The sequence below is a fragment of the Ruegeria arenilitoris genome (genome assembly GCF_013032445.1).
Lineage (GTDB): Bacteria > Pseudomonadota > Alphaproteobacteria > Rhodobacterales > Rhodobacteraceae > Ruegeria > Ruegeria arenilitoris_F.
Map to the genome: position 1 here is coordinate 222,488 of NZ_WQCA01000009.1, position 53,158 is coordinate 275,645.

The window sequence follows — 53,158 nt, forward strand, 5'->3', positions numbered from 1 at the left end:
TCGTGACGTCTTATGATCTGGTCGTGGCCAAGCTGACTAAAAAGATGCGGGCCGAGCTGGGGGTTTAACCCTTCATCGCCTGCAGCAACTCCAGCAGCCGCTTGCGGTCGTCATCATCGGCGTAATCCCCGGTGGCCAGACGTTGCGCGATGTTCAGACGCAGGCGTTCGTGTTGGGTGCGGACCTCTTCACCTGCAGTTTCGGCGAGGGTTTTCATGATCACCGCCACAGCCTGTTGCCGCTTGGTGGTGGGGTTTGCGATGTAATCAACAAGGCTCTGCTGCCCGGAATCGAGGATGTTTTCAGCCAGATCGCGCAGTTGCTGACCATTAGGCAGCAACGGGGCGGGGGCGTCTTCGGGCGGCAGGATTTCCGGCACGCTTCGCGGGGTTTCTGCCAGAGCGTTTGCGCCGTCCACAAAGGCCTCGGTGATCATGCGGGTGATCCTGATGGCACGCGGGTCCTTGAACAGGGCCGAGGCGATGGCCACGCCGTAATCCGTATAGACCCACGGATTGACCCGCCGCCCGCCACGGCCCTTGGGTTTTGAGATCACATTCTGTGATTGCAAATCAGCGACTTCGGCATCGCTCAGCTGAAAGCGGTAGCCTTCGAACAGGTCCTTGTTGCGCGAGACGGCCTGATTGAACGCGCTGACGGATTTCCCATAGAACTGCGCCAAATCCTCGGCCAGCACTACGCGGACACCGCGCACCCGGTGAATGGCGCTTTGGACCTCATGCGTGCTGGGCAGGGTGTTGGGGTTCGTCATGGCAACCGTTTGGAATCACAATCTGTGATTTCAAACGTGGAGGACGGAGCGCTGGGCTGCAAGGGTGGAGTGATGGGCGGCGTCGATGAGGTATTTTAGGTCGCAAAGGATTTTTCATCATTCGCCATCCAAGTATGGTTGACCTATTGGGGAGAAGCGGGTGGTGTTAAGGCTTCCGTTCCAGTATCTTTTTCCGACAAACATTCTATGGACGAGTACATTAGTGGTGCACCCGCAATAAGACTTGAACAAGAAGCGACTGTGAAAAGACGGTCGAAATTACAAATCTGCCACTAACCGTCCAAATTTCGAAGTCATGCAACTTAAATTATGGTTAGTGCAATGGAATCTAAAGATAAAATTTCCCTCGCATCGGTTGTAGTTTCCGTCGTTGGTGTTGTAGCCTCCTCAACAGCGGCCATCATGGCAACTAACGCTAAAAACACTGTGGACAGTGTCAGAAGTGAACTTAGTAAAGTTGAATTGCGCGCTCAACTATTAAGCGCCGCAACTGAACACTTAGAACAACTTGATCCTCAGAACCCAACCTTCTTTGAAAAGTGCCGGATCGTCAGCGCTTACGCTCAGTTCGAAGCCCAGCTTTTGGGGACTGACCAGGTACCAGTGATTGCTCCTTTGCAGTTTGCGTTCTTGGGTATGGATGAAAATGATCCAGTCGTTACAATCTGCAATACAAGGTCGGCGGATGTTGTCTCAGCAACTGTCACGATTGAAGAACCTGTTGTTGAAACGGAAGCTGCAGCATCTGAGGACAACCAGCCAACAGCTTTACTGACAAATCCCGTTGTTGTGTTGGCATCCTACCGCCCGTCTAATTGCCCCATAGCTTTTGAGACAAAAGACCGTATCGCCGATCTATTGAATGACGTGGGAGTTAGCGGTTCCTTCGAAATAGCACTTTCAACAAGCAACCATTACGCTGTCGCGTTTAGCCCCATAAACACGGAAGAAATCAGGCAGTTTCTTAGTGAGGCGCAACGCATAGGCTCCAATTCTGCCGATCCTACAATTTCAGCTATGCGCGGAGCGTATTTAGCGAACACAGAAGGGTGGCAGCATTTATTGTCTGTAAATGAGTGCTAATCACCTTTTTCTTCTCTTCACATTCCCACCTCGCTGCCCCGGCCGTCCGGCCGTTGACCGTCCGCGCGATTTCACCGCGTCTTCCGAGGCTTTCTCGACCGCCCATTGGCGCGCCATGGGGTCGTCGGCGACGGCCAGATCGACCGCTTCCAGACGTTTGATCTCATCCCGGATATTGGCGGCCTCTTCGAATTCGAGGTTTTCGGCGGCCTTGCGCATCTGGTCGCGCAGGCCGTCCAGATGGGCCTCGAGGTTGGCGCCGTGCATTGGTTTGTCGATGGTGGCGGTGACGCGGTTCATGTCGACGTCGCCTTCGTAGAGACCGGCCAGAACGTCCTCGACATTCTTCTTCACCGTCTCGGGGGTGATGCCGTGTTCCTCGTTATAGGCAAGCTGTTTGGCGCGGCGGCGGTTGGTTTCGTTCAGCGCGCGTTCCATGCTGCCGGTGACCTTGTCGGCGTACATGATCACCCGGCCATCGGCGTTTCGCGCGGCGCGACCGATGGTTTGGACCAGAGAGGTCTCGGACCGCAGGAAGCCTTCTTTGTCGGCGTCCAGAATGGCGACCAGCCCGCATTCGGGGATGTCGAGCCCTTCGCGCAGCAGGTTGATGCCGACCAGCACGTCGAACGCTCCCAGCCGCAGGTCACGCAGGATTTCGATGCGTTCCAGCGTATCGATATCCGAATGCATGTAGCGGACCTTGATGCCCTGTTCGTGCAGGTATTCGGTCAGGTCTTCGGCCATGCGTTTGGTGAGCGTGGTGACCAGCGTGCGATATCCATCGGCTGCGACCTTGCGCACCTCGTCCAGCAGGTCGTCCACCTGCATCGACACCGGGCGGATTTCGACCTCGGGGTCCAGCAGACCCGTGGGACGGATCACCTGTTCGGTGAAGACGCCGCCGGTCTGTTCGATCTCCCACTTAGCCGGGGTGGCGGAGACAAAGACAGATTGCGGGCGCATGGCGTCCCATTCCTCGAATTTGAGGGGGCGGTTGTCCATGCAGGACGGCAGGCGGAACCCGTGTTCGGCCAGCGTGAACTTGCGCCGATAGTCGCCGCGGTACATGCCGCCGATCTGAGGCACGGAGACATGGGATTCGTCGGCGAAGACAATAGCGTTGTCGGGGATGAATTCGAACAGGGTCGGGGGCGGCTCACCCGGTGCGCGACCGGTCAGATAACGCGAATAGTTCTCGATCCCGTTGCAGACGCCGGTGGCCTCGAGCATCTCAAGGTCGAAATTGGTGCGCTGTTCCAGACGTTGCGCTTCCAGAAGTTTGCCTTCGCCCACCAGTTGGTCCAGCCGGATGCGCAATTCCTTTTTGATCCCGATGATCGCCTGCTGCATCGTGGGTTTCGGCGTTACATAGTGCGAGTTCGCGTAGACCCGAATCTGCTCCATCGTGTCGGTCTTTTCACCGGTCAGAGGGTCAAATTCGGTGATCTGTTCCAATTCCTCACCGAAGAACGACAGTTTCCACGCGCGGTCCTCAAGGTGTGCGGGCCAGATTTCAAGGCTATCGCCGCGCACCCGGAAGGACCCGCGCTGAAACGCCTGATCGTTGCGGCGGTACTGCTGGGCGACCAGATCGGCCATCACCTGCCGCTGGTCGTATTCATTGCCCACCTTCAGGTCCTGCGTCATTGCTCCGTAGGTCTCAACCGAGCCGATACCATAGATACAGGACACCGAGGCGACGATGATCACATCATCGCGTTCCAGCAAGGCTCGCGTGGCCGAGTGGCGCATCCGGTCGATCTGTTCGTTGATCTGGGATTCTTTCTCGATGTAGGTGTCTGAGCGCGGCACATAGGCCTCGGGCTGGTAATAGTCGTAGTAGGACACGAAGTATTCGACCGAGTTTTCGGGGAAGAAGCCTTTGAATTCTCCGTACAACTGCGCCGCCAGCGTCTTGTTGGGCGCAAGGATGATGGCAGGGCGCTGGGTTTCCTCGATCACCTTGGCCATGGTGAAGGTCTTCCCTGTCCCGGTCGCGCCTAGCAGAACCTGATCACGTTCACCGTCCAGAACACCGCCTGCCAGTTCCTTGATCGCCGTCGGCTGGTCGCCTGCCGGGTTGAAGTCGGTATGCATCACGAATTCTTTGCCGCCTTCCAGCTTCAGGCGGGCGCGCACGTCGTCGGCAGTCAGCTGGGTCTTGTCGGAATGAGCATAGGCCATAAGGGGGGATTCCTTTCGCGCCTGATTTTGATCTGTTTTTGTTCTTGTTCAAGGGGGCATTTCAAACGCTCTAAGTTGCGACAATTGCGGACTTGTCCACGCCGCGCGTCTGACGCATAAACATCCCCAGCCAAGTGAGTACGGAGAGGCGACATGCGCGCACGGATTTACCAGCCTTCGCGAAACGCGATGACCTCGGGGATGGCCAAGACCCGCAAGTGGGTTCTGGAATACGCCCCAGCCTCGTCGCGCGAGGTTGATCCGCTGATGGGCTGGACCTCGTCCAATGACACGCAGACGCAGGTGCGGCTGAAATTCGACACCAAGGAAGAGGCGTTGGATTACGCCAAGGACAACGGGATCGACGCACAGGTCAGCGAACCGCACAAGCGCAAACCCAACCTGCGCGCCCGTGGCTATGGCGAGAATTTCGCCACCGACCGGCGCGCGCCCTGGACCCACTGAATTGATCGACATCCGCGAGGCTGACCCAACCTCGGACGCGCTGCGCCCGGTGATTGAGGCGCATTTTGCCCATGGCGAAACCGCTGGCCCCGCGGAAAGCAATCACACGATGGATGCTGAGGCGCTGGCGGGGCCGGGGATTCGGTTCTGGGCGATGTTTGAAGCAGGCCAGCCCGTCGGCTGCGGTGCGCTCAAGGCGCTGCCGGATGGCACGGCCGAGGTGAAATCGGTTCATATCCTAGCTCAGGTGCGCGGGCGTGGTCTGGCGCGCAGGATGATGGTTCATCTTGCCGATCTGGCCCGCTCCGAAGGGATTTCCGCATTGGTTCTGGAAACCGGCGCGGCTCATCTGCCAGAGTATGATACAGCCCGAAAACTCTATGAGGCTCTGGGATATTCTTATTGTGGGCCAATTTACGGTTACACGGCCGATCCAAACAGCGCGTTCATGCGCTTGGGTCTTGAACCCCGCCCGTAAAAACCGCAAGAAGGGCGCAGCGGTCCCGTAGCTTAACTGGATAGAGCGCAAATAGCCCCCTAGATCCTACCAATTCGCGATAAATTATTGAAATCGTTCCAAATAATTTGGATTTACCTCCTACAACTTTACCAAGTTGACAATCGAAACGATTTCACCAATACAGCCTAGAGGCGCGAGTGGGCCGTTAGCTCAGCTGGATTAGAGCAGGGAACTTCTAATTCTCAGGTCGGGGGTTCGAGTCCTCCACGGCTCGCCATTTCTCCAGGCGGTTTCGAAACTAACTTGGTGTGACAGCCGTCCCTTTTGCGTTTTAATGCCCTGTATAGAGTGTTCGCGAAAAGTGAAATCTATCCGAATGGTTGCTAAGGTGGCAGCGATCCATCCGCCGGAACTTAGAGCGTGAAATCGTAGAAGTTACTTGTGGTTTCATTTGCGCTGATCTGCCTCACATAATTGTTCAATTTTGATTGTTTGTGCTCGACCGGCATTTGGTCTGCCGGGACGACGGTTTCCAGTGCAGGTGAACGATACCAACCCCCAAAGCCGGTAGGCGCGGATTTCTGGCACTGCTATGTGTCGGGTGACACGCCCGAGACTGTGGCTCGGATTGACAAAGATCGTATCTATGGCTTGCATGTGTGCGATTCACTGCCGTTCTCGGGGGGTATTCCAGACGAAACGGTCCTGCGAGATCTGCCCACCGGCAGTGGAGCTCTTGATCTGCGCGAATGGTGCGACGCTGTGAAGTCGACGGGATATGTGGGCTGGTGGAGCCCGGAGCTGTTCTGCCGAAAGCAACATCAGAGCAACAGCTTCCAAATGGCTGCAGAACTAAAATCACTTCTGGAAAACCTGATCCGATAGGATCAACACAAACGAAAAATGCTGTCACTTATGAGGTGATTAGGCAAACTACTAATGGGAATAACATGTCGAACACGGTCAATTGGGGTATTCTCGGTGCCGCGAACTTTGCGCTGAAACATATGGGCCCAGCAATTCACGCGGCAAACAATGCCAAACTGGTGGCCTTGGCCTCAGGCTCCAAGCACAAGGTCGCGCCATTTCAAGCCTTGTGTCCTGATCTGAAGATCCATGACAGCTATGACGCATTGTTGGCTGATCCGGACATCGACGCGGTCTATATCCCGCTGCCAAATCACCTGCATGTTGAGTGGTCTTTGAAGGCTCTGGAGGCTGGAAAACATGTCCTCTGTGAAAAGCCGATGACATTGCAGGCGGGCGAGTTTGATACTCTGATAGACGCCCGCGACCGAACTGGTTTGCTTGCTGCCGAGGCCTTCATGATCGTGCACCATCCGCAATGGCACTTTGTACGCGAGTTGATCCAATCCGGAGAGATTGGGCGGCTGGTACATGTCAGCGGCATCTTTGCCTTCGACAGTCGGGAAGATGTCGAGAACATCCGGCATCGCCCTGAAACCGGTGGAGGAGCGCTAAGCGATATTGGCGTTTATGTGCTGGGATCGACCCGCTTTGTAACGGGTGAAGAACCGCAGGATATCTTGTCCCGCATCCGATGGGAAAATGACGTGGACGCCTTCACTGACATCCGGGCGAGCTTCCCTGGCTTCACCTATTCGGCCTACGTGACCACACGTCTCAACCTGTTCCAGGAAATGACTTTCCATGGTGAAGGAGGATTGATCCGTGTAACGGCGCCCTTCAACCCAAGGATCTATGGCGAGGCCAGTGTCGAGTTGCACAAAGATGGTAGAGATGTCTCGCGTAGGCGGTTTCCGATCATTGATCAGTACAAATTGCAGGTCGAGGCATTCGGGGATTCGGTGACGACCGGGGCGCAATATCCGTGCCCGCTCGAGTTCTCGAAGGAAACGCAGGTTGCGATTGATCAAGCCTTCGAGAACAGTTGGGATATCTGAGCTGCGCAGGCGAGAGCCCTCATGCCGATGGGTTTAGCCCTTGGTGATACCTGCCCCAATCCCCGTAAACCTTCTTCCGAAAAGCGATCCTGAGTATGCTGGGGGGCTCGCATGGGCGCATTGTATGTCCGGTTTGAGCTTTCCCTGCGATGGCCAATGGCTGCTATTCGCAGCCCGCATCCGTTCGGGAGAAGCGCAGCATTCGTTGAAATGGGCTCGCAAAAAACCTTACCTGCAAGGTACTCGGTCGACACTTCGCGGACTTAACAGCTATACGAATCTTCGCTCCGGAGTGCCAAAACCTGACCGAAGCAGACCTTCACGACTGAACTTTACAAGTCCCGCTAAGCAACAGCAATTTCCTCCTAACCTGATCTGAGGTTGTCGATCCGGGACGTGCAAACCGTAGATTCGAAGTGGTACACAACACCGGGCTTTGCCAGCTTAACCGCTATGCTGACACCAATAACGTATCGGATAGAGCGTCTGCTGAAAGGGCTCCCGGCGCGCCAATAGCGACAAGCCTTGTTTCAGGCTTTCGGTCCCCCCATGCCCCGTCCTTCGCGATATCCATTCTTTTGCCGACGACCTGTACAAGAATACGATGATCTGGATCCTCTTCACTGAAGACAAAGCCCTTAAGACGATACACGTCTCCGGGCAGATTCCGAATTGCAGTCTTGAGAGAAGAAAGGCTAATGGGGTGATCGACTTTCATCATAGTCGTCGAAAAGCTGTCAGAGTGATCGGCGCGTTGGCAACCGCAACTGGGCCCATGTTCGTGATGATCCGGTATTTTCGTTTCAAGTTGCTCGCTGGCAAAGCGTCCCACGGACAGCAAAATATCCAGCGGGACATCGGCATTTACAGCTTCGACCAGACGATATCGCCGGAAACGTGACCCAAGCCAATCATGAACCTTTTGAACCGTGGCCCTGTCGACAAGATCGACCTTGTTCAGAATAACCATGTCCGAAAACGCAATTTGGCGAAGCTTCAATTCCATTTGTTCAGGTGCTGCGAACAATTGCTCCGCATCGACCAGGCACATCAGGCTGTCCAAGCGGATCATGTCCCGAAACTTCTGATCGGTGAATGTCATTGCAATTGATGACGGGTCCGACACTCCGCTTGCTTCAAGGACGATGTATTCCGGTTTCTCAGGCCGGGCGAGAACGGCTTCTACCGTTTCGATCAGGTCATCTCGGATCGAGCAGCACACGCAGCCATTCGCAAGGCTCATCACATCATCTTCAACGCCAACGACAAGATCAGCATCGACATTGATGGATCCGAAATCATTGATAAGAACGGCCACCCTTAACCCGTGGTTTCCGGTAAGGATGCGGTTCAGAAGGGTTGTCTTACCGGCTCCGAGAAAGCCGGTAAGAATCGTAACAGGGATTGCGGATGTCGAGCCAAATTCGATCATCTCTTTACTCCGCCTTCTTCTTGCGGTTCGGGATGACGTCATCGACCTTGATAACGAAATCACTGGGCCACTCAGGATCGGGGGCCCGGAAAACGTCGGCTGGATAGTATTCCTTTGGGTCGATCTCCATATCGCGGTATTTCTGGTCTTGCTGTTCGGCACGTGACGACCTCGGCGCGGGCGGCTTGATTTCGTCAGGTAACGTGATCTTGCCTTCTGCTTCCATTTTGCCCAATTCGCGGAATGGCGCGACCGAACCAGATTTGCCTGGAAGCGTCGCCTTCCGATACCAGATTGCATCTTTGGTTACGTTGACGACGGCGACATCCAACCCCCAGGCAAACAAACCGTCATAATGGGCTCGAATTCCCGCCAACATCTCGGCGTCAATATCCTCGTCTTGCGTATAGTGGGTCACCATTGCAAGCCGTGGGCGCGCCTCAGCCATCATCTTACCAACAGCGTAGTGAGAAGTATGGTGCGTATCGATTGTGTAGTTGAACAGCTCTTGCGGCAGGCCGTATTTGTAAGTCATCAGTTGCCCGATATCCTGACCGGACATTTCGGTCACAAACACATCGACGCCTTTTCCGTATTCAAGGCTCAGTTCATCGGGGCGGCCATCGCCGGTCCAAACAAAGCTCAGCCCGTTCCAATCCAGCCGATATCCGACAGCGCCGTCCTTGGCATGGCTGCGCGGCCAGGAACGTATAGTCACGCCATCTTCATCATAGACGATGCCACCTTCCTGACGGAAATCGAATTCGTTAACTTCGATCTCGTAGCCGTCCCCAATCGGGAACACATCAAAGGCCTCCAGATGCCATTTAAGCATCTGCTGCATGCCCTTAACCATTCCGGCAGTACCAAGCTCTGGTGTCCGTCCTGAGGGGCCGTGGATGCGCAGCGGTGTGTACCCACCGGACCAAGCCCGGAACGGGTAGATGTAAGGGATGTCGGCATAGTGATCGACATGCAGGTGCGTGATGAAGATGTCGTTGATCAACTGACCCGGAACCTGCATCCCGATAATGTTGCGGACGCAGCCCGAGCCGAAGTCGAAGAAAAACCGTTTTCCGTTACCCAACTCGACCATGATACAGGTGCCAGCCTGATCTTCGCGGGGCGGAAATGGCGTCGAACCACAGAACGATATCCGCATTTCGTCGGGCCCGAGGTCCTCGGAAAGCGGAAAATAATTCGCATTCGAGCCTGTCATGTATTTCGTAGGACGGAAGTATTCCGGCAAAGTGATGCCCCCGGCAGGTCTGCCGCCGTACGGGTTCTTTAGGCTTTCGCCTAATGGCCCATCGCCAGGGTGCGCCTGTGCAGCTCTTGAACCGTAGCTAACGGCACCGGTTGCTACCGCACCTGCTGCCAGCCCCTGCATAACGTGACGCCGGGAAGGATTTTCGATATCGGCGGATTTTTGGGTCTGTTCGTTTTCTAAGTCTTTGCCGTTGTCTTTTTTTGTCATGGCTATGCCCTCAATTGGAAATGTTGCGAGGATTGCGCTTCACCATCCGGCGAAGCTCGTTCACGAGTTCAGATCTGATGTGGGTCCATTCCGCGCGCTCTGAGGCTGTGATCGATACATCATCCAACAGCTCGGAAACTTTCTTCAGGTCTTCGATAACTTCTTTGAGCAACGCATCTGTTTGGATGCGCGCTGACAACGCCTCGGAAAGTTCTGGAATCTCTTCAATCAGATCCACCGTCACTGGATAAATCCCGGCTCCCACTATCTATTCTCACATCGAGATGAGTGTGGTTGACCGCGCCAGCCAAGTGAGTCACCGTGAGTTGGGGGTGAGTTTGCCTTGAACAAAGCCAATGATTTGCCGACAGATCAAGATGTTGGACAGCCGTCGCCGGATCTTGTCCGGGAAGCGCTCGAGCGCGTTGTATCGAGCGGCGAGTTTCAAGCTTCGCCCCGTCTCCAGCAGTTTCTTACATACATCGTCGAGGAAGCTATCGCGGGTCGCAGTCCCCAGATTCGAGGCAAAGCTATCGCTGTGGAGGTCTATGGGCGACGCATTGATGGCACTGGTGGTCAAAATCTCGTTCGCGTTGAAGCCAGGCGGCTGCGTCGGCTACTACATGAGTTTTATGAAGAAAAATGGGACGGCGAAGGTGTCCGTATTTTTGTTGATCCCGGCGGATACAAGCCGCGGTTTTCATACGATCCATTGCCTGAAAATCCCGTCACGGGTCCGCCTCAGCAGGGGCAGTTCGTTGGACCACCAAGGCAATGGATTTTTACCGGATTGGGCGTCCTCGCCATAATCGCAATCGCTGGATTGTGGTTGAACCAAGACAGTGCCGACCCGGAGCCAATAACACGCACCGCCGTGCAGGCGGAACGTGCGGCACTTGGTGAACAATCTTTGGCACGATTACAGGCTGCCAACCTTGCGGACCAAGCCCGCGGCATGTTTTTTCCCGTTTTTGATGCCAAGCGTCAGAAAATAGCACTTGGCATGTTCCAGCATGCCATCGAGCTGGATCCAGCTTTGCCTGATGGGTACTCCGGCTCAGCACAGGTTTTGGCGACCCTGGCTATGCTGTCCCGAGATGAAGCACAAGGAAAGAAACTCATAGGCCAGGCATCGGAAATGTCTGAACAGGCTTTGGATTTGTCCCCCACCGACGCATGGGCCAATGCCGCAAAAGGCTGGGTCTTGGCTGTCAGGGATGAGCCAGACGAGGCTTTGAAATACGCCAGAATGTCCATCACGCTTGCACCTTCGGATGGCCATGTATTGGATCTTGTTGGTATCACGGCCATTGTTGCCAATGCTCCTGACCTTGCCGCCGAAGTCAGCAACTCCCAAAGACCGAGAACAGGTTCCGGTCGATTTGGCTCAAGAAATATCTGGGGCGTCTCCCAACTGATGCTCGGGAACTACCAAGATGTCATAGACGCCTTTCAAGGAGCACCAGCTGCCGGTGCTCCCGTCAGCTCTCCGTCACTACTGTTTCAAGCCGTTGCACAGGATCAGTTGGGCAATTCGGAAGCGGCAGAGCAACTCGTTGACGAAATGCGAATGACTTGGCCCGATTTCCCGTCTGAGTATCTTGCCAACAGGATTTTTCACAACGACGGTAAAACGCAGAAAGCGATACTTGATACACTGACGAGATACTAAGGAAGCGAGTTTCCTTGATTTCTTACGCAAGTTTTCAAGATCGACGTCATACTCAAAGCAACAATGCTAAACCGAGTTCGAATGGTTGGTTTTTGCTGCTTCGTGAGCCCAATGCGAGTACCTTTGATCGTTGGAAACTCGCCGCGGATATCGGGATCGCAGATGATGAGATCTTTCCGTGTCATGAAAAAGGTTCTCTCGAATTTGCCGCCGGTTCTTCTCGAATTACAATGTCTCATTCGAAGTTAGCAGATTCTCGATCCATTGCTTCACATCTTTATCGCTGATCTCGCCGGTGATGTGTCGTTCTTGAACAGCCAAAAACTCATCGCTGATCTTTACACCGGAGAGTCGAACAGACGCATTCGCCTGGCGCCACGCTTCGCGGCGCTTTTCTTGCCCTTGAGTATCAAGCGGCGTTTCTAGGATAAAATCCGCGAAGCTTTTGCCAAGCTCTATCAGGGCTTCGTTCGTCGTAGCCAAGGTTCTTTCAGAGTTTTCGATATTATTTTGTTCATGCGTGGTAGCATTGGTCAGAATAATGAAACTACATAGACGTCGAAGCAGAGCAAGACACTGTCCAAAATGCCGAGTCATGAACCGCTAAAAGCTGGGGTGCCACTGATGCCGGGCGGCCATCTGTCCCAAGTTCCCTGACGACAGACACTGGGGAGTGTGGGCGGAAAGCAGTCTTTCGCTGCAGGAGCAATTAACAAGGTCGCGATCTCACAAAGCAGACAATTACCCTGCCATCTGCGATGCCAGTAACACGAGTGCTTCGTTTCAAAAAGTCAGACTTTAGAGATTGCGACAGAACCAAAAAAGACAACAGCTAATCCATTCGCCAATCATCTGTACATTCCAAAATGAATGACCTGCACGCATCGGTCTGTTCCCGAAATCGTGTTCTGTTTCGGACATATAGATAGACCTGCCTTTTGTCCGGCAGGTCCGACACGGAGCGAAACGCTGTGGTTTCCGGCATAAACCGCGAAACGGTTTGGGGCAGTATCGTGACCCATTTTCCGGTTTTGACCAAAGCAATAAGCGTGTGGGTGTTGTGGAGTGTTATCGCCGCGCCCTCCATTGCGGTCACGAAGGCTTGGGATTGGATTTTGTCGCTCAGTGCGTTTCGCACGAACGGCGCAGCAACTACGTCTTCAATTGTCGGAGGGGCAATCTGAGTGATGAGAGGATGATCCGCCGCACATACCAATCCAAACCGATCCTCAAACAGAGGGATCGCTTCGACGCCGTTGATCGGATGGTGACCGGACGCGATCCCAATATCTGCCTCGCCTTCAGCAAGCGCATCCAGAACGTGTTGCGTGTCTGTATCGCGTATTTCGACTTTCAAGCGTGGATACCGGTTTGCCAAGTGATCAAGGACGGCCGGAAAAATCAGCGCGCCAACTGACGGAACCGATACGATCCGGATCAGGCCGTGCTCGGTCTTTGCGGCCTCTCCGATGCTACTTATGGTGTGTTCGAACTGGCGGACCTGTTTCAGTGCCAGTTTAAACACTTCCTCTCCCAGCACCGTTAGCTGATTCTTGCGCTCGCCTTCGAACAGCGGCTTTCCAATGTGCTGTTCCAGCTGCTTCAGTGACATTGAAACAGCAGATTGTGTACGGCCAAGCCGTTCTGCCGCTTCCGCAAGGTTTCCGGTTTGCGCGACGATGCAGAAACAGCGCAGCATTTCGATCTTGATTGCTATGCTTCAATTCCTCTGAAGTTCAGTCAATTTATTTGAATTTGACTGATGCGTTTAAAAAAATCCATCCTTCTGTAACCCGAAACTCTGTTGGTGGGATCCAAAGTGACCAAATTGAACTTGATTGCAGGCGAGTGGCTGGCTGGTGAAAGCGAGATTGAAAACCGCAACCCGTCGGATTTGAGCGATCTGGTGGGCATGTTTGCCCAAGCCAGTGCCGATCAGCTGGACGCAACGCTGGATCAGGCCCGCATCGCACAGGCCGAATGGGCATCCTATGGGCTGGAGCGTAAACAAGCCGTGCTCATGAACATCGGTAATGAGCTGATGGCGCGCGCCGAGGAATTGGGCACATTGCTCAGTCGCGAAGAGGGCAAACCGCTGGCAGAAGGCAAGGGTGAGGTTTTCCGCGCCGGTCAGTTCTTTACCTACTATGCCGCTGAATGCTTGCGCCAAATCGGTGAGAACGCCGATTCCGTGCGCCCTGACATCGAGATCGACGTGCGACGTGAGGCGGTTGGCGTTGTCGCGATCATCAGTCCATGGAACTTCCCTACTGCGACCGCCTCGTGGAAGATTGCGCCTGCGCTATGTTATGGCAACGCGGTTGTGTGGAAGCCTGCTAACATCACGCCTGCCTCTGCTGTGGCGCTAACCGAAATCATCGAACGTCAGGATATTCCCAAGGGTCTGTTCAGCCTTGTGATGGGCTCGGGTCGTTCAATCGGGCAGCGTCTGGTCGAAAGCCCAAAGGTCAACGCGATTTCCTTCACCGGCTCCGTTCCAGTAGGCAAAGGTATCGCCGCTGCCGCCATTCAGAACCTGACCAAGGTACAGATGGAAATGGGCTCAAAGAACGCTCTGGCCGTCATGGATGACGCCGATCTGGATCTGGCGGTCACCTTGGCACTGGGTGGAGCCTTTGGCGGTACGGGCCAGAAATGCACGGCCTCGTCGCGCCTTGTGGTGCATGAGGGTATCCACGACGCCTTTGTCGAGAAGCTGGTCGCGGGTGCGCAGGCGATGAAAGTGGGTCATGCATTGGAAAACGGCACCCAGATGGGACCCGTCGTCAGCCAGCAGCAACTGTCTGAGAACCTCGCTTATGTCGGTCAGGGCAAATCCGAAGGTGCAGAGCTTGCCTGTGGCGGCCAGCGGCTTGAGATGCCACATGACGGGTTCTACATGTCTCCCGGCGTGTTCCTGAACACCACCAACGATATGGGCATCAACCGCGAGGAAATGTTTGCGCCCCTGACCAGCGTCATTAAGGTCAGCAGCTATGACGAGGCGCTGAGCGTGGTCAATGACACCAACTTTGGTCTGACCTCGGGCATTGTGACCAAGTCGCTGGCCCGCGCCACCCATTTCCGCCGCAATGCGCGCACAGGTGTTGTCACTGTAAACCTACCGACTGCAGGCACCGACTATCACGTACCCTTCGGTGGTCGTGGTGACAGTTCCTATGGCCCGCGTGAGCAGGGCAAGGCTGCTGCCGAGTTCTACACCACCGTCAAAACCGCCTATATCAGCGCAGGCCCTGTCTGATGCTGATCGATGGCCTGCAATATGCCAATTGGTCGGAAAAGATTTTCCGGCAACTGCGCGAAGGCGGCGTGGACGCGATCCACGTCACCATCGCCTATCATGAAAATTTCCGCGAAACTGTTCTGAACTTTGAGAAATGGAATCGCTGGTTCGAGCAATATCCGGACCTGATCATGAAAGGCCGCTGGGCCAGCGACATTGATTTAGCAAAGGAAACGGGCCGGACGGCTGTATTCTTCGGGTTCCAGAACCCGTCTCCGATAGAAGACGATATCGGTCTGGTCGAAATTCTACACGATCTGGGTGCACGGTTCATGCAGCTGACGTACAACAACCAGTCCCTGCTGGCGACCGGCTGTTACGAGGCTGAAGACACCGGCATCACCCGCATGGGCAAACAGGTCATCAAGGAAATGAACCGCGTCGGACTTGTGGTCGACATGAGCCACTCGGCAGACCGCTCGACCATCGAGGCGGCTGATATTTCCGAACGTCCTATCGCCATCACGCACGCTAACCCGCACGAATGGTCTCCAGCACTGCGCAACAAGCGCAAAGACGTGATACGCGCGGTGACACAAAACGGCGGGATGTTCGGCTTTTCGGTCTATCCGCATCACCTGAAGGGCAAATCTGACTGCACGCTGGAAAGTTTCTGCGAGATGATCGCCCGCACGGCCGACAAATATGGGGTAAAGCACCTGGGGATCGGTACGGACCTGTGTCAGGATCAATCCGACAGCGTGGTAGAATGGATGCGGGTTGGGCGCTGGACGAAAGAGATTGACTATGGCGAAGGCTCGGCATCGGCGCCCGGCTTCCCTCCGATGCCGCACTGGTTCCGCGACAATCGCGACTTTGGCAACATCAAAGACGGGCTTCGCGCCGTTGGCATGAACGCCGAAGAGGTGGCGGGTATCATGGGTGGCAACTGGTATCGTTTCTTCGCCGAAAACTTTGGATCGCAACAGCCATGACCACCACGCCCCAAAATGTTGAACGTCGTGAGCCTGCCCAGGTGATGCGCCTTTCGCGTCTTGGGTCTTTTCATCAATGTCGGCTCAGCTTCATGCGCCAGCTCACCCGACGTATGGCGGCTGAGAAATGGGTCTTTTCCCGGCCCGTTTTTGATATTGACACTAACGGTGTGGGCCACGCGGTATATTCCGCGCAAGGACCCGATCGCACCTATTCACTGGTCGCCTTCGCCCATGACCTGCCGCCCGAGCAACGTTCGGATCGTGTGATAGCCGAGGCCTGGGATGCCACCTTCGCCTTGTTCGACGGTGTTCCCAGCAAGGACGATATTCAACGTCTGTCGCGGAATGTACCGCTGCAAGAGGCCGGTCGGGTCAGCGAAAGCGAGTTGTCGCTGTCGCGTGCCAACCGCTCGGTTCGGTTGTGGGCCCATGTAGTAGACCGGCTGGCTGCGGGTCAGCAGCCGGACCTCGCGCAGATCCACAAGGTTGGGTACCTGATGCGCACCACTGCGGTTTACGGATCGGGCAAGTTCGGCGCGGCGGACCGGGAAAAGATCGCCGACCGGCCCGAGGTCAGCGGCCCGTTTCAGGCCGAGATGCTCTCGGTCTATCTGACCCGGATATTCGTACGTGATCTGGTGCAGCACATGGCAAAGGCCAAGGGCGGTGAACAGACTGCGCAGCTTGACCCGAATATCGCCCGCTGGCTGGGGATCGGCAACTCGACCGGGTTGGGCATGGCACCCTTCATCGTCAATCATCCGATCCTGTTCAACAATTGGATTATGGCACGCGAAGAAGCCATCGCGCGCGTTCGGTCCGTTGAGACCGCAACGGACGCCGAAAAGGCCATGTTCCGCGAGATTTTTGAACGCAGCAAATTGTCGATCACTTGGTGGCAGTCCGAGCACCCAATCCAGATCGAAAAGCTTGTCGCCCTGAGCGCCGATCTGAACACGATTGCCGCGTATCTCGATCAGACAGATCTGACGAAAAACCAACCCTGGGATCAACTAATCCTGTGGTCTCAGACCGCTCTTAGCGAAGAAGGGCAAGAGTTGCTGGCCTCTCTGATCCTTGAGCCATATGGCGAGTTGGTGGACGGGTTGAGCAGTTGTATGGCGGATGGCAACAGCGCGGCCTTTGCAATCGACGGTGCAATGCCGGTCAATCAGGTGCGCGAGCTGATCCGCACGAACTTTGGCTGGGCGCTTGATCTGGATTGGTACGCCGCTGAACATTGCGCGCGCGCTTGGTATGTTTCCGAAGAAAAGCTTGAACCCCGCCTGGGGGAACGGTTCGACGAACCTATCGCGGACTATGAACAACCTCTTGCGCCGGCGCGCGATGCGGCGCGTGCGTTTGACGCTCTGGACAACTGGTCGGGCGAAGCCCCGGTCGCAGAGTTTCTGCTGCGCCACCCGGAACATCGCCACACGGTGCGCCGCACGCAGATGAGCCACGTCGCCCCATATGGTGAAATCCGGGACAATACGATTGGCGCAGAGGTGATGCCCATCGACATGCTACGCGCCAAACTCTCGTTTTTTGGCGCAACCCATTTCGATCCGCGCTCAGACCGCTGGGTTCGCATCTGCATGTATGCAGGTGCGCCATATCCTGAAGAGCTGGGTCCGGACAATGCCGATTTGTGGGTCTATCCGGAGCTTGCGCAATGAGCTTTTCACTTAATGAAGTCGAAGCCACCGCCAAACGTGCAACCCGCGGTGCAGGCTATGACTGGGGTGTGGCGGAAGAGGCCGGGAAGGCGACGTGCTGGCTCTGTGCACAAGGTCTTGACGGGGTGGCCGAATTGGCACGCGTTTTGGAGCGCGGGTTTGCCAGTAATTTGGATGAACACGTCCCTAAACATATGGAACCCGACTGGGCTGGGGGTATGGACTTGTGTCCGCTGATGACCGGGGCGTTGCTGTCGGATTGCTCAAATTTGCTGCAATCCGGGCCGAACCGGATCAGAAATTTGGCCACGCCTGCTGTCTTGCTGCCATTTGCGGCCCAAGCCGCGCGTCGCCAATCCGCAATTGTTACTGTCATGGCGGGCGATTTCTTAGCAGCGACTGACGGGACGCAACTGGTACTGAAAAACGAGTGCCCCGCCCACGGAAGCGTAATCGAGGTTGCACTGGGTGACACCTTGACCAACCCGCGCGCGCAAAAGACCCGCGCGATGCCCGATCCGGCGGCATGGAACATCCTTAACCGCTTTGCACACCGCACCTACGCCCCGGCAACGGAAGAATCCCGTTTACTCGGCGCTGGTGCCGGGCTTTCCGACAACGACTGAAAAGAGACCGCCATGATCCAAACCCGCACCCTGTCACTTGCTGAAATAGAAGAGCTGTCTTTCCGGGCACTGGTCGCTGCGGGCACAAGCGAGGAAAACGCGCGGCCTCTGGCGGTCGCAACCTCAGCGACCGAGGCAGACGGGGTTGCCAGTCATGGCCTGGCCTATATCCCGATCTACTGTGAGCACGTTCAATGCGGCAAGGTCGATGGGCAAGCCCGACCGGTTCTGTGGGAGCCACGCCCCGGTGTTATCACTGTCGATGCTGCCACCGGGTTTGCGCATGCAGCCATCGAGGCCGGGTTCAAAGCGCTGATCCCGGCTGCCCGTACGCAGGGGATTGCCGCGCTGGCGATCCGCAACAGTTATAATTGCGGTGTTCTGGGGTATCACACTCACCGGCTGGCGCAGGCCGGGTTGGTCGGTCTGGGCTTCACCAACGCTCCGGCTTCAATTGCACCTTCGGGAGGCTCTAAGCCGGTAGTTGGGACCAATCCGTTCTCGATCGCTGCTCCGGGCACCGATGGGCAATCCGCACTGCTGATCGACCAGAGTGCCAGCACCATCGCAAAAAGCGAAGTCATGAAACATGCCCGGGAAGGCAAGTCGATCCCGGTTGGCTGGGCGCTGGACCCCGATGGTAACCCCACCACCGACCCGAATGTCGGGCTCAAGGGATCGATGGCCCCTTCGGGGGGCTATAAAGGCGTCGGCGTGGCCTTGCTGACCGAGGTTTTGGCCGCGGCGCTAACCGGCGCCACGCTTGGAATTCACGCCTCACCTTTTTCGGGAACGGCTGGAGGCCCTCCTAAGACGGGCCAGTTCTTTATCGCGATTGACGTATCTGCAACCGCAGATGACGCTTTTTCGACCAGAATTGCCGATCTTGTTGAAGCGATCCGATATCAGGACGGCGCACATTTGCCTGGCGATGGTCGCCGGGCGAAGCGTTTGGCGGCAAATTCTGAAGGTGTAGCCGTCAACGTGGCAACGCTGGAGAAAATTGAGGCCCTGCTCAAATAGGGCCCAAATGGTGAAGTTTCGGGACACCTGCAAATAATTTTCTGGAACTCAGGACACGTGCGAACAGGGAGGAAACACATGTCAATGAAGGATCCATTTACCGATCTGGAGATCAAGCGATCTTCGGGCGGCTTCTATGAAGGTCACAGCGTCGAAATTGCTTTGCTCAGCAAGTCGATCATGGTTGCGCTGGTCATCTGGGCACTGGTCTGGCCTGCAAACGCAAATGGAGTTCTGGGAAGCCTGAACTCGCGCCTACTGGAAGACTTCAACGCCTTCTATATCATCATCGTCGGCTTCTTTGCCTTTTTCCTGTTTGTCGTGGCTGCGCTGCCGCAAACTGGTAAACGTCTCATGGGGCCGGAAGGTGAAAAACCTGAATTTTCGGATTTCTCGTGGTTTTCTATGATGTTCGGTGCCGGTCTGGGTGTCGGTCTGATGGTATTTGCCACCGCCGAACCTCTGGGCCTTTGGGGTTCAAATCCGGTTGTGATCGCCGAGCAGGTTGTTGGTAATACCGAAGAGGCACTGCAGTCCGGGTATCGGTATACCTTCCTGCACTACGGGTTTCATGCCTGGGCGATTTATGTCGTGACTGGCTTGTCGCTGGCCTACTATGCCTACACGCGCAACATGCCCTTGACGATCCGCACTGCGCTGACACCGTTGTTTGGCAAGTTGATGAACGGTTTTCTTGGCCACGTCGTAGACGTTCTGGGTGTTGTTGCAACAATCCTAGGCGTCTCGGTAACGATCGGTTTTGGCGTTTCGCAGTTCATCGACGGGCTTTATGCAATTACCGGCATGGGATGGATCATGGATGTGAACGGAGAAGTTCCGACCCCAAGTACAGTTGGTCTGTTGGCGGGTCTGATCGTCATCATGGGCCTGTCGATCATTTCGGCTGTTTCAGGCGTTGGACGTGGTGTTAAGTACCTGTCGAACCTGAATCTGGTGCTTTCTCTGATCCTGCTGCTGGTCTTTGTCGTATTCGGTTCGTTCCTGTTTGCGATGACCACCTATGCAACAGCGTTCATCGACTACATCCAGCATTTCATCTCGCTCAGTTTTGGCGCGTTCAACCCGCAATCAGCGGCGGCATTTGAGGCAGCGTTGCCAAGCGAAGCTGCCCCATTTGCCGATGCCCTATACAGCGGTGCGACCAACCCCTGGGGTTCGTTTGACGGGTTCAAATCAGGGCTTGAAGGCGACGTCGCAGCCTTGCCCGAATCCGTTCTCGCTTCGGTCTATGCCGCTGGTGACCCGGGTCGTCAATTTGGTTGGCAGGCAGGTTGGACCACGTTCTACTGGGCCTGGTGGATCGCGTTCTCGCCCTTCGTGGGCCTGTTCCTGGCGCGGATTTCCAAAGGGCGTTCGGTTCGTGAGTTCATCGTTGGCTGTGTATTCGCACCAGCACTGGTCTGCTTTGCATGGATGACCATTCTGGGGGGCACCGCGATCGACCTTGAACTGAACGGCACGGCCGAGGGTGCCATCATCGGTGCGTCGAACACCGCCAAGCTGTTCGTCACCCTGCAAGAAATGATCTCGGGTGGGTTGCTGTCGGGTATAACAGTGATGTGTGTTGTCCTGATCATGACATTCCTGGTCACATCGGCTGACTCGGGCATTCTGGTGATGAACACCATCATGTCAGGTGGCGATCAGAACATTGGCAACAAACACAAGATCATCTGGGGTCTGATCCTGACGGCGGTGATTGGCGCTCTGATTTTGGCGGCAGGCGAGAACAACCCAATGGATGCCTTGCGGAACGCGATGATCATCGGCGCACTGCCGTTCACGATGGTCATGGGGCTGATGTGCGTGGCTCTCGCCAAGGCCCTTTACCGCGACAGCCTACGCCAGAAACTGACAGCCCCGGCTGAGTAAGCTCGATTCCGGGCAGTTGTACCATGACTGCCCGGATTTCTGCCCAACGGGTTTTGTTCTCGAAATTTCGTGGGGCTCTCTTGTGAACACTTGGTTGAATGAAAAGCGCGCGCCGTAGCAGCGGGTCTTCTCGTAGAAGACGCAGTTTTTCCAATGACGGCTTGGTGCGGCCGAACCGACGTTGAGCACCTCCAGTACTGCGCGGGAGCCTAAATGTCCGCTTTGAGGAGCTGCATCAATGTATTGGTTGATTGGGTAGGGGATCAATTGGGCCCCCGCAGGCTGGGCCAAGCTTGAGCTATTTGAGGGCTCCGCGTGACCCAGCCTGCTTATCTCTTTCGTGGCATTAAGCAGGACTGTTCGAGCGGAGCAATTTTGATCTCTTCCTAATGAGCAGATTTAGGTAGAGTAATTTTGGGTGTTATTTGAGCAGCTGACTTCTAATTTGCAGGTTGAGGGTTCGAGTCCTTCCGGGATCGCCAGTCATCATTTCAAGCCCAACAAATTCCGCTGAACCGCAAGATTTTACGTCGTGCCCTATTGTGTTGAAAAAAATATTGCAACCGGTTGCAAAAGGAAACATTGTATCGCCAAGTTGGAGATTCGGGAGAACCGTATGCTGAGAATCGGACTGCTTGGCGCCGGGCGCATTGGTCGGGTACACGCACAGGCCATTGCCGCGCATCCTCAAAGTCAGCTTTGCGCGGTTTCCGATGCGATTTCCGAGGCGGCTGAAAGCGTTGCTGCGGAACAGGGGGCAACAGCCCGCGAGTCTTCGGATGTCATTGCCGACCCGTCAATCGATGCGGTGCTGATCGCGACGCCGACGGATACCCATTCTGACCTGATCGAAGCCGCCACGCAGGCCGGTAAGGCAGTTCTGTGTGAAAAACCCGTTGACCTGAGCCTTGAACGGGCGCTGGCGTGCCAGATGGTTGCGGCGGAAACTGGCCAGCCGGTAATGGTCGGGTTCAACCGCCGGTTTGACCCCAGCTTCTCGACCCTGAAAGCGGCCTCCGATCAGGGTGAGATTGGCACGACCGAGATGCTGTCGATCACCTCTTTCGATCCGGCCCCGCCGCCAATAAGCTATATCAAGGTCTCGGGTGGTCTGTTCCGGGACATGATGATCCATGATTTCGACATGGCGAACTATCTGATGGGCCAGTTGCCGGAACGCATTACCGCCGTTGGCACCTCGATCGTCGACCCCGAGATCGGGCGCGAAGGGGATGTGGATACTGCCGTGGTCACAATGACTTATGCGGATGGCAAAATCGTGGTGATCAAGAACTCACGCCGGGCGGTCTACGGCTATGACCAGCGGATCGAGATGCTGGGCTCGGGCGGGTTGCTGCAGGCCCATAACATTCTTGAAAACGCCGTGGTTAAATCGACGGCCGATGGCGTTACCGGCGCCAAGCCGACATATTTCTTTCTGGAACGCTACATGCCCGCCTATCGCGCGGAATGGGATGCGTTTGTTCAGGCCGTGCTGAGTGGCTCGACGATGCCAGTGACACTGGAGGATGGCGTTGCAGCGCTGGCGATGGCCGAAGCCGCGACCCGCTCGGCTCAATCCGGGCAACCGGTCGCAATGGCTGACGTTTTGAAACCGGTTGCAAAATGAGCCGATATCCGGAAACTGGGCAAAGCTCCGCCAGATTCCCGGAGCGGCGGAGATTCGGTGAATCCGGATGATTGGGGCTGGAGCCCCGGCAATAAAGACAAACTATTCTAATGGGAGGAGACCAAATGAATAAGTTCGTGAAAGGTGCACTTGCCGCTGGCGCGCTGGCCTTGGCCACACCTGCATTCGCGCAGGAAATTGTGGTTGTTTCGCATGGCCAGGCAAATGACGCGTTCTGGAACGTCGTCAAGAACGGTGTTGAACAGGCGGGCAAGGATGTTGGCGTCAACGTGGAATACCGCGCGCCGGAAACCTTTGACATGGTGGCCATGTCGCAGCTGATCGACGCCGCCGTCAACCAAGAGCCGGACGGGCTGATCGTTTCGATCCCCGACGCGGACGCGCTTGGCCCGTCAATCGAACGCGCGGTTGCGGCCGGTATCCCGGTGATCTCGATCAATTCGGGGGCCGAAGTTGCCAAAGAACTGGGTGCCTTGCTGCATGTCGGTCAGGATGAATACGACGCCGGCAAGGCCGCTGGCGAAGCGTTGGCATCCATGGGCGGTAGCAACGCGATCTGTGTAAACCACGAAGTAGGCAACGTGTCGCTGGACCTGCGCTGTGAAGGGTTCACCGAAGGCTTTGGCGGTAACGTGACCGTCTTGCCGACCTCGAATGACCCGTCCGAGATTGAATCAAAAGTGGCAGCTGCTTTGGCATCGGATGAGAGTGTCGATACCGTCATGGCTTTGGGTGCCAGCTCAGCGGGTGAGCCCGCCGTTGCAGCCGTCAAAGCCTCGGGTCGGGACGTAAATGTTGCCTCCTTCGACCTGTCTGCCAACTTTCTGCAATCGGTTGTTGACGGCGACGCGGCCTTTGCCATCGACCAGCAGCAGTATCTGCAGGGCTATCTGGCGGTGAACTTCATGGGGCTGCACGCCAAGTACGGTCTGATGCCGGGCGGCGACGTTCCCTCGGGTCCGAACCTGGTGACCGCTGAAAAGGCCGGTCAAGTGATCGATCTTTCGTCGCAAGGCATCCGCTAAGCCTACCGGACTCTGACAATAGAAGCGGCGCCCAGCGCGCCGTTTCAACCGAATAGGGAGAAAAACATGAGCCAGTCAGCGCCTGTCGCAGCCGACGAAAGGGTCAAAAGCGAACCGTTTCTGACCAAGTTAATGAAACGCCCCGAACTTGGTGCCATGGCCGGTGTCGTTCTGGTGTTCATCTTCTTCGCGATCACCGCGGACAGCTCGATGTTCACTCTGGCCGGGGTCATGAACTTCATGACGCCTGCGGCTCAGTTGGGTATTCTGGCCATCGGCGCCGCGCTGTTGATGATCGGCGGAGAGTTCGACCTTTCGATTGGATCGATGGTCGCATTTTCCGGCCTGTTCTTCGGCGTCTGCGTGGTCACCTGGCAATTACCACTGATTGCCGCGATCCCGATGACCTTTGTTTTTGCGGCCATGGTCGGTGCGATCAACGGTAATATCGTGATCCGTTCAGGCCTGCCGTCCTTTATCGTGACGCTGGCCTTTCTGTTCATCCTGCGGGGGCTGTCTCTGGTCGGGCTGAAAATGGCGACCGGGGGATCGACCCAATTGCGCGGCGTGCGTGATGCAACCGAAAATGACTGGCTGGCCCCGTTCTTTTCGGGCGAGGCCTTTGGCAGCCTTTTCGCCTGGCTGGCCGAAAAGGGCGTGATCGATACGTTCAAAAGCGGCGCCCCAAAAGTGCCGGGTATCCCGGTTGAAATTTTGTGGTTCATCGTGATGGCGCTGGCTGCGACCTATGTGTTGCTGCGCACCCCGGCGGGGAACTGGATTTTCGCGTCGGGCGGCGACAAGACTGCTGCGTCCAACTCGGGTGTGCCGGTGAACCGCGTCAAGGTTTCGCTGTTCATGCTGACGGCTTGTTGCGCCGCGCTGGTGGCGATTATCACCGTTATGGATGCCGGTTCGACCGATGCCCGCCGCGGCTTCCAAAAGGAATTCGAGGCGATCATCGCGGCCGTGATCGGGGGCTGTCTGCTGACTGGCGGTTATGGCTCGGCTATCGGGGCGTTCTTCGGCTCGATCATCTTTGGCATGGTTGTCATCGGTCTGACCTATACCGACTTCGATCAGGATTGGTTCCAGGTCTTTCTGGGCGCCATGCTGCTGATCGCGGTTCTGTTCAACAACGCGATCCGTAAACGCGTAACCGGGGAGCGCTGATATGACCGAGGATACCAAGTTCCACCACGGCGATGCGACCGACGCGGCTCCTATCGTGGAAATGAAGAACATCGAAAAGCACTTTGGCAACATTATCGCTCTGGCCGGTGTCAGCTTTGACGTCAAACCGGGCGAGTGCCACTGTCTGCTGGGTGATAACGGTGCGGGCAAGTCAACCTTCATCAAGACCATGTCCGGGGTGCATAAACCCACTAAGGGCGAAATCTATTTCGAAGGCAAACCACTGCATTTCGACACCCCGCGCGATGCGATGGAGGCGGGCATTGCGACCGTGTTTCAGGACCTTGCAATGATCCCGCTGATGAGCGTGACGCGGAACTTCTTCATGGGGCGCGAGCCGACCAAAGGAAAAGGGTTGCTCAAGCGGTTCGATGTGGAACAGGCCAATGAGGTCTGCATGGAAGAGATGCGCAAGATGGGCATCAATCTGCGCGGGCCGGATCAGGCAGTCGGTACGCTTTCCGGTGGCGAGCGGCAGACCGTTGCGATTGCGCGTGCGGTGTATTTCGGTGCCAAAATCCTGATCCTCGACGAACCGACTTCGGCTCTGGGTGTGCGCCAAACGTCAAATGTTCTGGCGACCATTGACCGAGTGCGCAGTCAGGGCGTGGGCGTTGTCTTCATCAGCCACAACGTGCGGCACGCGCTGGCGGTGGGTGACCGGTTTACCGTGCTAAACCGAGGCAAGACTCTGGGTACGGCGAAACGCGGAGATATCACGCCCGAAGAACTGCAGGACCTCATGGCCGGCGGTCAGGAAATGGCCGAGCTGGAAGGCTCGCTGGGTGGAACGGTCTAACACCGTTCCCCTCTTTTCGGGTCCGGGTGGCCCAACCTTACAAAATGACAGGATTGGCCAAATCGGCCTTGTGTTGAAAGGGATCACAATGGGCAAAACAGTCCGACTGACCGCAGCGCAAGCTTTGGTGCGCTATCTGGGCGCGCAGATGAACGAGGCCGGAGAGCCGTTCATTGCAGGGGTCTGGGCCATTTTTGGCCACGGCAACGTGGCCGGGCTGGGTGAGGCGTTGCACGCCGTCAAAGACAGCCTGCCCACCTATCGCGGTCACAACGAACAGACCATGGCGCATTGTGCGATCGCGTATGCCAAACAGATGCGTCGGACGCGGACCCTGGCGGTCACGTCCTCCATCGGGCCGGGGGCCACGAACATGGTCACGGCAGCGGCACTGGCGCATGTGAACCGCCTGCCGGTTTTGATCCTGCCGGGTGATGTGTTCGCAACCCGCGGCCCCGACCCGGTGTTGCAACAGATCGAAAGTTTCGGTGACGGCACGCTCAGCGCCAATGACTGTTTCAAACCCGTCAGCCGCTATTTCGACCGCATTTCCCGGCCCGAACACCTGCTGACTGCATTGCCGCGTGCCTTCCGCACGATGACCGACCCGGCCGATTGCGGACCGGTAACGCTGGCCTTCTGTCAGGATGTACAGGCCGAGGCTTATGACTATCCCGAAAGCTTCTTTGAGCCGCGCGTCTGGTATCAGCGCCGCATCCGCCCTGATGAGGGCGAACTGGCCCGCGCGGTGGCCGCCATCAAGGCGGCCAAACGCCCGGTCATCGTCGCCGGGGGCGGGGTGCACTACTCGGGCGCAACTGATGCACTGCAGAGCTTTGTCGAAACGCACAACATTCCGATCACCGAGACGCAGGCCGGCAAGTCCGCGCTGGCTTGGGATCACCCGCTGAACCTTGGCCCCATCGGCGTGACCGGCGGTGAGCCCGCCAACGATATCTGCGCCGAGGCTGATCTGGTTCTGGGTGTCGGCACACGCTTTCAGGACTTCACCACCGGTTCGTGGGGTCTGTTCTCGAACCCTGAACGCGAGATGATCAGCCTGAACACTGCCGCCTATGACGCCGAGAAACACGGTGCCATGCCGCTGCAATCCGACGCTCGCGTCGGGCTTGAGGAGTTGGGCGTCGCCCTCCAAGGGTACCGTGCCGATCCGGTGGCCGACACGCTGAAAGCCGACTGGTTCGGCAAGGTGGACACGCTGACCGACGCGCCGGGTGACGGCAACGCGCTGCCCACCGACATGCAGGTGGTAGGCGCGGTGCAGCGCGCTTCGCATGACGATACGGTTGTGATGTGTGCTGCGGGCACCATGCCGGGTGAGCTGCACAAGCTGTGGAAAGCGCCGCGTCCCGGGGCCTATCACATGGAATACGGCTTTAGCTGCATGGGCTACGAGATCGCGGGCGCAATGGGCATCAAGATGGCCCAGCCGGATCGCGATGTGATCTGCTTTACCGGCGACGGAACCTATATGATGGCAAACTCGGAGATGGCCACAGCGGCGATGATGGGCGTGTCCTTCACAGTTGTAATCACCGACAACCGCGGCTTTGGCTGCATCAACCGCCTGCAGATGGGCACCGGCGGAGCCGAGTTTAACAACCTGCTGGATCATACCGTGCACGAAACTGCGTCGAATATCGACTTTGCCGCCCATGCGGCAGCGATGGGGGCGACTTCAGTCAAGGTCAGCTCGATTGCCGAGCTTGAAGATGCGCTGGCCAAGCGCGGCGACATCAAGGGCCCTTACGTGGTGGTCATTGACACCGATCCCTATCCGTCGACCGAATACGGCGGCACGTGGTGGGAAGTGGCCGTGCCCGAGGTCAGCGTCCGCCCCGAAGTGAATGAAAAACGCGCGGCCTATGAAGTCGCACTGAAGGAAAGAAACACCAAATGAGCGTGAAAATCGGCATCTCGCCCATCGCCTGGCAGAATGACGACCTACCGGATTTGACGGCGGCCTATACCATGGAGCAGGCGCTGAAAGAGGCGCGCGAGATCGGCTATACCGGCGTCGAGCGCGGCCAGCGGATGCCCAGCGACACCGAAGGGCTGCGCGCCTATTTGGACGGCAACGATATTGCGCTGTGTGGCGGCTGGTGCTCGGGTAACACGCTGGTCAATGACTTTGCCACAGAACGTGAGGCTGTACGCGAGCAGGTCGAACAGTTTGTGGCGCTGAACAGCCCCAGTATCGTTTATGCCGAGTGTTCCAACACTGTGCAGGGTCAGATCGGAACGCCGGTCAATGGCCGTCCGCAGCTGTCCAAGGATGAGGTTCTGGCCTATGCGGCCAGGCTGACCGAGCTGGCGAAATGGATGGCCGATCAGGGTATGCCAATGGCCTATCACCACCACATGGGCACGATCATCGAAAGCGAGGATGACGTGAACTGGCTGATGGAGGGGGCGGGCCCCGAGGTGAAGCTGTGTTTCGACACCGGCCACCTGTTGTTCGGCGGAGGTGACGTGATGGCGACACTGAACCGCTGGGGTGACCGGGTGCATCACGTGCATTTCAAGGATATCCGCCCGCCCATGGTGCAGGACACGCGCGAGAACAATCGCAGCTTTCTGGATGCGGTGATCGCCGGAGCATTTACCGTGCCCAGCGATGGCTGCATCGATTTCCAGGCAGTCGCAAATGCGCTCAAGGCGATGGATTACGAGGGTTGGATCGTGGTCGAGGCTGAACAGGACCCGGCCAAGGCGCCGCCCTTCGAATACTCCAAGATGGGCTACGACCACATCGTCGATGTCTGCAAGCAGGCGGGATTGGAGATCACGGCGTAACCTATCGTCCGAAGGCTCAACACCAAAGCCATGAGAAAGGAGCATGTCATGGTGCATCAAGACCTTGGATATGTCGGCTATTTCGACCGGGAATCCTGTGATCTGGATGAATTCAAGGTGTTGACCTCTCAGAATCTGTTGGCCGATGCGGTGCCCCATGCCGTGTCGGTTGAAAAGAACGTCCCGATCTATGATATGCAGGCCCTGCGCCTGGTTCTGGAGGACGTCGACCAGCGTCGCGCCCTGTTGTCGGAATGGGGCTGGGTCCTAAGCAAGTCAGCAGGTGTGATCGTCCTGAGAGAGGCGTACCCGGATACTTCGGTGATTGACCGGGCCACTGAGGTATTCCGCCAGATCATCGACGAAGAACGCCAAGGCGGGGCGGGAGAGGGCGATCACTTTGCCGCTTCGGGTGCCAATGATCGCGTCTGGAATGCGCTGCAAAAGCAATGCCTGCGCGACCCGGAAGGCTTTGCGCTGTATTTCGGAAACACCGCGATTGCGGCCGCCTGTGAGGCATGGTTGGGCCCCAACTATCAAGTAACCGCGCAGGTCAATCAGGTGCGCCCCGGAGGCAAAGCACAGCAGGCGCACAGAGACTACCACCTGGGGTTTCAAAGCGCCGACAGTGCCGCTCGTTTTCCTGCCCATGCCCATCACCTGACTGCTGCGCTGACTCTGCAGGGGGCCGTTGCCCATTGCGACATGCCGGTGGAAAGCGGCCCGACCAAGTTGCTGCCGTTCTCGCAGCTCTACCCATCGGGCTATCTGGCGTTTCACGATTCCGCGCATCGGGACCATTTTGAAGACGCCTATATTCAACTGCCCTTGGCAAAAGGCGACGCGGTGTTTTTCAACCCGGCTCTGTTCCATGCGGCTGGTGAAAACAGCAGCGGCGATATCGACCGCATGGCGAACTTGCTACAAATTTCCTCGGCTTTCGGGCGCGCTATGGAAGCGCTGGATCGCCGCGCCATGTCGCAGGCGGTATTCCCCCATCTGACCGCACTGAAACAGCGCGGAGATTTGGGACAGTTAGAACTGGATGCGGCGATTGCAGCCACCGCCGAAGGCTATCCTTTCCCGACCAATCTGGATACGGACCCTCCGACCGGGGGCAATGCGCCGGAAAGCCAGGCCGATATTCTGCGCCGGGCGGTTTCGGAAAATTGGACCGAGGCGCAACTGGCCGAGACGCTTTCGGCCTTGCGGGCAAGGCAAGCTGCCTGAACCAACATAGGGGTGTGTCATCTGCGCGCCCATCAAGGAGACGACACTATGGCAGACCTGCTCAAGAAACCGTTCGGAACCCGCGGCAAGGTCCACGACATCACCCCTACCAGTGCCGGGTGGCGCTACGTCGGCTTCGGCCTCTACCGCTTGCGTGCAGGCGATGGGGTTGCCGAAGTCACCGGTGATCGCGAGGTAATTCTGGTCATGATCGAAGGCAAGGCACAGATCACCGGGGCCGGGCAGGATTGGGGCATTCTGGGCGACCGGATGAATGTGTTCGAAAAGACGCCGCCGCATTGCCTGTACCTGCCGAACGGAACCGAGTGGGAGGCCGTCGCCGAGACCGATTGCGTCATCGCCGTTTGCTCGGCCCCCGGCAAGGGCGGGCACCAGGCCCGGCGTATCGGCCCGGATGGCATCACGCTGACCGAGCGCGGTAAGGGCGTGAACACGCGCTACATCAATAACATCGCGATGGAGAACGAGGACTACGCCGATAGCCTGCTGGTGACCGAGGTTTTCACGCCGAATGGCCACTGGTCCTCTTACCCCAGCCACCGTCATGACGAGGACGATTATCCTCGGATCACCTATCTGGAGGAAACCTATTACCACCGCCTCAACCCGGCCAACGGTTTTGGCATCCAGCGGGTCTATACTGATGACGGCCAGTTGGACGAGACAATGGCCGTGTCCGATGGCGATGTTGTGACTGTCCCGCGAGGCCATCACCCTTGCGGCGCCCCTTACGGGTTTGAGATGTATTACCTGAACGTCATGGCCGGACCTCTGCGGAAATGGCGATTTGTACCGGCCCCCGAGGTCGAGTGGATCATGGAGCGTGACGGATGACCCGGGACTTTGCCACCTATCCCAGCCTGAACGGCCAGACAGTCTTCATCACCGGCGGGGCAGGGGGTATCGGGGCAGAAACGGTCCGTGCTTTTGCAGCCCAAGGAGCCAAGGTAGGCTTTCTGGATATCAACGCCGACGCCGGGCATGCTTTGTTGGCGGAGGTGGACGGAGAACACGCCTTCGCCGAATGCGACCTGCGGGACATCGAGGCATTACGTATCGCGTTGACGGAACTTGCGGACGAACTTGGCGCGCCTCATGTCTTGGTCAACAACGCCGCCCAAGATGACCGGCACGACTGGCGCGAGGTGACGCCCGAGTATTGGGACGAACGCATGGCGACCAATATCCGCCACATGTTTTTTGCAATCCAATCTGTCGCGCCTGCGATGATCCAACGAGGCGGTGGGGCCATCATCAATCTCGGCTCAAACTCGTGGTGGGAGGCCGGCGCGGGTTTCCCGGCCTATGCCACTGCCAAGTCCGCCGTGCATGGACTAACCCGCACCATGGCGCGCGAACTGGGCAATCACCGCATCCGCGTGAACACCGTGGTGCCCGGCTGGATCATGACCGAACGCCAGAAGGACCTCTGGGTCACCCCCGAAACGCTGGCCAAACAAGTCGACCGCCAATGCCTGCCCGATCCGATTGACCCGGTCTACGTGGCGCGGATGGTGGTGTTTTTGGCGTCTGACGATGCCGCCATGTGCAGCGCGGGGAATTTCATGGTCGAAGGCGGATCAATCTGAAAATTAAAGTTCCGGAGAGCTGGCATGCCCCAACCGTTCCAACTTTCGGCTTGTGCCGAAATGCTGTGGCTCGACAAGCCAATGAGCTGGCGTGCCGCGCGCCTGACGGAAATGGGGTTTGGCGTTGGCTTATGGAATTGGCCTGAACTGGATCTTGAAAAACTCCAAGGCATCGGTGCGAATTACACGATCATGAACGGCTACATTGAAGGCCGTCTTGCAGATGACGAAGGTGCCGAGATATTGCTGAATTCTGCCCGAGAGACGGCGCAGATTGGCAAAAGGCTGGGCGTGGACCGCCTGAACCTGCATGGCACGGGATTGGGTGACGGTGGAGTTCCAATCTGGCAACATGAAACCGTGACCGGAAATATGTGGCTCAGGGCACAGGACACTCTGAACCGTATCTGCGATCTGGCGGAAGATGAAGGCGTTGTATTCACGTTGGAGAATCTGAACCTGCTGGACCACCCCGGTTGTCCATTTGGCTCCACTGAAGGTGTTCTGGCGCTGGTTTCTGCAATCGATCGCCCTCAACTACGCATCAATCTGGACCTGTACCACACGCAGGTGGGGGAGGGAGACCTGATCCGCTGGTGCGAGAAATGCCTGCCTTGGATCGGGGAATTGCAGGTTGCCGATAACCCGCGCAGATGCGAACCCGGAACCGGTGAAATCAACTATGCTGCGGTTGCGCGTGCGTTGAATGATATGGGCTACCGTGGACCTGTAGGGATGGAGGCATTCGCGTCGGGCGAACCGGAAGCCGCCCTTGCGGCCTTTCGGGATGCGTTTACCATTTGACTTTTGTCTTTACCTCTGCGGCGGCGCTCCAAATGCACGAATAACGGTGCGGGCGGCGGCTTCGACCGGGTCGTGGGTCTCTTTCAGGATGGTGACGCGGTCGAACCTGTCGGGGTCACGGTTCACCGCTTCGCGTAGCGCGGCGCCGAAGGCCATGCGTAACTCGGTTCCGATGTTGAACTTGCAGATCGAGGTCTCGCGGGCGAGGCGTTTGCGCTGCTCGACTGGCACGCCAGAGCCGCCATGGATCACCAGTGGTACCTCGGTCATTGCGTCGATCTTGCGGATGCGGTCTTCGTCCAGACCACCCTCCTTGTTCTGCTGCAGATGGACGTTGCCGACCGAAATGGCCATCGCATCCACGCCGCTTTCCTGCGCGAACTGTGCCGCCTCGGCCGGATCGGTGCCGTTTGACCCTTCACCGCCGGAATAGCCGACAAAACCGATCTCACCTTCACAAGAAATCCCGGCTGCGTGGGCCATCTCGGCTATTGCGGCGGTCTCGTCAATGTTCTGCTGCAGCGGCTTGCGTGATCCGTCGAACATCAGCGACGTGAACCCGCTGTCCAGCGCGATCTTGCATTCCTCAAACGTATAGCCGTGGTCCAAATGGGCGACTATGGGGACTGAGGCAGCCTCGGCCAGATGGCGAAACATCTTGCCCAGAACGGGAAGCGGGGTGTGCTCGCGACAACTTGGACCAGCCTGTAGGATCACGGGGGCATTTTCGGCCTCGGCCGCGGCCACATAAGCGCGCATGTCTTCCCAGCCCAAAGTCACAAGACCACCCACGGCGTAACCCTGTTCGTATGCGGGTTGCAGGACGTTTTTCAGCGTGACAAGAGTCATTTGAATTTCGCGATCATGTCTTTGATGCCCGGAATTGTCTCGATTTGATAGGCATGGGTCGGTTGGAAATACTGCACCAGCGAGCGCTGACTGAGGCCACCGAGGATGGTGAAGTAGTACATCTCGTACCCCGGCAGTACGCAGCAGGGGTGATAGCCGTTGTCGATGCAGATCGTTGAGCCATCGACGATGTGATAGGCATCGCCCGGTTCGTTGTCTTCGCGCTGCAACATCTGCAGGCCCGACCCCCAATTGGGTTTGAAGCGGAAGTTATAGGTCTCGTCGTGTCGGCTTTCATCCGGCAGACGGTTGGTGTCGTGCTTGTGGCTGGGGAAACCGGACCAGCCACCCTGACCAACCGTGAACAGCTCACTCACCAGTAGGCGCCCGACCTTGTCGTGCTGCTTCTGGCCGAGGATGTGCTTGATCTTGCGATGGGTTTTGGTGTCGTCGCTGCCATACTGCACAAGGTCATGCTGGCGGACATCGAAGGGCTCTAGCACCTTGTCGTATTTGGCGCCCGCGATGAACACTTCGGCCTCGTCCGACACGCACACCATCTGCACCTTGGCGCCGACCGGTACGTAAACGCCTTCGGGCTCGCCGTCCCAGACATCCTCGCCCCGGTTGCCCAGGTTGGTGAACTGGACGCCCTCAACGTCAATATCCACGCTGCCGGTGGCGGGGACGACGCAGGTTTCATAGCCCGGCACCTGGTATTCGAAAGCCTCGCCGCGGCGCAACTTGACGATGTTGAAATAGTTCAGCGGCACCGTCGGGTCGTCCGCATCGACGATGGGTTTGTTCTGATTGTCATAGGGCGCGATATGCATAAGAGCCTCCTATGTGGTCGGGCCGGGATGACCGGCAAGGAATGTGTCCAGTTGCTGCGTCGTCGGCATCGCCTGGGCGCAACCGGGTTGCGACACCACGATCGAGGCACAGGCCGAACCGCGCATGACCGCGTCTTTCAGCGCATGCCCTGCTGCGACCGACGCCAGCAAACCAGCCATGAAACTGTCGCCTGCGCCATTGGGTTTGACGGCGGTGACAGGATAGATCCCAGTGCGGATTTCCTGACCGTCCACCAGTGTCACCGCGCCCTGCTCACCCATCTTGTAGATGACGATCCGGCCCGGCGTTTCGGCCAGTTCTTTGGCTTTGGCGAAACCTTTTTCGATGCCTCCGGCCATAAAACCGAACTCTTCATCATTGCCAACGATCAGGTCGCTGGCTTCACCGGCGCGTGACAGCACTTCGGCAGCCACCTCGGGTGAGGGCCAGCTATAGGGGCGATAATCGATGTCGAAGATCACGGGCAATCCAGCTGCGCGGGCGTTGTCAAAAGCGCGGAAAGTGGCGCTGCGCGATGGTTCAGCGGCAAAGACGGTGCCTGCCGAGATCACTGCGGAGAAGGCGGAATAATCGACCTTGTCCATATCCTCTTCGGTGACTTGAAAATCGACGGCACCGTTGCGGTAGATGACGTTCTGGAAATTCTCGATCCGGCTTTCGTAGACGGCCAGCGACATGCGGTATTCGCCGCCGACAACGCGGATATTCGACGTGTCGACGCCATAATGGCGCAGGCGATTCAGGCAGAATCGACCAATTGCATCGTCTGAGACCGAGGTGACCAGTGACGCCTGACTGCCCAGCTTGACCAATCCCGTGCATATATTGGCCGATGATCCGCCCAGATCGGCGTGGAACGTGTCGGCATCTTCGCTTTTGACGCCAATGGGATCGGCGAACATGTCCATACCCGCGCGTCCAAACACGGCGAACCGGTTTCCTTTGATACCGTCTATCAAAGCGCTCACGTCATGTTCCTCCGGCAAGCTGAAGTCGGCAAAGTTTGGACCTTGCGTTGAATCGATTCACACGATACTCATTTTGCAACCGGTTGCAAATGATATGTTCGGAGCCGTGACAGATGCCTGAAATCGGAATTGGAATCGTAGGTGGCGGCTATATGGGTAAGGCCCATTCGGTTGCTATGTCAGCCGTGGGAGCGGTGTTTAATACGGCATTGCGCCCGCGGCTTGAGATGATCTGCGCCTCAAGCTCCGCAAGCGCAGAACGGTATCGGGCGGCCTACGGGTTCCGCCGCGCGACCGGGGATTGGCGGGTGTTGGTCAACGACCCGGCGGTCGAGGCCATCGTCATCGCGTCACCCCAGAACACACACCGCCAGATCGCCGAAGCGGCCTTTGCCCTGGGCAAGCCAGTGCTGTGCGAAAAGCCTCTGGGCGCGTCGATGGCGGATGGTGCGGCCATGGTGGTGGCGGCCGAGGCAGCTGGTGTCGCTAATATGGTCGGCTTCAACTATGCCCGCACACCCGCCACGCAATATGCGCGGAACCTGATCGCCGAGGGGGAATTGGGCGACATCACATGGTTCCGCGGCGAGCATACTGAAGATTTCTATGCCGACCCCGAGGCCCCGGCCACATGGCGTACGACCGGCATGGCCAACGGTACGATGGGCGATCTGGCACCGCACATGATCAACGGCGCGCTGGCGCTGATGGGGCCGATTGCCGAGGTCATGGCCGAGATCGAGACAGTCCACCATACCCGCCCCGGTGGCACTGTGGACAATGACGATCAAGCGCAGATCATGTGCCGGTTTGAAAACGGGGCAATGGGCAACATCCATGTCAGCCGCGTCGCGACAGGCCGCAAGATGGGCTACGCCTACGAAATTTCGGGCACCAAAGGCGCGCTGCGGTTTGATCAGGAGGACCAGAACGCCCTGTGGTTCTACCGCCATGAAGGCCCCGAGGCGCAACGTGGGTTCACCAAGATCCTGACCGGCCCGGCGCATCCGGATTACGAACCTTTCTGTCAGGGCCCGGGCCACGGAACCGGCTATCAGGACCAGATCATCATCGAGGCCAAGGATTTCCTGCAGGCGATCCATACCGGGCAACCCATCTGGCCAACCTTTGACGACGGGCACGAGGTTAATCGTGTCGTCGCTGCTGCGCTGGCGTCATCACAGCAGCGGCAATGGCAAAACATCTGCGATTTCTGATCGCAAACGGCAAAACACGTAAGAGAGACGAATACCATGGCAAAGCTGAAATGGGGCATGATTGGTGGTGGCGAAGGCAGTCAAATCGGACCCGCACACCGTCTGGGAGCGCAGGCGGACGGCATGTTTAAGTTCGCAGCTGGGGCGCTGGACCATCGCCCTGACGTGGGCCGGGAATATGCGCAACGGTTGGGCATCGCCGCCGACCGCTCCTATGGCAATTGGCAAGAGATGCTGGCCGGTGAAAAAGACCGCGCTGACCGGATTGATCTGGTGACGATTGCGACGCCGAACTCGACCCATTTCGAGATCGCAAAGGCCTTCCTTGAGGCCGGTTTCAACGTGCTGTGTGAAAAGCCGATGACCATGACGGTGGAAGAGGGTGAAGAGATTGTCCGCGTCGCTGAGGCCTCGGGTAAGATCTGCGCTGTGAATTATTGCTACTCCGCCTATCCGATGGCTCGGCAGGCCCGTGCGATGGTACGTGCAGGCGATATCGGCAAGGTGCGTCTGGTCGTCACCAATTTCAGCCACGGCCACCACGGCGATGCCACCGATGCCGACAACCCGCGCGTCCGTTGGCGCTATGATCCGGCGATGGCCGGGGTTTCGGGCCAGTTCGCCGATTGCGGCATTCATGCGCTGCACATGGCCAGCTTCATTTGCGATGATGAGGTCAAGACCCTGTCCGCCGATATGGCCTCGACCATTTCCAGCCGCGAGTTGGAAGACGACGCCATGATCAATTTCCGCATGGAGGGTGGCACGGTGGGCCGTCTGTGGACCTCATCCGTGGCCATCGGGCGGCAGCATGGGTTCGATATTCAAGTGTTTGGTGAAACCGGCGGTCTGCGTTGGGCTTCCGAACAGCCCAACCAACTGATCTATACCCCCGTTGGCGGGCGCACTCAGATTATCGAAAAAGGCGAGGGTGGCCTGCATGATGAGGTGCAGCGTTTGTCCCGCGTGGCCATTGCGCATCCCGAAGGGTTTCCGCTGGCCGTCGCCAACATCTATTGCGATCTGGCCGATGCGATCCGGGGCGAGGTCCGTGACGGTCTGCCCGGCGCGTCCGACGGGGTTCGCTCAATTGCAGCTGTGCACGCGGCCGTGGCGTCAGGTAAAGAGGACGGCGCCTGGAAAGACGCGCGACCGCCGATGTTCCGTTGATCAGGGGCGGGGCCGCAAAGTGCCCCGCTCAATCACCCGGCAGGGAAAAATTCGCGCCTCGGGATAGCGTTTGGGGTCTTTCAGCATTTCTTCGACCAGATCAACGGACGAAGTGATGATCTGTTTGATTGGCTGGTGAATGGTCGTCAGGTCGATGTTTTCCCACCGCGACATCTCCATATCGTTCAGGCCAATAATGCCGATATCCGTACCCGGTTTCAGCCTGTGATCGCGCAGAGCCGACAACGCGCCGATCGACAGAATGTCGTCCCCGCAGAAATACCCTTCGGCCGGGGTGCCAGCCAGCAGACGCAGCATCTCGGTGCGTCCGGCCTCAAAGGAATAGGCCCCGGCGAAGGAATGCGAGACTTCAAGGTCGGGATGCTTTTCGACCTCTTCCATGAAGCCGCGATACCGGTCCATGGCCGAGGTCGCATCCTGCGGCCCGCCCAGATACCCAACGCGCCGGTAGCCGCGCGCCAGCAGCTCCCGCGCAGCCATGCGCCCGCATTCCACGTTGTCGATTCCCACCACATGCACTTCGGGCGAGGTGGCCGATCGACCGAAGGTATGCACCACAGGTACGCCCGCGTCATGAAACGCCTTGGCAAAGCTGGGCGGTAGGGTCGATGAGGCAACGATGGCTGCATCCACCGAGTATTGCCGCAGCATCCGCACCGAATTGGCCGGTTCGGTTTCGTCCGTCAGGTTCACGATCAGCGGTCGCAACCCGCGTTCCTGCAGAGCGCGGGTAAATTGGTCGAACACCTCAAGGAATATCGGGTTGTGAAAGTTGTTCGAGATTAGCCCGATCAGCTTGGTCCGCCCGGTGGTCAGCGACGAGGCGAGAGCGTTCGGGCTGTAGCCCAGCTCTTTTGCGGCTTTTTCAACCTTGCTGCGGGTCTTGGCGGATACCGAGGCACCCTCGGTAAAGGTGCGCGACACGGCCGAGCGGGACACGCCGGCTAATGCGGCGACGTCTTTCAGGGTGACACTCATGACTGGCGCCCGTGGTTCGGGGTGAAGCTGACAAGCGAATTCATGAAAGAAATACTACGCCTCCATGATCGAAACTTGCAATCGGTTGCAAAATCAATCTGCAATTTGTCCAGACAACGTGTCTTTTGCGTGGTTTGAGAGGAGGTGGTGGGTGATGAGAGACTCGAACTCCCGACATCTTCGGTGTAAACGAAGCGCTCTACCAACTGAGCTAATCACCCGTGACGGTGCATGTAGCCAAGCCAGCGCGCGGGCGCAAGAGGGTCTGGTAAAATTCTTTGACGCAATTTCGGATTTGATTAATCGTCTCGCTCTCGGGCCTTGGTTAATTTGTTCATTTTCTGCAAGCTGTGCCCTCTGTTATGAGTAAACGCGCTTGCGCCTCCCCTGCGGCCTCAGATATCCCCAAGTGGATCGTAACTTTTCAGGCAGGAGTGCACATGATCCTGTCCACTGCTCGCAGATGTTCATTCGCGGCCTTGATATTGGGCATTTTTGCTCTGACCCCGATCCGGGCCGGAGCGGGAGAAGTGTTGGTCTTCGCAGCTGCAAGCCTGAAAAACGCTTTGGACGAGATCGCACCCGTCTTTGAAGAAAGCACAGGACATGAAGTGACGGTGTCCTATGCAGCTTCCTCCGTGCTTGCGCGTCAGATTCAACTGGGGGCGCCTGCGGACATTTTTATTTCAGCGAATGTGGACTGGATGGATGTTCTGCAGGACCAGGAGCTGATTGATGCGGCTGCGCGAGTGGACTTGTTGGGAAACGGGCTGGTCCTGATCGGCGGGGTGGATCAGACTCCGATAGGCAGTATGAAGCCCGATGTTGACCTTTCCGCCAAGTTGGATGGCGGACACCTGGCAATGGCATTGGTGGATGCGGTGCCCGCGGGTATCTACGGCAAGGCGGCCCTGCAAAATCTGGGGCTTTGGGAGGATGTGCAAACCCGGATCGCTCAGACTGACAACGTCCGCGCAGCACTTGCGCTGGTTGCGGCGGGGGCGGCACCGCTGGGGATTGTCTACCGATCGGATGCGCATGTCGAAGACCGGGTTCAGGTTGTGGCCTCGTTCCCGTCCGAGCTTCACCCGCCAATCGTGTACCCAGCGACTTTGACTGCCACAGGGACGCCCGAAGCCCAAGTGTTTCTGGATTATCTGCAATCAGAGACGGCCCGAGCAGTCTTTAAAGAACAGGGCTTTGCCCTGCCTGGTAGCTGACACATGGGATGGTTGGGACCTGCAGAGCTTGAAGCGCTTAAACTGTCGTTGCGCGTGTCCTTTTGGGCGACGCTGGTCACGTTGCCATTTGGCATTTTCGTGGCTTATGCGCTGGCCCGCTGGCGGTTTCCCGGTCGTCAGTTGCTGAACGGGCTGGTGCATCTGCCATTGATCCTGCCGCCGGTTGTGACCGGGTATCTGCTGCTGCTGACTTTCGGCATCCAAGGCCCACTAGGCTGGCTGCTGGCCGAGTTCGGCATTGTCGTGGCCTTTCGCTGGACCGGTGCGGCGCTGGCGGCGGGGATCATGGCTTTTCCTTTGATGGTGCGCGCCATCCGCCTTTCGATTGAGGCTGTGGATCCCAAACTGGAGCAGGCCGGTGCAACTTTGGGCGCGTCCCGCCCTTTTGTGTTCGCCACCGTTACCCTTCCGATGATTCTACCTGGTGTGATCGCTGGTGCTATCCTGGCGTTTGCCAAAGCGATGGGTGAATTCGGCGCGACGATCACCTTTGTCTCGAACATCCCCGGTCAGACCCAGACCCTGCCTTCGGCGGTCTATGCCTTCCTGCAGGTTCCGGGGGGCGAAGGCGCGGCGACGCGGTTGGTGGTGGTCTCGATCATCATCGCTATGGGGGCGTTGTTGCTCTCGGAATATGTCGGTCGTCGAGCTGCTGCACGGGTGTCCGGGTCATGAGCTTATCCGTCCGCCTGCAGCATGATCTGCCTGACCTAAAGCTGGATCTTAGCTTTGATGCGCCGTCGGGCGTGACCGTTCTGTTCGGGCGTTCCGGGTCCGGCAAAACCACGGTGGTCAATGCGGTGGCGGGGTTGCTTCGCCCAAAAGCCGGGCGGGTTGCCGTTGACGGTTGGGAGTTGTTTGACACCGAAAAGAACCACTGGCTGCCGCCGCATCGCCGTCGTTTGGGATATATCTTTCAAGAAGGCCGACTGTTTCCGCATCTGACCGTGCAGCAGAACCTGTCCTATGGTCGCTGGTTTGCACCGAAACGCGCGCGCCGCGAAAATCCGAGCAAAGTGATCGAGATGCTGGGCATCGGACATTTGCTGGATCGCCGCCCTGCGGTCTTGTCGGGCGGTGAGAAACAGCGCGTTGCCATCGGTCGCGCGCTGCTGGCCAGTCCGCGCCTGATTCTGGCGGATGAACCCCTGGCCGCGCTGGATGATGCTCGCAAAGCCGAAATCCTGCCCTATTTCGAACGGCTGCGGGATGAGGTCTCGGTTCCGATTCTCTATGTCACCCATTCTGCGGCTGAAGTTGCGCGGCTGGCGACCTCAGTAGTTGCCTTGCAGGATGGAAAAGCAGTGCGGCATGGCCCGGCCTCTGAGGTGATGGCCGATCCCTCGGTTGCCCCAGCTGGTGTGCGTGCTGTTGGGGCAGTGCTGAAGGTTCGAGTGCAACAGCACCATTCCGATGGGTTGACCGAGTTGGATGCCGGTGGCGCGCGCCTGTTTCTGCCACGCATCCCGCATCAGGTAGGAGAAGAACTGCGCATTCGAATCCCTGCACAGGAGGTGATCCTATCCAGCAAACGGCCCGAGGGTCTCTCAGCCCTGAACATGCTGGAAGGTTCAGTTGACACTATCCGTGCAGGCGACGGCCCCGGAGCCATCGTATCAGTCCAAACTCCGGCAGGGCCGGTATTGGCTCGGGTAACTCGACGCTCAGTAGAAGCGTTGGGGTTAGAACCGGGCAAGCCCTGTTTTGCTGTGATCAAAACGGTGGCCCTGGCACCACAGGACGTTGGTGGACGGCTGACCGCACCTTAGACCAGCGCACGTGCCTCGAATTCGCGCAGGATCATTCGGGCGGCCCGCCCGAAGCCTTGCTGATCAAGGTGCACGGTATCAGGAAAAACCTCAGCCAGTTCCTGCAGGCCTTCCGATGACATGACGTAAAGCGCCTCATCACCCAAAAACAAGCTTTCGGCCAGCGCACCTTCGGCCATTAGAATCTCATGCCGGTCTAGCAGGATATGGATGTACTCAACCGGCTCGTTCGTCTCGACCACATCGATGCCGGGCCACGAACACAGATGCTTGGCTGCGACAAGAGCTTCGGGGGTTCCAAACAGAACTTCGATTTTCGGGCCACGGATAAGAATTCTGTGCTGTTGCGACACAAGAAGATCGCGTGTGGGTGTTCCGGACCCAAGGCTTCCGGCTGAGATGCGCACCGGTCGTATAGCCGGTTGATCGCGTAGCCGCTGGGCCTCCATCTTGCTGCTTTCAATCCATCGAATTTGCTGCAGGCCGTTGTCCAGCGTCTGAACCAGGTCCCCAACCTTCAGGTCTTCAATAAGGCGCAAACCAATGTCAGTTTTAATCAGGGTTCCCGTTGTGAAACACACACCTGTTACGGTAATCGTTACGTCTTGCGTCGCGGTGTTAAAAAATATTCCATCAACGGCTGTGACCGTGGCTTCAAAGGTGATCGTTTCAATCTGCCCGTCGTCCAGAGTGTCGTACCATGTTGGGTCAACGTCGTAAGTCCAGCTCCCGTCCGGCAGCACCGTCGCTGAGCCGAAGGTGGGGTCTTCCGCCGTAAGTTCCCACGTCGTATTGGGGATTACTTGGCCGTCTGGAAAGGTGGCAACAGCGTCGAGCTTGCCGCTGGCCTGGTTCGGCGGATCGCCTGTTATCACCCCGGTCAAATCACCGGTGATTTCAAACTCAATTCCCGGAACGTTGACCATAGTCCCATCCTTCCTCGGCCAGTTTTCGTTCAAACTGCATTTTTCGGTACAGGCCCATATGCACGTTTCCGTGGTCGTCTCTTGTCCATTCGACGATGCGCTTGTTATTCAGGTCGCTGTCCATCCGGTTGGTGCGGACGCGTGAGTGAGGTATCTCTTGTTTGAGGATGTCGACCATTTGCCGGGTTTGCCCAAACGGAGCAACCAAATCGACGATCCAGAAAGATGTACCGCTGGTGAAATCCTTGTCGGTCAGGGGTTCTTCTTTCACTGCAAATCGATGCTCGGCATCAGGGCTGAGCCCCGCGAAGGTTACGAAACCGCGTGGGAAGCCGTTTTGCCGAAAGATATGGTACTGACCCAACCTGAACGGAGTTTCAAAGGCGTAAAGAACCTGAGCGAGACTGCGTTTCTGATGCGTTTTGGTCAGACCCGCCAAATAGAACATAGCTCCGAAATCCGCATACTTTTCGGGCGGTATGTCGAACCAATCTTTTGGGAATGTCTTGCCCAAGCCGTCCCCCGTTTGAATTCTGGTAGTTTGAGCTTAGACGCTAAAGCGCTGAAATAATAGTGTTTCCGCCGGGGTAGTATTATACACATTCCAGTATTTGAATTTTGGTCATAAGGTTCTGAACTTTACTCAGCGGATCAGAGCCTTATGATTTTGAATACGACAGGTTGAGGTCAGGAAGGTTCGTTATGCGTTTTCTAAAAATGTCGGGCGCGACTGCTTTGCTTTTGCTGCCAAGCCTGGCGCAAGCGACTAGTTTCGGATTTGCTCTCAACCCCGGTTTTCAGGCGACGGTCACACAGCTGGACAATGGAAACTACCAGGTGGCCACCCATGGTTCTTCCGCAGCAATCGCCTATTGGTGCGGTATTGGTGATTTTGCCATTCGCACCCTCGGTCTGCCGACGACGCAGCGGATATATGTCGCTAAAACCTATGACAAGCAGACACGAACGGTGCAGTTCTCATTCACCGCGCCCGAAGGGGCCGATACCTCGAAGAGTTATTCGATCACGGTCAGTCGCGTAGGTGAAAACATGTCGGCAAGCGGAGCGCAGAGCCGTTGCTACGACAATTTCATGGACTTTGATTTCTGAACCGACTCAAACCCACTTGGCCATAGGCGGCAGGCTCATCAGAACAGCATCCGGGTCGTGTCCGGTTTCCAGCCCAAATTTGGTGCCTCGATCATAGACGAGGTTGTATTCGGCATAGAGGCCGCGATGCACCAGTTGGGTGTTCTTGTCGTCGTCACTAAATCCCTGCACACGGCGCTTTTCCACCAGGGGCAGAAAGGCAGGCAAGAAGGCGCGGCCGATATCCTGTGTCAGCGCGAAATCCGCCGCCCAGTCGCCGGTGCAATAGTCATCCATGAAGATGCCGCCGACGCCACGGGCGCGTTTGCGGTGGGGGATGTAGAAGTATTCGTCAGCCCAGTCCTTGAGGCGCGGATAGTGCCCCGGCCCGTGCGGGTCCAGATGCGCTTTTTGGGTGGCGTGGAAATGGGCGGTGTCATCATCGTATTCGATGCAAGGATTCAGGTCGGATCCACCTCCGAACCACCACGCGTGCGGGGTCCAGAACATCCGGGTATTCATATGCACCGCCGGAACATGCGGGTTCTGCATGTGCGCGACCAGTGAAATGCCCGAGGCCCAGAAGCGTGGATCGTCAGCCATGCCGGGAATGCCCTTGCGGGCAGCCATCGCTTGCTGTGCGCGGGCACCCAGCGTACCGTAGACCGTCGAGATATTGACGCCGACTTTCTCGAACACCCGGCCGCCGCGCATCACAGACATCAACCCGCCGCCCGCGTCCGAGCCGTCCTCGGACTGACGCGTGGTTTCCTTGACCTCGAACCGACCAGCAGGGGCATCCGAAAACGGCCCTTTGTCATGACTGTCTTCCAGCGCTTCGAACGCGGTGACGATTTCATCACGCAGTTGGCGGAACCAGGCAGAGGCAGTGGATTTCTCGGTGTCGAACATGGGGTCAGTGGGCCGGGGCTGCGACGGGGTCCAGCAGGGTGCGACCTCCGTCAATTGTCAGAATTTGCCCGGTTATAAATCCGGCAGCGTCCGAGGCCAGATATTGCGCGGTTTCGGTCAGTTCGGAGGGTGCGGCGATCCGGGCCAATGGGGTATGCTTTTCGATGTCGTCGCGGAAATCGCGGTTTTCTTTCAAGGTGGACTGCAGCGAGGCACTCATCACCGATCCCAGCGCGATCGAGTTCACGCGGATACGGTTCGGGGCCAGCGCCACCGCCAGCGAGCGGGTCATCTGGTCCAGCGCGGCGGTGGACACGGAATAGGCCATCAGGTCAGGGTGCGTGCGCCGGGCAGCAATCGACGACAGGTTGATGATCGACCCGGCCGGGTTTTCGTCTTCGTCACCGGCCTGTTTGATCATCCGTTTGGCGACCAGCTGGCTTAGCCGCAGGGCGGGCATCAGGTTCTGGTTCAGCAGGGTGCGAACCGAGTCATCCTCGGTATCCAGCGGATCGGAGGTGATCACCTGCCGCGCACCGTTGATCAGAATGTCCACTTGGTCGAAGGCATCAATGGTGGCCGACAGCAGGTTGGCGATGGTCAGCTTTTCGCGCAGGTCACCGGCAAAGAAACGGATGTTGCTGTCATCACCCTGCTCGCCCAGTTCTTCGACTAGCCGTCTCTCGTCTATATCGGCAAACATCACGTTGGCGCCTGCATCGGCAAAGTGGCGCCCGATGGCCAGACCGACGCCGGTAGCTCCGCCGGTCACGATTGCGGTCTTGCCAGCTATGGAAAAGGACATGCGTATTCTCCTGAGTTGCGGCGCAGGTTAGCCGGGATCACCGCCGAGGGCGAGAGGCATGAAAGACCTTGAACCGATTGTCGCCGGTCGCTTCTTCGACATGCAAAAAAGCTTCGGTCAAAGCGGCCTCGTAGGGTAGGTGACGGTTGGCAACCATCAACAGAGAACCGTTGCGGGTCAGGTTCTTGGCAGCTGACCGGATGAAGCCTTGCCCCAGCTCCGGTTCGGCGCTGCGGCCGGTGTGGAAAGGTGGGTTCATCACCACCGTGTCGATGGGCTCAATCGCGCGCCATGTCACCGCATCAGCCCAGTGAAACTGTGCGCGCGGGTCAGCCACATTGGTTCGGGCGCAGGTCAGGGCCGTGTGGTCGGCCTCAACAAGATGCAGGGCCTTCAGGCCCGGAGCCTTTAGCACTCCGGCGGATAGGAACCCCCAGCCAGCGCCAAGGTCGGCGACCCGCGCGCCCAGCTTTTCGGGCAATGCCGCCAGCAACAGGACGGATGCCGGATCGATGCCATCTGCCGAGAACACCCCCGGTGCGGTTTGATAGTTGTCGGCGGTCTGATGCTCGGGCGCGGCCCAATCCGCGAAAGCTTGGCGATCCGACTGGAACCAGAAAATCTTGCCGTGCGCTTTGGAAATCGGCCCTTCGACCGCAACGCGTTTGCGGATGTCTTTCAGCAGGCTATCGACGCCGTCGGTTTTGGCCCCGTCAACGACAACAACTCCGCTGGCGCGGGTGCAGGCCTGATGCACCATCGCGCGGGCCAGCGCCTTGGCTCGGGGCAGGATCACGATGGCGTCCTGACAGGGCGTGTCCGCCTCTGCCGCGACCACGAACCCCTGATGAGCAAAGTGATCGTGAAACGGTTTGAACGGCTGCACCACCTGCGTTTCACGCGGCAAGGCTGACAAATCGCTGCCCAGCGTTGGTCCAAGCACAGTCAGCGGTTGCGACAGCGAAAGGTCGCTTTGCAGGGCAAGATCAAGACGAGGGGACATGAGCGATGTCGAAAGAGCAGCGCGGGCTTACTCTTCCCGCTCCATCGTGCATTGCAAGGGGTGCTGATGCCTGCGCGCGAAATCCATGACCTGCCCTACTTTCGTCTCGGCGATCTCGTGGCTGAAGACGCCTACAACCGCGACGCCTTTTTTGTGCACGGTTAGCATGATCTCGAAGGCCTGCGCGTGGGTCATGCTGAAGAAACGCTCCAGCACATGCACGACGAACTCCATCGGAGTGTAGTCGTCGTTCAGCAGCAGAACCTTGTACAGCGGCGGACGCTTGGTTTTGGGGCGCGTCTGTACCAGAACTGACGAATCCGCATCATCGTCGTCCTCTGGCTTGTCAGACATGATCCATTGGTGTTCAAGCATCGCGTTCTACTGTCCGATTCAGGCTTCGGTTTATCTGTGCGCTTATATAACGTCGTACCGGCCAGAGAAAAGAGCCAGCGGGACGTATTCGACATGGGTCAAAACCTTACCACAATCGGCTTCGATGCGGATGATACTTTATGGCACAATGAACGCTTTTTTCAGCTTACACAGGCTCATTTTGCCGATTTGCTGGCTGATCATGCCGACAAGGACCATCTGATGCAGCGGCTGTTGGCCGCTGAAAAGCGCAACATCCGGCATTACGGATACGGAATCAAAGGTTTTACCCTGTCGATGATCGAAACCGCGATTGAGGTGACCGATGACCGTGTTCCTGCCTCGGTCATTCGCCAGTTGGTCGAGGCGGGTCAGGAAATGCTGGCCCACCCGATCGAGCTGCTGCCCCATGCACGTGAAGCGATTGAGGGTGTGGCGGCGACTCATCAGGTAGTGCTGATCACCAAGGGCGACCTGATCGATCAGGAACGCAAACTGGCGCAGTCCGGATTGGGTGAGCTGTTCGATGGAGTAGAGATCGTTTCCGAGAAGACGTCGCAGACCTATCAGAGGGTTTTCGACCAGTATGGGGCTGGGCCAGCCGCGGCCATGATGGTTGGTAATTCAATGCGGTCGGATGTGGTTGCTCCGATCCAGGCGGGGTGCTGGGGGGTGTATGTGCCTCATGGGCTGGTTTGGGAGGTCGAGCACGCGGAGACACCCGCTGACAACTCCCGCTACCGCGAATTACGAGACCTGGGCCAGTTGCCGGACCTTGTCCGGGCGCTCAGTTGATGTTGCCGAATGGTCTCAGTTTGAAAAAATCGCTGCGCTGCTACGACAAATTCTGGTCATTTTCATGGATTTGGTGGGGGAGCCGCCGTGTTCAGCCACATATAGTATGTCAACGCACAGGTTCTTAAACGGCGATTTGATGAGCTTTTGGTTTATTTCACCGACCCCCTGTGCTAGCCTGACCGATAATAAAATAATTGGTTTGCTGACTGGGAAAAACCCGGCGGCCAGAGGTAGACAGAGGCATAGATCGTGCAGGTTCGGCGGACAGTTCCGGCCCGAATGGGCTTATTCCTTATAGCATTCTTGTGGCTGCTCTCCTTTGCGCCGTTGCAAGGGGTGGCCGCGCCTTACGCGGCGATGGTAATCGACGCGCGCACCGGTGAGGTGCTGCATTCGCGCAATGCGGACACAAGGCTGCATCCTGCGTCGCTGACCAAGATGATGACGCTCTACATCGCGTTTGAAGCGGTGCGAAATGGCGAGATCGAATTGGATACGCCAGTTCGCATTACCCGAGCCGCAGCAGCCGAGCCGCCCTCAAAACTGGGTTTGCGCACGGGTCAAACCATTGCATTCCGTTATCTGATCCGCGCGGCTGCGGTAAAATCGGCCAATGACGCCGCCACCGCCATCGGTATTGCGATCAGCGGGTCCGAGGCGGCCTTTGCCCGTCGTATGACCCGGACCGCCAAGGCGATGGGCATGAGCCGCACCACGTTCAAGAACGCGCACGGTCTGACCGAATCGGGGCATATGTCTACCGCACGGGACATGACCACGCTGGGGCGCCATCTGCTGTATGACTACCCGCAATATTACAACCTGTTCTCGCGCCAATCGACCCATGCAGGGATCAAGACGGTTCCAAACACGAACCGCCGCCTGCTGGCCGCCTATAAAGGTGCGGACGGTATCAAGACCGGCTACACCCGTGCTGCGGGCTTCAACCTTGTGGCCTCGGCCAAGCGCAAGGATGAACGGATCATCGCCACTGTGTTCGGCGGCAAATCCGGTGCATCGCGTAACGCAAAGGTAGCCGAGTTGCTGGATATGGGCTTTCGCCGGGCACCGTCGCGGGCGCCGATCCGAAAACCGGCCCGTCCGGTCTATGCCGGAAATGCCGGTTTGGGCGCGACGGTCGCGGCCCTGACCGGTGCGCCAAAAACCAGCTTACGGCCGGTGCTGCGCCCCGGACCGGGTGCCGCCGTGCAAGTGGCTGGTACCGTTGCGGCAACCGCAGCCAAGAATGGCGCGCGTATTCAGAACGGTATTGCCGCGGCCATTGCGGCTGCGGATGTCCAGTCTCCGACGGACGACACGACACGCCCCGCCGCGCGTCCGGAGGATTTGGTTTTGGCGTCTAATGATCCAACGGTACAGCCCGAGCCGGAACAGGAAATCGTCACGCGTCTGTCCACATCCGGCGGGCATCTGTGGGGCGTAAATGTGGGCCGCTATACCACCCGATACGAGGCGGAAAAGGTTTTGCTGAAAACCGCCCTGTCGGAGATGACCACTCTGGAAGGCACCCTACGCAAGGTGAACCAAAGCTCGCGCGGGTTCGAGGCAACGTTCCAGGGCATGACCCGCGAACAGGCTGATCTGGCCTGCCGCAGGCTTCAGGCCCGCAATGTCACATGTTTCATGATCGGGCCGTCATAAGACCCGACATATTCTCTCCTGGATGGGTCTGGCTGCGAGGAAACTCGCAGCCTCTTTTTTGTCAGAACACCTTAGTCGAACACATGTCCGTGCTGGTATTGTTCGTCTTGCCCCGCGGCGGCTGTCAGGGCGGCCACGTTATCCTTGGTGAAGAAGCCATCGTAATGGTGGCAACGCTCAATATACTCGGTGATCAGCAGCGTGTTCTTCGAGTGTTTCGAGAAGATCTGTTTCAGGTTCGGATCGTCTTTGCACTCGCCCACCACATGCGCCAGGAACGGCACGCCTTCGTCCTTTAGAGTATTGACCACGAAATCGACGTTCTTTTCGCCCGCGTTGTGATCGCCGTCCTGAATTTCGACAGCCATGTGATGCAGGCGGCGGCCAAAGTTGCGGACAAAATCCTCGGTCGGCATGGGCAACTGTTCAAAGGAATTGACGAAAGAAGGCGTGTTGTTCGCCGTGAAAACCTTGGCGGGTGACTTCTTGTCATCATCCACGTTGGCGTTCCGATTCACATTGGTTGACGAATTCATGTCGAAGATGTTGTACGCGCCCCAGAAGTAATAGGGTACCATGGTCAGAAACTCGAGGATCGCGTCCTCACGCTCACCGGCCAGAATGCGGGTGGCAAGGTGATCGATCCCCAGCATCAGGGGCGAAATTTTGCTATCTCTCCCAAAGGCTGCAGCCTGATCCAATTGCGCTTGCTCTGTATCACTTAGCAATACGCGATCACCCAGCCTGAGACTGTCGGTGTCGTTGAAATCCAGATTGGAATAGCCAACCCGGTTGCAGGTGAAATCGGACGGGGTGGTAAAGCAGAACCCGTCCTGCGTGTAGAACGGGTTCTCGGTATCGCCGCTGTATTCAAAGCGGATGTTTTGATCCTCAAGCGTCTTGCTGAGGGTTTTCAGATCGGTTGCGCCATAAATCTCTCCGACGTAGCGGGTCTGAGGGGTGCCGCGCGCCAAGGGATACATCCGGTTGATGCGTGGGATGAAGTCCTCAAAGCTGGGATTCAGCGGGGCCATCACGATCATGGCGGGATAATCGGGATGCGAGTGCAGAACCGAGAACTTGTGCGTCTGGCCCATATAAGTGGCCGAGTGGCGATATGGGGTCATCACATAGAGCTCGACCAGCGTGTCGAACAGCGCCGTAGTTTCTACCTGCAGCACAATCGCCCGCATCGGGCCAACCTGATCGGCAACACCAGAACTGGTGCGCCGCTCGTAAATCATGGGCAAGTATTCGTTGAAGAAGTCCGAGTTCTTCTTGTCCCCACGGGGTTGATAAGACATCAATTCGAAAGACATTAAACCACCTCCTTGCGCATGCCCGGTGGGAGCCGGGCGTGGCCTAGCTTGGATTTCCAATAATCAGAACATGCACTTGCAGGTATGCTAGGGTCTGAAATCCAACTGGGCAACAGTAAGAAAGTGAGGTTCTGGTCTTACATTCGTATGGCTAACGAATGAATTTTGTCACTTCGACTCCGCCCGCGATCAGGTTTTCGCGCACCGATCGGGCGATTTGCGCTGCGGTTGGCCCATCCCCGTGCAGACAGATCGTGTCGATCGAGGTTTCCAACCGTTTGCCGGATTCGGTGATGATGGCCCCTTCGCGAACCATGTTCAGGATGCGCGGTCCGGCAAGCTTGGGGTCATGGATAACTGCACCAGGAAGACTGCGGTCTACCAGCGTGCCGTTATCGTTATAGGCGCGGTCGGCAAAGATCTCGCCGACCCATTTGCAGCCGAGCTCGCGCACGGCCTCTTCCTGTTTGGTGACGGCCAGCACCATGATGATGATGTCCGGGTCCACGTCCAGCGCGCCCAGATAGCAGGCCCGCGCCATGTCGATGTCGACCGAGCACATATTGGCCAGCGCCCCGTGCAGTTTTAGGTGCCGCACTTCGGTTCCGACTGCCTTTGCCATCCCCATTGCCGCGCCCAACTGAAAACGCACTAGGTTGCGCAAGCTGTCATGTGGCACTTTCATGTTGCGGCGACCAAATCCTTGCAGATCGGGAAAACCGGGATGCGCGCCGATGCCCACGCCGTTCTCAGACGCCAGCGTCATCGTCTTTTCCATCACGTCCGGATCGCCCGCGTGAAAGCCGCAGGCAATATTGGCCGATGTGATGATCTTCAACAGGCTTTCATCATCACCCATCTTCCAGGGGCCAAAGCTTTCCCCCATATCGGCATTCAGATCGACGCTGGGCATCGGCAACACTCCTTACTCGGTGGCAGATATCATTCCGCCGATCAATTGGTAGGACAACAGGTCCGGGATGTCATGCGGGTCACGGACCAGAGGTTCGACCCGCGCCCGCAACCGTGACAACTCGGCCAGATAGGCCGCGTGCAGGGTGACGGCCTCGTCCATAGTCACGAATTCAAACTGTATCTGTCCGCCCGCCGGGGTCTGTGCCGCGCGGGGCAGGTCGCAGGGAAGGACTGTGGCGATACGGGGGTAACCGCCGGTCGTCTGGCATTCGGGCAGAAGGATAAAGGGATTGCCGGTGCCGGTCATCTGAATGTCGCCCGGGGTGATGACTTCGGACAATATGTTCAGCTGGCCTTTTGCGGAGAAGCCCTCGCTGTCGCTGTCCAACTGCATTCCCATCCGGTTCGCTCGTGCCCCCCGCCGGAACACTGTCCGGGCAAAGCGATCCAGCGTGTCCTGATCGAACAGGGGGGTCTGAAAGCTGGAAACTACGCGCAGAGTGCCTCCGGCGAACCGCTCATCGGGTCGCAGCTTCATACCGGCGTTGCCTGATTGCGGGCCTGTCGGTAGCACGTCACCCACTTGCACCGCGCGTCCGACCTTTGCGGTGAGATGGGTCGAGCGTGAACCAAGAAACCGTGGAGCATCTATCCCGCCGCCGACATGCAGATAGCCATAGGTTCCCTGTGTCACGGCACCAATGGTCAGCTTCTGTCCGACCTCCATGGTATGAGACGCGTTCCAGACAATCGGATTGCCGTCGATATGCGCCTGCATCGGCGCTCCGGTCAGGGCGATGCTGATCGGCTGAGTGGCCTCAAACTTGCCACCCATGCCTGCCATTTCCAATGCGGCGCAGTCCGGGCTTTGTCCCAACAAGGCGGCACCTTCGTGAAGGGCCAACTGATCCGCCGCACCAGACCGCGACAGGCCCTGATCTAGATATCCCGAGCGCCCCTGATCCTGCACTGTGCAGGCTGGCCCGATCTGATGTACCAGCAGGCTCATGCTGGGATCTCCGTGCAGGTTGCGCCGCCCGCGCCATCGTTTGTTGTACGGATGGTTTCCAATTCCTCCCAGCTGACCGGAAGGAATTGCATCTCATCCCCGGGACGCAGGGCAAAGCTTTGCTCGGCTTCGGGGCGGAAACAGCGGAACGCGGTTTGACCTACATGCCGCCACCCAGTTGGCGTCGGCCCCGAAAACAGCACGAATTGCGAGATCGCCAAAACCAAGGCTCCCTCGGGCACCATCGGTGTCAGTTCCTTTAGGCGCGGAATGTTGAACTCGGGCCCCAGCGGGCCGAGATAGGGCTGACCGGGCGCAAAGCCGATGGTCAGCACGCGCACGCGGGTGTTACTGAGACGTTTGATGGCTTCAGAAGGTGATAGCCCCGCTGCAGCGGCGGCCTCATCCAGTTGCGGTGCAAGCGCGCCGCCATAGACCGTCGGCACCTGCCACAGACGACGCCCGGTTGGCAGAGGTGCCTGATACCAATCCTGCTTTTGCAACATCTGCTTCAGACGCGCCTGGATTTCAGAGTATGGCAGGCGAAGAGGATCGAACCGGACATAGGCCGAAGCAAGTGAGGCCGATGTCTCAGCCACGCCGTCCCAGTTCAGAGAGTCGACAGCGTTCCGGAACGCAAGAGCGGCGCGATTGGAAGGTTCCGCCATGGTATCGCCGAACGAAATCAACAGGCCGTCCAGACCGACGTTTCGTATGCGTGGGAAGGGAGCAGCCGGCATAGGTGTCATATCATGGTGCGTTTGAATGTTTCTTTGCGGCGAGGTGATCTTATCCGGAGCTAATGCGCAAGCCCCGGGCATGGGGCCGGGCCGCTTTCCGTGCGCAAAAAACGAGTCGAGTCGGAAAAATCGGTCAAAAACTGAATCGGTTTTGGGGAACCGAGTCGGGTTAGCCTTGTGGGGGCGTTAGGCAGACTCACAATATATGGGGTTGGTGTGGACGCGGTTGGTTGAGGACTTTGTAGGGGATCACCAAAATTGGCGTGTGTTGGTAATGATTTCTCTGTTAGGGCGTCTATCAACCTATTGTAAATATTATATAATTAATAAAAAAGCAAAAAAATCGCGCAAGATGTGTTTTTCCACTTGCGGCTATTGTTGGTAAACCTTAGAACCCCCTTCACCGGCGCTGCTGAGGCGGTTGCTGGGACGCTGGAGACGGCGGAGACG

At 57.6% G+C, this 53,158-nt stretch carries 52 protein-coding genes and 2 tRNA genes (1 of these 54 only partly in view); 32 read left to right on the forward strand and 22 right to left on the reverse strand.

The window, feature by feature from the left end:
- A protein-coding gene (locus GOW98_RS15185; RefSeq protein ID WP_170333532.1) for an MmcQ/YjbR family DNA-binding protein crosses the window boundary here: on the forward strand, window positions 1-68 show its 3' portion. Its footprint begins 286 nt before the window's first position; only the last 68 of its 354 coding nucleotides appear in the window; its start codon lies beyond the left edge, outside the window; the stop codon is at window positions 66-68.
- On the opposite strand, the gene GOW98_RS15190 is transcribed toward GOW98_RS15185, so the two are convergent.
- On the reverse strand, window positions 65-772 hold the full coding sequence (locus GOW98_RS15190; protein WP_170333534.1) for an ORF6N domain-containing protein: 708 nt from the start codon (window positions 770-772) through the stop codon (window positions 65-67). The genes GOW98_RS15185 and GOW98_RS15190 overlap by 4 nt on opposite strands.
- Window positions 773-1,114: 342 nt before the next feature.
- Here GOW98_RS15190 and GOW98_RS15195 point away from each other — a divergent pair, with 342 nt between their 5' ends.
- Window positions 1,115-1,876, forward strand: a complete 762-nt coding sequence (locus GOW98_RS15195) for a hypothetical protein (protein WP_170333536.1) — start codon at window positions 1,115-1,117, stop codon at window positions 1,874-1,876.
- Here GOW98_RS15195 and uvrB read toward each other — a convergent pair whose 3' ends face one another.
- Window positions 1,877-4,063 (reverse strand): excinuclease ABC subunit UvrB, encoded by a 2,187-nt coding sequence (gene uvrB, locus GOW98_RS15200; protein ID WP_170333538.1) that lies wholly within the window; start codon window positions 4,061-4,063, stop codon window positions 1,877-1,879.
- Window positions 4,064-4,216: 153 nt separating this feature from the next.
- Here uvrB and GOW98_RS15205 point away from each other — a divergent pair, with 153 nt between their 5' ends.
- The 5 genes from GOW98_RS15205 to GOW98_RS15225 all read left to right on the forward strand — a co-directional run bounded on the left by GOW98_RS15205 (window position 4,217) and on the right by GOW98_RS15225 (window position 6,913).
- Window positions 4,217-4,528: an ETC complex I subunit gene (locus GOW98_RS15205; protein ID WP_170327085.1), complete on the forward strand. Its 312-nt coding sequence runs from the start codon at window positions 4,217-4,219 to the stop codon at window positions 4,526-4,528.
- 1 nt (window position 4,529) lies between these two features.
- Window positions 4,530-5,006, forward strand: a complete 477-nt coding sequence (locus GOW98_RS15210) for a GNAT family N-acetyltransferase (protein ID WP_170333653.1) — start codon at window positions 4,530-4,532, stop codon at window positions 5,004-5,006.
- A gap of 181 nt (window positions 5,007-5,187) precedes the next feature.
- Window positions 5,188-5,265, forward strand: a tRNA-Arg gene (locus GOW98_RS15215).
- A 197-nt stretch (window positions 5,266-5,462) separates the two neighbouring features.
- Window positions 5,463-5,873, forward strand: coding sequence for a sugar phosphate isomerase/epimerase family protein (locus tag GOW98_RS15220; protein WP_254438020.1), 411 nt, complete (start codon window positions 5,463-5,465; stop codon window positions 5,871-5,873).
- Between the two features lie 65 nt (window positions 5,874-5,938).
- Window positions 5,939-6,913: a Gfo/Idh/MocA family protein gene (locus GOW98_RS15225; RefSeq protein ID WP_170333541.1), complete on the forward strand. Its 975-nt coding sequence runs from the start codon at window positions 5,939-5,941 to the stop codon at window positions 6,911-6,913.
- A gap of 451 nt (window positions 6,914-7,364) precedes the next feature.
- Here the strand turns inward: GOW98_RS15225 and GOW98_RS15230 are convergent, their stop codons facing one another.
- From GOW98_RS15230 to GOW98_RS15240, 3 genes are read right to left on the reverse strand one after another with little or no spacing between them, the layout of a single operon-like run.
- Window positions 7,365-8,345, reverse strand: a complete 981-nt coding sequence (locus GOW98_RS15230) for a CobW family GTP-binding protein (RefSeq protein WP_170333543.1) — start codon at window positions 8,343-8,345, stop codon at window positions 7,365-7,367.
- Window positions 8,346-8,349: 4 nt separating this feature from the next.
- Window positions 8,350-9,822 (reverse strand): guanitoxin biosynthesis MBL fold metallo-hydrolase GntH, encoded by a 1,473-nt coding sequence (gene gntH / locus GOW98_RS15235; protein ID WP_170333545.1) that lies wholly within the window; start codon window positions 9,820-9,822, stop codon window positions 8,350-8,352.
- 10 nt (window positions 9,823-9,832) lie between these two features.
- Window positions 9,833-10,066: a hypothetical protein gene (locus tag GOW98_RS15240; protein ID WP_170333546.1), complete on the reverse strand. Its 234-nt coding sequence runs from the start codon at window positions 10,064-10,066 to the stop codon at window positions 9,833-9,835.
- A gap of 99 nt (window positions 10,067-10,165) precedes the next feature.
- Here GOW98_RS15240 and GOW98_RS15245 point away from each other — a divergent pair, with 99 nt between their 5' ends.
- Window positions 10,166-11,494, forward strand: a complete 1,329-nt coding sequence (locus GOW98_RS15245; RefSeq protein WP_170333549.1) for a tetratricopeptide repeat protein — start codon at window positions 10,166-10,168, stop codon at window positions 11,492-11,494.
- A 225-nt stretch (window positions 11,495-11,719) separates the two neighbouring features.
- On the opposite strand, the gene GOW98_RS15250 is transcribed toward GOW98_RS15245, so the two are convergent.
- Both GOW98_RS15250 and GOW98_RS15255 read right to left on the reverse strand, forming a co-directional pair.
- Window positions 11,720-11,977, reverse strand: a complete 258-nt coding sequence (locus tag GOW98_RS15250; protein WP_170333552.1) for an antitoxin VbhA family protein — start codon at window positions 11,975-11,977, stop codon at window positions 11,720-11,722.
- 349 nt (window positions 11,978-12,326) lie between these two features.
- On the reverse strand, window positions 12,327-13,193 hold the full coding sequence (locus tag GOW98_RS15255) for a LysR family transcriptional regulator (protein ID WP_217359585.1): 867 nt from the start codon (window positions 13,191-13,193) through the stop codon (window positions 12,327-12,329).
- 120 nt (window positions 13,194-13,313) lie between these two features.
- On the opposite strand from GOW98_RS15255, the gene GOW98_RS15260 reads away from it, so the two are divergent.
- From GOW98_RS15260 to GOW98_RS15335, 16 genes are all read left to right on the forward strand, one after another.
- Window positions 13,314-14,756, forward strand: coding sequence for an aldehyde dehydrogenase family protein (locus GOW98_RS15260; protein WP_170333554.1), 1,443 nt, complete (start codon window positions 13,314-13,316; stop codon window positions 14,754-14,756).
- Window positions 14,756-15,733, forward strand: a complete 978-nt coding sequence (locus GOW98_RS15265) for a membrane dipeptidase (RefSeq protein WP_170333556.1) — start codon at window positions 14,756-14,758, stop codon at window positions 15,731-15,733. Before GOW98_RS15260 ends, GOW98_RS15265 begins: the two co-directional genes overlap by 1 nt.
- Complete coding sequence (locus GOW98_RS15270) at window positions 15,730-17,415, forward strand: hypothetical protein (protein WP_170333558.1); 1,686 nt, start codon at window positions 15,730-15,732, stop codon at window positions 17,413-17,415. Before GOW98_RS15265 ends, GOW98_RS15270 begins: the two co-directional genes overlap by 4 nt.
- Window positions 17,412-18,041: a DUF3726 domain-containing protein gene (locus GOW98_RS15275; RefSeq protein WP_170333560.1), complete on the forward strand. Its 630-nt coding sequence runs from the start codon at window positions 17,412-17,414 to the stop codon at window positions 18,039-18,041. Before GOW98_RS15270 ends, GOW98_RS15275 begins: the two co-directional genes overlap by 4 nt.
- A gap of 12 nt (window positions 18,042-18,053) precedes the next feature.
- Complete coding sequence (locus tag GOW98_RS15280; protein WP_170333563.1) at window positions 18,054-19,064, forward strand: Ldh family oxidoreductase; 1,011 nt, start codon at window positions 18,054-18,056, stop codon at window positions 19,062-19,064.
- A gap of 78 nt (window positions 19,065-19,142) precedes the next feature.
- Window positions 19,143-20,957 carry a BCCT family transporter gene (locus GOW98_RS15285; protein ID WP_170333565.1) on the forward strand — a complete coding sequence of 605 codons (1,815 nt, stop codon included), beginning with the start codon at window positions 19,143-19,145 and terminating at the stop codon, window positions 20,955-20,957.
- A gap of 616 nt (window positions 20,958-21,573) precedes the next feature.
- Complete coding sequence (gene iolG, locus GOW98_RS15290; RefSeq protein ID WP_170333567.1) at window positions 21,574-22,587, forward strand: inositol 2-dehydrogenase; 1,014 nt, start codon at window positions 21,574-21,576, stop codon at window positions 22,585-22,587.
- Between the two features lie 125 nt (window positions 22,588-22,712).
- Window positions 22,713-23,633: a sugar ABC transporter substrate-binding protein gene (locus tag GOW98_RS15295; RefSeq protein WP_170333569.1), complete on the forward strand. Its 921-nt coding sequence runs from the start codon at window positions 22,713-22,715 to the stop codon at window positions 23,631-23,633.
- Window positions 23,634-23,699: 66 nt separating this feature from the next.
- Window positions 23,700-24,806 (forward strand): ABC transporter permease, encoded by a 1,107-nt coding sequence (locus GOW98_RS15300; RefSeq protein ID WP_170333571.1) that lies wholly within the window; start codon window positions 23,700-23,702, stop codon window positions 24,804-24,806.
- 1 nt (window position 24,807) lies between these two features.
- A complete protein-coding gene (locus tag GOW98_RS15305; protein ID WP_170333573.1) occupies window positions 24,808-25,626 on the forward strand; it encodes an ATP-binding cassette domain-containing protein in 819 nt (272 codons plus the stop codon).
- An 88-nt stretch (window positions 25,627-25,714) separates the two neighbouring features.
- A complete protein-coding gene (iolD, locus tag GOW98_RS15310) occupies window positions 25,715-27,547 on the forward strand; it encodes a 3D-(3,5/4)-trihydroxycyclohexane-1,2-dione acylhydrolase (decyclizing) (RefSeq protein ID WP_170333575.1) in 1,833 nt (610 codons plus the stop codon).
- Window positions 27,544-28,443, forward strand: a complete 900-nt coding sequence (gene iolE / locus GOW98_RS15315) for a myo-inosose-2 dehydratase (RefSeq protein WP_170333577.1) — start codon at window positions 27,544-27,546, stop codon at window positions 28,441-28,443. Before iolD ends, iolE begins: the two co-directional genes overlap by 4 nt.
- Window positions 28,444-28,491: 48 nt before the next feature.
- Window positions 28,492-29,673, forward strand: a complete 1,182-nt coding sequence (locus tag GOW98_RS15320; RefSeq protein WP_170333578.1) for a phytanoyl-CoA dioxygenase family protein — start codon at window positions 28,492-28,494, stop codon at window positions 29,671-29,673.
- 48 nt (window positions 29,674-29,721) lie between these two features.
- A complete protein-coding gene (gene iolB / locus GOW98_RS15325; protein ID WP_170333580.1) occupies window positions 29,722-30,528 on the forward strand; it encodes a 5-deoxy-glucuronate isomerase in 807 nt (268 codons plus the stop codon).
- Window positions 30,525-31,283 (forward strand): SDR family NAD(P)-dependent oxidoreductase, encoded by a 759-nt coding sequence (locus GOW98_RS15330; protein ID WP_170333582.1) that lies wholly within the window; start codon window positions 30,525-30,527, stop codon window positions 31,281-31,283. The genes iolB and GOW98_RS15330 overlap by 4 nt, the downstream gene beginning before the upstream one ends.
- A 24-nt stretch (window positions 31,284-31,307) precedes the next feature.
- Window positions 31,308-32,087, forward strand: a complete 780-nt coding sequence (locus GOW98_RS15335) for a TIM barrel protein (RefSeq protein ID WP_170333584.1) — start codon at window positions 31,308-31,310, stop codon at window positions 32,085-32,087.
- Window positions 32,088-32,096: 9 nt separating this feature from the next.
- Here GOW98_RS15335 and GOW98_RS15340 read toward each other — a convergent pair whose 3' ends face one another.
- Genes GOW98_RS15340 through iolC form a run of 3 tightly spaced genes read right to left on the reverse strand, consistent with a single transcriptional unit; the run spans window position 32,097 to window position 34,759 of the window.
- Window positions 32,097-32,936 (reverse strand): class II fructose-bisphosphate aldolase, encoded by an 840-nt coding sequence (locus GOW98_RS15340; protein ID WP_170333586.1) that lies wholly within the window; start codon window positions 32,934-32,936, stop codon window positions 32,097-32,099.
- Window positions 32,933-33,769, reverse strand: a complete 837-nt coding sequence (locus tag GOW98_RS15345; RefSeq protein ID WP_170333588.1) for a 5-deoxy-glucuronate isomerase — start codon at window positions 33,767-33,769, stop codon at window positions 32,933-32,935. The genes GOW98_RS15340 and GOW98_RS15345 overlap by 4 nt, the downstream gene beginning before the upstream one ends.
- A 9-nt stretch (window positions 33,770-33,778) precedes the next feature.
- Window positions 33,779-34,759, reverse strand: a complete 981-nt coding sequence (gene iolC, locus GOW98_RS15350) for a 5-dehydro-2-deoxygluconokinase (RefSeq protein WP_170333590.1) — start codon at window positions 34,757-34,759, stop codon at window positions 33,779-33,781.
- A gap of 113 nt (window positions 34,760-34,872) precedes the next feature.
- Here iolC and GOW98_RS15355 point away from each other — a divergent pair, with 113 nt between their 5' ends.
- Both GOW98_RS15355 and GOW98_RS15360 read left to right on the forward strand, forming a co-directional pair.
- A complete protein-coding gene (locus GOW98_RS15355; protein ID WP_170333592.1) occupies window positions 34,873-35,976 on the forward strand; it encodes a Gfo/Idh/MocA family protein in 1,104 nt (367 codons plus the stop codon).
- A gap of 36 nt (window positions 35,977-36,012) precedes the next feature.
- The gene (locus tag GOW98_RS15360) at window positions 36,013-37,146 is read left to right on the forward strand and encodes a Gfo/Idh/MocA family protein (protein ID WP_170333593.1); all 1,134 of its coding nucleotides are present in this window, start codon (window positions 36,013-36,015) and stop codon (window positions 37,144-37,146) included.
- Here GOW98_RS15360 and GOW98_RS15365 read toward each other — a convergent pair whose 3' ends face one another.
- Window positions 37,147-38,145: a LacI family DNA-binding transcriptional regulator gene (locus tag GOW98_RS15365; RefSeq protein WP_170333595.1), complete on the reverse strand. Its 999-nt coding sequence runs from the start codon at window positions 38,143-38,145 to the stop codon at window positions 37,147-37,149.
- Between the two features lie 145 nt (window positions 38,146-38,290).
- Window positions 38,291-38,366, reverse strand: a tRNA-Val gene (locus GOW98_RS15370).
- Window positions 38,367-38,585: 219 nt separating this feature from the next.
- Between GOW98_RS15370 and modA the strand changes: the two genes are divergently transcribed.
- From modA to modC, 3 genes are read left to right on the forward strand one after another with little or no spacing between them, the layout of a single operon-like run.
- The gene (gene modA, locus GOW98_RS15375; protein WP_170333597.1) at window positions 38,586-39,365 is read left to right on the forward strand and encodes a molybdate ABC transporter substrate-binding protein; all 780 of its coding nucleotides are present in this window, start codon (window positions 38,586-38,588) and stop codon (window positions 39,363-39,365) included.
- Between the two features lie 3 nt (window positions 39,366-39,368).
- A complete protein-coding gene (modB, locus tag GOW98_RS15380) occupies window positions 39,369-40,061 on the forward strand; it encodes a molybdate ABC transporter permease subunit (protein ID WP_170333599.1) in 693 nt (230 codons plus the stop codon).
- Window positions 40,058-41,155: a molybdenum ABC transporter ATP-binding protein gene (gene modC, locus GOW98_RS15385; protein WP_170333602.1), complete on the forward strand. Its 1,098-nt coding sequence runs from the start codon at window positions 40,058-40,060 to the stop codon at window positions 41,153-41,155. Before modB ends, modC begins: the two co-directional genes overlap by 4 nt.
- Here modC and GOW98_RS15390 read toward each other — a convergent pair.
- Window positions 41,152-42,081, reverse strand: a complete 930-nt coding sequence (locus GOW98_RS15390; protein WP_170333604.1) for a Hint domain-containing protein — start codon at window positions 42,079-42,081, stop codon at window positions 41,152-41,154. The two genes, modC and GOW98_RS15390, sit on opposite strands and share 4 nt — an antisense overlap.
- Window positions 42,059-42,595, reverse strand: coding sequence for a toxin-activating lysine-acyltransferase (locus GOW98_RS15395; protein ID WP_170333606.1), 537 nt, complete (start codon window positions 42,593-42,595; stop codon window positions 42,059-42,061). Before GOW98_RS15395 ends, GOW98_RS15390 begins: the two co-directional genes overlap by 23 nt.
- A gap of 188 nt (window positions 42,596-42,783) precedes the next feature.
- Here GOW98_RS15395 and GOW98_RS15400 point away from each other — a divergent pair, with 188 nt between their 5' ends.
- Entirely contained in the window at window positions 42,784-43,191 is a 408-nt protein-coding gene (locus GOW98_RS15400; RefSeq protein ID WP_170333608.1) for a hypothetical protein, read from the forward strand.
- A gap of 6 nt (window positions 43,192-43,197) precedes the next feature.
- Here the strand turns inward: GOW98_RS15400 and hemF are convergent, their stop codons facing one another.
- From hemF to clpS, 4 genes are read right to left on the reverse strand one after another with little or no spacing between them, the layout of a single operon-like run.
- On the reverse strand, window positions 43,198-44,082 hold the full coding sequence (gene hemF / locus GOW98_RS15405; RefSeq protein WP_170333610.1) for an oxygen-dependent coproporphyrinogen oxidase: 885 nt from the start codon (window positions 44,080-44,082) through the stop codon (window positions 43,198-43,200).
- A gap of 4 nt (window positions 44,083-44,086) precedes the next feature.
- The gene (locus tag GOW98_RS15410) at window positions 44,087-44,887 is read right to left on the reverse strand and encodes an SDR family NAD(P)-dependent oxidoreductase (protein WP_170333612.1); all 801 of its coding nucleotides are present in this window, start codon (window positions 44,885-44,887) and stop codon (window positions 44,087-44,089) included.
- A gap of 37 nt (window positions 44,888-44,924) precedes the next feature.
- The gene (locus GOW98_RS15415) at window positions 44,925-45,890 is read right to left on the reverse strand and encodes a class I SAM-dependent methyltransferase (RefSeq protein ID WP_170333614.1); all 966 of its coding nucleotides are present in this window, start codon (window positions 45,888-45,890) and stop codon (window positions 44,925-44,927) included.
- Between the two features lie 27 nt (window positions 45,891-45,917).
- The gene (clpS, locus tag GOW98_RS15420; protein WP_421597090.1) at window positions 45,918-46,244 is read right to left on the reverse strand and encodes an ATP-dependent Clp protease adapter ClpS; all 327 of its coding nucleotides are present in this window, start codon (window positions 46,242-46,244) and stop codon (window positions 45,918-45,920) included.
- A 114-nt stretch (window positions 46,245-46,358) separates the two neighbouring features.
- On the opposite strand from clpS, the gene GOW98_RS15425 reads away from it, so the two are divergent.
- On the forward strand, window positions 46,359-47,060 hold the full coding sequence (locus GOW98_RS15425) for an HAD family hydrolase (protein WP_170333619.1): 702 nt from the start codon (window positions 46,359-46,361) through the stop codon (window positions 47,058-47,060).
- A 282-nt stretch (window positions 47,061-47,342) separates the two neighbouring features.
- Window positions 47,343-48,725 (forward strand): D-alanyl-D-alanine carboxypeptidase family protein, encoded by a 1,383-nt coding sequence (locus GOW98_RS15430; protein ID WP_170333621.1) that lies wholly within the window; start codon window positions 47,343-47,345, stop codon window positions 48,723-48,725.
- 71 nt (window positions 48,726-48,796) lie between these two features.
- Here the strand turns inward: GOW98_RS15430 and GOW98_RS15435 are convergent, their stop codons facing one another.
- From GOW98_RS15435 to GOW98_RS15450, 4 genes are all read right to left on the reverse strand, one after another.
- Complete coding sequence (locus tag GOW98_RS15435; RefSeq protein ID WP_254438021.1) at window positions 48,797-50,029, reverse strand: hypothetical protein; 1,233 nt, start codon at window positions 50,027-50,029, stop codon at window positions 48,797-48,799.
- A 166-nt stretch (window positions 50,030-50,195) separates the two neighbouring features.
- Window positions 50,196-50,957, reverse strand: a complete 762-nt coding sequence (locus GOW98_RS15440; RefSeq protein ID WP_170333625.1) for a LamB/YcsF family protein — start codon at window positions 50,955-50,957, stop codon at window positions 50,196-50,198.
- Window positions 50,958-50,969: 12 nt separating this feature from the next.
- A complete protein-coding gene (locus GOW98_RS15445; RefSeq protein WP_170333627.1) occupies window positions 50,970-51,968 on the reverse strand; it encodes a biotin-dependent carboxyltransferase family protein in 999 nt (332 codons plus the stop codon).
- On the reverse strand, window positions 51,965-52,717 hold the full coding sequence (locus tag GOW98_RS15450; RefSeq protein ID WP_170333629.1) for a 5-oxoprolinase subunit B family protein: 753 nt from the start codon (window positions 52,715-52,717) through the stop codon (window positions 51,965-51,967). The genes GOW98_RS15445 and GOW98_RS15450 overlap by 4 nt, the downstream gene beginning before the upstream one ends.
- Window positions 52,718-53,158 lie beyond the last annotated feature (441 nt).

Coding starts and splice junctions, on each gene's coding strand:
- GOW98_RS15190 (WP_170333534.1), bottom strand. CDS start 772: ATGACGAACCCCAACACCCTGCCCAGCACGCATGAGGTCCAAAGCGCC.
- GOW98_RS15195 (WP_170333536.1), top strand. CDS start 1,115: ATGGAATCTAAAGATAAAATTTCCCTCGCATCGGTTGTAGTTTCCGTC.
- uvrB (WP_170333538.1), bottom strand. CDS start 4,063: ATGGCCTATGCTCATTCCGACAAGACCCAGCTGACTGCCGACGACGTG.
- GOW98_RS15205 (WP_170327085.1), top strand. CDS start 4,217: ATGCGCGCACGGATTTACCAGCCTTCGCGAAACGCGATGACCTCGGGG.
- GOW98_RS15225 (WP_170333541.1), top strand. CDS start 5,939: ATGTCGAACACGGTCAATTGGGGTATTCTCGGTGCCGCGAACTTTGCG.
- GOW98_RS15230 (WP_170333543.1), bottom strand. CDS start 8,345: ATGATCGAATTTGGCTCGACATCCGCAATCCCTGTTACGATTCTTACC.
- gntH (WP_170333545.1), bottom strand. CDS start 9,822: ATGACAAAAAAAGACAACGGCAAAGACTTAGAAAACGAACAGACCCAA.
- GOW98_RS15255 (WP_217359585.1), bottom strand. CDS start 13,193: ATGCTGCGCTGTTTCTGCATCGTCGCGCAAACCGGAAACCTTGCGGAA.
- GOW98_RS15265 (WP_170333556.1), top strand. CDS start 14,756: ATGCTGATCGATGGCCTGCAATATGCCAATTGGTCGGAAAAGATTTTC.
- GOW98_RS15270 (WP_170333558.1), top strand. CDS start 15,730: ATGACCACCACGCCCCAAAATGTTGAACGTCGTGAGCCTGCCCAGGTG.
- GOW98_RS15275 (WP_170333560.1), top strand. CDS start 17,412: ATGAGCTTTTCACTTAATGAAGTCGAAGCCACCGCCAAACGTGCAACC.
- GOW98_RS15280 (WP_170333563.1), top strand. CDS start 18,054: ATGATCCAAACCCGCACCCTGTCACTTGCTGAAATAGAAGAGCTGTCT.
- GOW98_RS15285 (WP_170333565.1), top strand. CDS start 19,143: ATGTCAATGAAGGATCCATTTACCGATCTGGAGATCAAGCGATCTTCG.
- iolG (WP_170333567.1), top strand. CDS start 21,574: ATGCTGAGAATCGGACTGCTTGGCGCCGGGCGCATTGGTCGGGTACAC.
- GOW98_RS15295 (WP_170333569.1), top strand. CDS start 22,713: ATGAATAAGTTCGTGAAAGGTGCACTTGCCGCTGGCGCGCTGGCCTTG.
- GOW98_RS15300 (WP_170333571.1), top strand. CDS start 23,700: ATGAGCCAGTCAGCGCCTGTCGCAGCCGACGAAAGGGTCAAAAGCGAA.
- GOW98_RS15305 (WP_170333573.1), top strand. CDS start 24,808: ATGACCGAGGATACCAAGTTCCACCACGGCGATGCGACCGACGCGGCT.
- iolD (WP_170333575.1), top strand. CDS start 25,715: ATGGGCAAAACAGTCCGACTGACCGCAGCGCAAGCTTTGGTGCGCTAT.
- iolE (WP_170333577.1), top strand. CDS start 27,544: ATGAGCGTGAAAATCGGCATCTCGCCCATCGCCTGGCAGAATGACGAC.
- GOW98_RS15320 (WP_170333578.1), top strand. CDS start 28,492: ATGGTGCATCAAGACCTTGGATATGTCGGCTATTTCGACCGGGAATCC.
- iolB (WP_170333580.1), top strand. CDS start 29,722: ATGGCAGACCTGCTCAAGAAACCGTTCGGAACCCGCGGCAAGGTCCAC.
- GOW98_RS15330 (WP_170333582.1), top strand. CDS start 30,525: ATGACCCGGGACTTTGCCACCTATCCCAGCCTGAACGGCCAGACAGTC.
- GOW98_RS15335 (WP_170333584.1), top strand. CDS start 31,308: ATGCCCCAACCGTTCCAACTTTCGGCTTGTGCCGAAATGCTGTGGCTC.
- GOW98_RS15340 (WP_170333586.1), bottom strand. CDS start 32,936: ATGACTCTTGTCACGCTGAAAAACGTCCTGCAACCCGCATACGAACAG.
- GOW98_RS15345 (WP_170333588.1), bottom strand. CDS start 33,769: ATGCATATCGCGCCCTATGACAATCAGAACAAACCCATCGTCGATGCG.
- GOW98_RS15355 (WP_170333592.1), top strand. CDS start 34,873: ATGCCTGAAATCGGAATTGGAATCGTAGGTGGCGGCTATATGGGTAAG.
- GOW98_RS15360 (WP_170333593.1), top strand. CDS start 36,013: ATGGCAAAGCTGAAATGGGGCATGATTGGTGGTGGCGAAGGCAGTCAA.
- GOW98_RS15365 (WP_170333595.1), bottom strand. CDS start 38,145: ATGAGTGTCACCCTGAAAGACGTCGCCGCATTAGCCGGCGTGTCCCGC.
- modA (WP_170333597.1), top strand. CDS start 38,586: ATGATCCTGTCCACTGCTCGCAGATGTTCATTCGCGGCCTTGATATTG.
- modB (WP_170333599.1), top strand. CDS start 39,369: ATGGGATGGTTGGGACCTGCAGAGCTTGAAGCGCTTAAACTGTCGTTG.
- modC (WP_170333602.1), top strand. CDS start 40,058: ATGAGCTTATCCGTCCGCCTGCAGCATGATCTGCCTGACCTAAAGCTG.
- GOW98_RS15390 (WP_170333604.1), bottom strand. CDS start 42,081: ATGGTCAACGTTCCGGGAATTGAGTTTGAAATCACCGGTGATTTGACC.
- GOW98_RS15400 (WP_170333608.1), top strand. CDS start 42,784: ATGCGTTTTCTAAAAATGTCGGGCGCGACTGCTTTGCTTTTGCTGCCA.
- hemF (WP_170333610.1), bottom strand. CDS start 44,082: ATGTTCGACACCGAGAAATCCACTGCCTCTGCCTGGTTCCGCCAACTG.
- GOW98_RS15410 (WP_170333612.1), bottom strand. CDS start 44,887: ATGTCCTTTTCCATAGCTGGCAAGACCGCAATCGTGACCGGCGGAGCT.
- GOW98_RS15415 (WP_170333614.1), bottom strand. CDS start 45,890: ATGTCCCCTCGTCTTGATCTTGCCCTGCAAAGCGACCTTTCGCTGTCG.
- clpS (WP_421597090.1), bottom strand. CDS start 46,244: ATGTCTGACAAGCCAGAGGACGACGATGATGCGGATTCGTCAGTTCTG.
- GOW98_RS15425 (WP_170333619.1), top strand. CDS start 46,359: ATGGGTCAAAACCTTACCACAATCGGCTTCGATGCGGATGATACTTTA.
- GOW98_RS15430 (WP_170333621.1), top strand. CDS start 47,343: ATGGGCTTATTCCTTATAGCATTCTTGTGGCTGCTCTCCTTTGCGCCG.
- GOW98_RS15435 (WP_254438021.1), bottom strand. CDS start 50,029: ATGTCTTATCAACCCCGTGGGGACAAGAAGAACTCGGACTTCTTCAAC.
- GOW98_RS15440 (WP_170333625.1), bottom strand. CDS start 50,957: ATGCCCAGCGTCGATCTGAATGCCGATATGGGGGAAAGCTTTGGCCCC.
- GOW98_RS15445 (WP_170333627.1), bottom strand. CDS start 51,968: ATGAGCCTGCTGGTACATCAGATCGGGCCAGCCTGCACAGTGCAGGAT.
- GOW98_RS15450 (WP_170333629.1), bottom strand. CDS start 52,717: ATGACACCTATGCCGGCTGCTCCCTTCCCACGCATACGAAACGTCGGT.